General features: G+C 36.1%; 53 protein-coding genes and 2 pseudogenes (1 of these 55 running past the window's edge). 12 read left to right on the plus strand and 43 right to left on the minus strand.

Translation table 11 applies throughout. From position 1 onward, the window contains the following. Positions 1 to 246: 246 nt before the first annotated feature. The 13 genes from ACVRZD_RS08290 to rsgA form a co-directional block, all read right to left on the minus strand. Positions 247 to 1,443 (minus strand): phosphoglycerate kinase, encoded by a 1,197-nt coding sequence (locus tag ACVRZD_RS08290; RefSeq protein ID WP_037626161.1) that lies wholly within the window; start codon positions 1,441 to 1,443, stop codon positions 247 to 249. Between the two features lie 148 nt (positions 1,444 to 1,591). After that, positions 1,592 to 2,602 carry a type I glyceraldehyde-3-phosphate dehydrogenase gene (gene gap, locus ACVRZD_RS08295; RefSeq protein ID WP_037626163.1) on the minus strand — a complete coding sequence of 337 codons (1,011 nt, stop codon included), beginning with the start codon at positions 2,600 to 2,602 and terminating at the stop codon, positions 1,592 to 1,594. Between the two features lie 296 nt (positions 2,603 to 2,898). Next, entirely contained in the window at positions 2,899 to 4,977 is a 2,079-nt protein-coding gene (gene fusA, locus ACVRZD_RS08300; RefSeq protein ID WP_447450427.1) for an elongation factor G, read from the minus strand. 139 nt (positions 4,978 to 5,116) lie between these two features. Further along, positions 5,117 to 5,587 (minus strand): 30S ribosomal protein S7, encoded by a 471-nt coding sequence (gene rpsG / locus ACVRZD_RS08305; RefSeq protein WP_037626165.1) that lies wholly within the window; start codon positions 5,585 to 5,587, stop codon positions 5,117 to 5,119. Between the two features lie 20 nt (positions 5,588 to 5,607). After that, positions 5,608 to 6,021: a 30S ribosomal protein S12 gene (rpsL, locus tag ACVRZD_RS08310; protein WP_037626167.1), complete on the minus strand. Its 414-nt coding sequence runs from the start codon at positions 6,019 to 6,021 to the stop codon at positions 5,608 to 5,610. 188 nt (positions 6,022 to 6,209) lie between these two features. After that, positions 6,210 to 8,969: an SEC10/PgrA surface exclusion domain-containing protein gene (locus tag ACVRZD_RS08315; RefSeq protein WP_037626169.1), complete on the minus strand. Its 2,760-nt coding sequence runs from the start codon at positions 8,967 to 8,969 to the stop codon at positions 6,210 to 6,212. Between the two features lie 24 nt (positions 8,970 to 8,993). Next, positions 8,994 to 9,806, minus strand: a complete 813-nt coding sequence (purR, locus tag ACVRZD_RS08320) for a pur operon repressor (protein ID WP_037626170.1) — start codon at positions 9,804 to 9,806, stop codon at positions 8,994 to 8,996. A 241-nt stretch (positions 9,807 to 10,047) separates the two neighbouring features. Next, a complete protein-coding gene (locus ACVRZD_RS08325; RefSeq protein ID WP_037626172.1) occupies positions 10,048 to 10,260 on the minus strand; it encodes a KTSC domain-containing protein in 213 nt (70 codons plus the stop codon). A gap of 420 nt (positions 10,261 to 10,680) precedes the next feature. After that, on the minus strand, positions 10,681 to 11,619 hold the full coding sequence (locus tag ACVRZD_RS08330) for a 3'-5' exoribonuclease YhaM family protein (protein ID WP_037626174.1): 939 nt from the start codon (positions 11,617 to 11,619) through the stop codon (positions 10,681 to 10,683). Further along, positions 11,609 to 12,880: a DNA recombination protein RmuC gene (locus tag ACVRZD_RS08335; RefSeq protein WP_037626176.1), complete on the minus strand. Its 1,272-nt coding sequence runs from the start codon at positions 12,878 to 12,880 to the stop codon at positions 11,609 to 11,611. Before ACVRZD_RS08335 ends, ACVRZD_RS08330 begins: the two co-directional genes overlap by 11 nt. A gap of 1 nt (position 12,881) precedes the next feature. Further along, positions 12,882 to 13,514, minus strand: a complete 633-nt coding sequence (locus ACVRZD_RS08340) for a thiamine diphosphokinase (RefSeq protein WP_037626177.1) — start codon at positions 13,512 to 13,514, stop codon at positions 12,882 to 12,884. Then, positions 13,507 to 14,169, minus strand: coding sequence for a ribulose-phosphate 3-epimerase (rpe, locus tag ACVRZD_RS08345; protein WP_037626179.1), 663 nt, complete (start codon positions 14,167 to 14,169; stop codon positions 13,507 to 13,509). Before rpe ends, ACVRZD_RS08340 begins: the two co-directional genes overlap by 8 nt. An 8-nt stretch (positions 14,170 to 14,177) precedes the next feature. Further along, positions 14,178 to 15,050, minus strand: coding sequence for a ribosome small subunit-dependent GTPase A (gene rsgA / locus ACVRZD_RS08350; protein WP_037626181.1), 873 nt, complete (start codon positions 15,048 to 15,050; stop codon positions 14,178 to 14,180). Between the two features lie 257 nt (positions 15,051 to 15,307). Here rsgA and ACVRZD_RS08355 point away from each other — a divergent pair, with 257 nt between their 5' ends. Further along, positions 15,308 to 16,810: an MDR family MFS transporter gene (locus ACVRZD_RS08355; RefSeq protein WP_037626184.1), complete on the plus strand. Its 1,503-nt coding sequence runs from the start codon at positions 15,308 to 15,310 to the stop codon at positions 16,808 to 16,810. A 1-nt stretch (position 16,811) separates the two neighbouring features. Next, complete coding sequence (locus ACVRZD_RS08360; protein ID WP_037626186.1) at positions 16,812 to 17,528, plus strand: DUF4811 domain-containing protein; 717 nt, start codon at positions 16,812 to 16,814, stop codon at positions 17,526 to 17,528. 79 nt (positions 17,529 to 17,607) lie between these two features. On the opposite strand, the gene ACVRZD_RS08365 is transcribed toward ACVRZD_RS08360, so the two are convergent. The 3 genes from ACVRZD_RS08365 to argF form a co-directional block, all read right to left on the minus strand. Beyond that, positions 17,608 to 19,161, minus strand: coding sequence for a YfcC family protein (locus ACVRZD_RS08365; RefSeq protein WP_037626187.1), 1,554 nt, complete (start codon positions 19,159 to 19,161; stop codon positions 17,608 to 17,610). An 84-nt stretch (positions 19,162 to 19,245) separates the two neighbouring features. Further along, positions 19,246 to 20,178: a carbamate kinase gene (gene arcC / locus ACVRZD_RS08370; protein ID WP_037626189.1), complete on the minus strand. Its 933-nt coding sequence runs from the start codon at positions 20,176 to 20,178 to the stop codon at positions 19,246 to 19,248. A 9-nt stretch (positions 20,179 to 20,187) separates the two neighbouring features. Continuing rightward, positions 20,188 to 21,186 carry an ornithine carbamoyltransferase gene (argF, locus tag ACVRZD_RS08375; protein WP_037626191.1) on the minus strand — a complete coding sequence of 333 codons (999 nt, stop codon included), beginning with the start codon at positions 21,184 to 21,186 and terminating at the stop codon, positions 20,188 to 20,190. A 102-nt stretch (positions 21,187 to 21,288) separates the two neighbouring features. On the opposite strand from argF, the gene ACVRZD_RS08380 reads away from it, so the two are divergent. Together ACVRZD_RS08380 and ACVRZD_RS08385 are read left to right on the plus strand one after the other, a co-directional pair. After that, on the plus strand, positions 21,289 to 22,611 hold the full coding sequence (locus ACVRZD_RS08380) for a sensor histidine kinase (protein ID WP_037626192.1): 1,323 nt from the start codon (positions 21,289 to 21,291) through the stop codon (positions 22,609 to 22,611). Further along, complete coding sequence (locus ACVRZD_RS08385; RefSeq protein ID WP_037626195.1) at positions 22,592 to 23,440, plus strand: DNA-binding domain-containing protein; 849 nt, start codon at positions 22,592 to 22,594, stop codon at positions 23,438 to 23,440. The genes ACVRZD_RS08380 and ACVRZD_RS08385 overlap by 20 nt, the downstream gene beginning before the upstream one ends. Before the next feature lie 129 nt (positions 23,441 to 23,569). Here ACVRZD_RS08385 and rsmA read toward each other — a convergent pair whose 3' ends face one another. From rsmA to ACVRZD_RS08400, 3 genes are read right to left on the minus strand one after another with little or no spacing between them, the layout of a single operon-like run. Then, positions 23,570 to 24,442: a 16S rRNA (adenine(1518)-N(6)/adenine(1519)-N(6))-dimethyltransferase RsmA gene (rsmA, locus tag ACVRZD_RS08390; protein WP_037626197.1), complete on the minus strand. Its 873-nt coding sequence runs from the start codon at positions 24,440 to 24,442 to the stop codon at positions 23,570 to 23,572. A gap of 60 nt (positions 24,443 to 24,502) precedes the next feature. Continuing rightward, positions 24,503 to 25,087 (minus strand): ribonuclease M5, encoded by a 585-nt coding sequence (gene rnmV, locus ACVRZD_RS08395; RefSeq protein WP_037626198.1) that lies wholly within the window; start codon positions 25,085 to 25,087, stop codon positions 24,503 to 24,505. Continuing rightward, complete coding sequence (locus tag ACVRZD_RS08400; protein WP_037626200.1) at positions 25,059 to 25,832, minus strand: TatD family hydrolase; 774 nt, start codon at positions 25,830 to 25,832, stop codon at positions 25,059 to 25,061. The genes rnmV and ACVRZD_RS08400 overlap by 29 nt, the downstream gene beginning before the upstream one ends. A gap of 234 nt (positions 25,833 to 26,066) precedes the next feature. Between ACVRZD_RS08400 and ACVRZD_RS08405 the strand changes: the two genes are divergently transcribed. Next, entirely contained in the window at positions 26,067 to 26,879 is an 813-nt protein-coding gene (locus ACVRZD_RS08405; RefSeq protein WP_037626202.1) for a MurR/RpiR family transcriptional regulator, read from the plus strand. A gap of 223 nt (positions 26,880 to 27,102) precedes the next feature. Here the strand turns inward: ACVRZD_RS08405 and ACVRZD_RS08410 are convergent, their stop codons facing one another. From ACVRZD_RS08410 to rpmH, 3 genes are all read right to left on the minus strand, one after another. Next, positions 27,103 to 28,617 (minus strand): PTS transporter subunit EIIC, encoded by a 1,515-nt coding sequence (locus tag ACVRZD_RS08410; RefSeq protein WP_037626204.1) that lies wholly within the window; start codon positions 28,615 to 28,617, stop codon positions 27,103 to 27,105. Position 28,618: 1 nt separating this feature from the next. Further along, a complete protein-coding gene (locus ACVRZD_RS08415; RefSeq protein WP_037626206.1) occupies positions 28,619 to 29,332 on the minus strand; it encodes an N-acetylmannosamine-6-phosphate 2-epimerase in 714 nt (237 codons plus the stop codon). Between the two features lie 210 nt (positions 29,333 to 29,542). Next, the gene (rpmH, locus tag ACVRZD_RS08420; protein ID WP_003102296.1) at positions 29,543 to 29,677 is read right to left on the minus strand and encodes a 50S ribosomal protein L34; all 135 of its coding nucleotides are present in this window, start codon (positions 29,675 to 29,677) and stop codon (positions 29,543 to 29,545) included. Positions 29,678 to 30,596: 919 nt separating this feature from the next. On the opposite strand from rpmH, the gene ACVRZD_RS08425 reads away from it, so the two are divergent. The 4 genes from ACVRZD_RS08425 to ACVRZD_RS08440 all read left to right on the plus strand — a co-directional run bounded on the left by ACVRZD_RS08425 (position 30,597) and on the right by ACVRZD_RS08440 (position 35,491). Next, positions 30,597 to 31,520, plus strand: coding sequence for a glycosyltransferase family 2 protein (locus ACVRZD_RS08425; RefSeq protein WP_037626208.1), 924 nt, complete (start codon positions 30,597 to 30,599; stop codon positions 31,518 to 31,520). Positions 31,521 to 31,522: 2 nt separating this feature from the next. Then, a complete protein-coding gene (locus tag ACVRZD_RS08430; RefSeq protein WP_052128129.1) occupies positions 31,523 to 33,274 on the plus strand; it encodes a putative glycosyltransferase family protein in 1,752 nt (583 codons plus the stop codon). Continuing rightward, positions 33,240 to 33,674: a GtrA family protein gene (locus ACVRZD_RS08435; RefSeq protein ID WP_037626210.1), complete on the plus strand. Its 435-nt coding sequence runs from the start codon at positions 33,240 to 33,242 to the stop codon at positions 33,672 to 33,674. The genes ACVRZD_RS08430 and ACVRZD_RS08435 overlap by 35 nt, the downstream gene beginning before the upstream one ends. A 482-nt stretch (positions 33,675 to 34,156) precedes the next feature. Continuing rightward, complete coding sequence (locus tag ACVRZD_RS08440) at positions 34,157 to 35,491, plus strand: Nramp family divalent metal transporter (RefSeq protein ID WP_447450428.1); 1,335 nt, start codon at positions 34,157 to 34,159, stop codon at positions 35,489 to 35,491. 58 nt (positions 35,492 to 35,549) lie between these two features. On the opposite strand, the gene ACVRZD_RS08445 is transcribed toward ACVRZD_RS08440, so the two are convergent. From ACVRZD_RS08445 to ACVRZD_RS08460, 4 genes are all read right to left on the minus strand, one after another. Then, entirely contained in the window at positions 35,550 to 35,951 is a 402-nt protein-coding gene (locus tag ACVRZD_RS08445) for a DUF3021 domain-containing protein (protein WP_037626211.1), read from the minus strand. Positions 35,952 to 35,961: 10 nt separating this feature from the next. Next, complete coding sequence (locus ACVRZD_RS08450; protein WP_037626212.1) at positions 35,962 to 36,411, minus strand: LytTR family DNA-binding domain-containing protein; 450 nt, start codon at positions 36,409 to 36,411, stop codon at positions 35,962 to 35,964. A gap of 106 nt (positions 36,412 to 36,517) precedes the next feature. Further along, positions 36,518 to 37,369, minus strand: coding sequence for an ABC transporter permease (locus ACVRZD_RS08455; RefSeq protein WP_037626214.1), 852 nt, complete (start codon positions 37,367 to 37,369; stop codon positions 36,518 to 36,520). Beyond that, a complete protein-coding gene (locus tag ACVRZD_RS08460; protein ID WP_037626215.1) occupies positions 37,366 to 38,220 on the minus strand; it encodes an ABC transporter ATP-binding protein in 855 nt (284 codons plus the stop codon). Before ACVRZD_RS08460 ends, ACVRZD_RS08455 begins: the two co-directional genes overlap by 4 nt. 227 nt (positions 38,221 to 38,447) lie before the next feature. Here ACVRZD_RS08460 and ACVRZD_RS08465 point away from each other — a divergent pair, with 227 nt between their 5' ends. Beyond that, positions 38,448 to 38,915: a hypothetical protein gene (locus tag ACVRZD_RS08465; protein WP_037626218.1), complete on the plus strand. Its 468-nt coding sequence runs from the start codon at positions 38,448 to 38,450 to the stop codon at positions 38,913 to 38,915. Positions 38,916 to 38,937: 22 nt separating this feature from the next. Here the strand turns inward: ACVRZD_RS08465 and jag are convergent, their stop codons facing one another. From jag to ACVRZD_RS08550, 17 genes and pseudogenes are all read right to left on the minus strand, one after another. After that, positions 38,938 to 39,873 carry an RNA-binding cell elongation regulator Jag/EloR gene (gene jag / locus ACVRZD_RS08470; RefSeq protein ID WP_037626219.1) on the minus strand — a complete coding sequence of 312 codons (936 nt, stop codon included), beginning with the start codon at positions 39,871 to 39,873 and terminating at the stop codon, positions 38,938 to 38,940. Between the two features lie 9 nt (positions 39,874 to 39,882). Continuing rightward, positions 39,883 to 40,713 carry a YidC/Oxa1 family membrane protein insertase gene (locus tag ACVRZD_RS08475; RefSeq protein WP_155274948.1) on the minus strand — a complete coding sequence of 277 codons (831 nt, stop codon included), beginning with the start codon at positions 40,711 to 40,713 and terminating at the stop codon, positions 39,883 to 39,885. Then, on the minus strand, positions 40,679 to 41,044 hold the full coding sequence (gene rnpA, locus ACVRZD_RS08480; RefSeq protein WP_037626224.1) for a ribonuclease P protein component: 366 nt from the start codon (positions 41,042 to 41,044) through the stop codon (positions 40,679 to 40,681). The genes ACVRZD_RS08475 and rnpA overlap by 35 nt, the downstream gene beginning before the upstream one ends. A 236-nt stretch (positions 41,045 to 41,280) precedes the next feature. Further along, positions 41,281 to 41,857: pseudogene (locus ACVRZD_RS08485) on the minus strand (argininosuccinate synthase domain-containing protein); the annotation flags it as partial. A 502-nt stretch (positions 41,858 to 42,359) separates the two neighbouring features. Continuing rightward, positions 42,360 to 43,092: pseudogene (locus ACVRZD_RS08490) on the minus strand (response regulator transcription factor). Position 43,093: 1 nt separating this feature from the next. Continuing rightward, positions 43,094 to 44,299, minus strand: a complete 1,206-nt coding sequence (locus tag ACVRZD_RS08495) for a GHKL domain-containing protein (protein WP_447450429.1) — start codon at positions 44,297 to 44,299, stop codon at positions 43,094 to 43,096. 108 nt (positions 44,300 to 44,407) lie between these two features. Next, the gene (locus tag ACVRZD_RS08500) at positions 44,408 to 45,754 is read right to left on the minus strand and encodes a GHKL domain-containing protein (RefSeq protein ID WP_037626226.1); all 1,347 of its coding nucleotides are present in this window, start codon (positions 45,752 to 45,754) and stop codon (positions 44,408 to 44,410) included. Positions 45,755 to 45,905: 151 nt separating this feature from the next. Beyond that, positions 45,906 to 47,204, minus strand: a complete 1,299-nt coding sequence (locus ACVRZD_RS08505) for a GHKL domain-containing protein (RefSeq protein ID WP_052128130.1) — start codon at positions 47,202 to 47,204, stop codon at positions 45,906 to 45,908. Positions 47,205 to 47,247: 43 nt separating this feature from the next. Further along, positions 47,248 to 48,558: a sensor histidine kinase family protein gene (locus ACVRZD_RS08510; RefSeq protein ID WP_037626230.1), complete on the minus strand. Its 1,311-nt coding sequence runs from the start codon at positions 48,556 to 48,558 to the stop codon at positions 47,248 to 47,250. 136 nt (positions 48,559 to 48,694) lie between these two features. Then, entirely contained in the window at positions 48,695 to 50,140 is a 1,446-nt protein-coding gene (gltX, locus tag ACVRZD_RS08515) for a glutamate--tRNA ligase (protein WP_447450430.1), read from the minus strand. Positions 50,141 to 50,321: 181 nt separating this feature from the next. Continuing rightward, positions 50,322 to 51,032: a TIGR00266 family protein gene (locus ACVRZD_RS08520; RefSeq protein WP_037626232.1), complete on the minus strand. Its 711-nt coding sequence runs from the start codon at positions 51,030 to 51,032 to the stop codon at positions 50,322 to 50,324. A 126-nt stretch (positions 51,033 to 51,158) separates the two neighbouring features. Further along, positions 51,159 to 51,656 carry a beta-class carbonic anhydrase gene (locus tag ACVRZD_RS08525; protein ID WP_037626234.1) on the minus strand — a complete coding sequence of 166 codons (498 nt, stop codon included), beginning with the start codon at positions 51,654 to 51,656 and terminating at the stop codon, positions 51,159 to 51,161. Between the two features lie 140 nt (positions 51,657 to 51,796). After that, positions 51,797 to 53,161, minus strand: coding sequence for a DNA repair protein RadA (gene radA, locus ACVRZD_RS08530; protein ID WP_037626236.1), 1,365 nt, complete (start codon positions 53,159 to 53,161; stop codon positions 51,797 to 51,799). Between the two features lie 42 nt (positions 53,162 to 53,203). Then, on the minus strand, positions 53,204 to 53,647 hold the full coding sequence (locus ACVRZD_RS08535) for a dUTP diphosphatase (protein WP_447450431.1): 444 nt from the start codon (positions 53,645 to 53,647) through the stop codon (positions 53,204 to 53,206). Positions 53,648 to 53,743: 96 nt separating this feature from the next. Then, positions 53,744 to 54,889: a tyrosine-type recombinase/integrase gene (locus ACVRZD_RS08540; RefSeq protein ID WP_037626273.1), complete on the minus strand. Its 1,146-nt coding sequence runs from the start codon at positions 54,887 to 54,889 to the stop codon at positions 53,744 to 53,746. Positions 54,890 to 54,991: 102 nt separating this feature from the next. Beyond that, positions 54,992 to 56,002 (minus strand): virulence RhuM family protein, encoded by a 1,011-nt coding sequence (locus tag ACVRZD_RS08545; RefSeq protein ID WP_052128131.1) that lies wholly within the window; start codon positions 56,000 to 56,002, stop codon positions 54,992 to 54,994. A gap of 321 nt (positions 56,003 to 56,323) precedes the next feature. Beyond that, entirely contained in the window at positions 56,324 to 56,911 is a 588-nt protein-coding gene (locus tag ACVRZD_RS08550) for a helix-turn-helix domain-containing protein (RefSeq protein WP_052128132.1), read from the minus strand. A 167-nt stretch (positions 56,912 to 57,078) separates the two neighbouring features. Between ACVRZD_RS08550 and ACVRZD_RS08555 the strand changes: the two genes are divergently transcribed. Together ACVRZD_RS08555 and ACVRZD_RS08560 are read left to right on the plus strand one after the other, a co-directional pair. Beyond that, a complete protein-coding gene (locus ACVRZD_RS08555) occupies positions 57,079 to 57,264 on the plus strand; it encodes a hypothetical protein (protein WP_037626237.1) in 186 nt (61 codons plus the stop codon). A gap of 54 nt (positions 57,265 to 57,318) precedes the next feature. Next, a protein-coding gene (locus tag ACVRZD_RS08560; protein WP_037626239.1) for a BRO-N domain-containing protein crosses the window boundary here: on the plus strand, positions 57,319 to 57,671 show its 5' portion. The gene runs 250 nt beyond the window's last position; only the first 353 of its 603 coding nucleotides appear in the window; the start codon lies at positions 57,319 to 57,321; its stop codon lies beyond the right edge, outside the window.

Below are 57,671 nucleotides of genomic sequence, written 5' to 3' on the forward strand. Positions count from 1 at the left end.
TTGTTCCTTTTTCTACAAAATCAGGATTTTGCAGAGACTTTCAACAGGTGGAATCTTATTTTTCTGTTAACGCGGCTAAGCCTGGTAATTCTTTTCCTTCTAATAATTCCATTGATGCGCCACCACCGCGTCACAAATACTTCCATTATCAAAAAAGGTCACAAAAGTGACCTTTTTCTAACATTCCAGTTTTGTTCCTTTTTCTACAAAATCAGGATTTTGCAGAGACTTTCAACAGGTGGAATCTTATTTTTCTGTTAACGCGGCTAAGCCTGGTAATTCTTTTCCTTCTAATAATTCCATTGATGCGCCACCACCTGTTGAGATCCATGAGAATTTATCAGCACGGCCAAGATTGATTGCTGCTGCTGCAGAATCTCCACCACCGATGATAGATTTAACACCTGGTTGTTTTACAATAGCATCCATAACGCCAATTGTTCCTGCTTGGAAATCAGGGGTTTCAAAGACACCCATTGGACCATTCCAAACAACAGTTTTGGCACCTTCAAGTGCTTCTTCAAATTCAACAATTGATTTAGGACCAATGTCTAAACCTAGGAAACCTTCTGAGATAGCTTCACCATCAGTATCACGTACTTCAGTATATCCAGCAAATGCATTAGCTTCTTTAGAGTCAACCGGAAGGATTAATTTACCATTTGACTTTTCAAGAAGTTCTTTAGCAACCTCAAGTTTATCTTCTTCTACTAAAGAGTTCCCAATCTCAATACCTTGAGCTTTGTAGAATGTATAAGTCATCCCACCACCGATTAGGACTTTATCAGCTTTTTCAAGTAAATTTTCAATAACACCAATTTTATCTGATACTTTTGAACCCCCTAAAATAGCAACAAAAGGACGCTCTGGTGTTTCTACTGCTTCTTTAATATAAGCAATTTCATTTTCAAGTAAGAAACCTGCTACTGCTTTATCAACATTAGCAGAAATACCAACGTTTGAAGCATGGGCACGGTGTGCAGTACCAAATGCATCATTAACAAAGATACCATCTCCGAGTGATGCCCAATATTTACCTAGTTCAGGATCGTTTTTAGATTCCTTTTTGCCATCTACATCTTCAAAACGTGTATTTTCAACAAGTAAAACTTGTCTATCTTCAAGAGCTTCAATAGCTGTTTCAAGTTCAGCACCACGTGTTGAACCTGGGAAAATAACATCTTGACCAAGTTTTTCTGCTAAGTTTTTAGCAACTGGTGCTAGTGATTTGCCATCTTTGTCTGCTTCTTCTTTTACACGTCCTAGGTGAGAGAAAAGAATTGCCCGGCCACCATTTTCAACAATATATTTAATTGTTGGTAGTGCCGCAGAAATACGGTTATCATTCGTGATAACACCGTCTTTTAAAGGTACATTAAAGTCAACACGTACAAGGACTTTCTTACCTTTTAAGTCAATGTCTTTTACAGTCATTTTAGCCATTTGAATAGACTCCTTAATATTTTTTATACTGACTATTATATCATATTTATTTTCAATAATCTAAAATATGAAAACAATAAATTAATTATTTCACAATTTTTTCACTAAAAAAAGGAAGAGAATTCTCTTCCTTTCATGCTAATGATAATTATTTAGCAATTTTTGCGAAGTACTCAAGCGTACGAACAAGTTGAGCAGTGTAAGACATTTCATTGTCATACCATGAAACAACTTTAACTAATTGATTTCCATCAACAGTTTGTACTTTAGTTTGAGTAGCATCGAATAATGAACCGAAAGCCATACCAACGATATCTGATGATACGATTGGGTCTTCAGTGTAACCATATGATTCATTAGCTGCTGCTTTCATAGCTGCATTAACTTCTTCAACTGAAGTTTCTTTGTCAAGAACAGCTACTAATTCAGTTACTGAACCAGTTGGAACTGGGACGCGTTGAGCAGCACCATCAAGTTTACCATTTAATTCAGGGATAACAAGACCAATTGCTTTAGCAGCACCAGTTGAGTTAGGAACAATGTTGTTTGCACCAGCGCGAGCACGACGTAAGTCACCACCACGGTGTGGTCCGTCAAGGAGCATTTGATCACCAGTGAAAGCGTGGATAGTAGTCATTAAACCTTGTTTTACACCAAAGTTATCTTGTAAAGCTTTAGCCATTGGAGCAAGACAGTTTGTAGTACATGAAGCACCTGAGATAACTGTTTCAGTTCCATCAAGGATATCATGGTTTGTGTTAAATACAACTGTTTTCACGTCATCTCCACCAGGAGCAGTGATAACAACTTTTTTAGCACCGTTTGCATGTAAATGTTTTTCAGCAGCTGATTTTTTAGCAAAGAAACCAGTTGCTTCAAGAACGATTTCAACACCGTCAGTTGCCCAGTCAATTTGTTCTGGATCTTTTTCAGCGGAAACTTTAATGAATTTACCGTTAACGTCAAATCCACCATCTTTAACTTCTACAGTACCGTCAAAACGACCTTGAGTTGTATCATATTTTAACAAGTGTGCAAGCATGTTTGGATCTGTAAGATCGTTGATACGAGTTACTTCAACACCTTCAACATTTTGAATACGACGGAAAGCAAGACGTCCGATACGACCGAAACCGTTAATACCAACTTTAACTACCATTAGTGATTTCCTCCTTATGAAAATCAAAAGAATTATTATTAAAGGGATTTCTCCCTAACTATATTGTGAAAAGATTAACTTGAAGATATCCCCAAAAACCTTTCAACATGACTATTATATAACTATTTCAGAAAAAATGCAAACGAAATAGCCATTTTCATTATGGTAACAAAGCGGTCTATTCCATATTCTACAAGCATCAACGAAAATCCAATTTCTGTTCTATATCATAAATTTTTATAACTACTGGAGCAAAAAAAGATTAGGATTTCACTCCTAATCTTTCTTTTCAGTGACTATTCACCGTGATTTTTTTTGATAATTTCTTCTTGTACTGATTTAGGAACATCTTCATAGTGGTCAAACACCATCATGAATGTACCACGTCCTTGAGTTGCAGAACGAAGAATAGTTGCATAACCAAACATTTCAGCAAGTGGAACAAAGGCACGAACAACTTGTACATTTCCACGAGCTTCCATACCATCAACACGTCCACGACGAGCTGTAACGTGTCCCATAACATCTCCTAAGTTATCTTCTGGAGCTGTTATAGTAACAAGCATCATTGGTTCTAGGATAGCTGGTGCAGCAGATTTAGCTGCTTCTTTAAGCGCAAGTGATGCAGCAATCTTGAAGGCAGTTTCTGATGAATCGACATCATGGTATGATCCATCGTAAAGTTTTGCTTTAACGTCTACAATTGGGTATCCCGCAAGAACACCGTTAGCCATAGATTCAACAAGACCTTTTTCAACAGCTGGGATAAATTCACGAGGGACAACACCACCAACGATAGCATTTTCAAACTCGAACCCTTTACCTTCTTCGTTTGGCGTAAATTCAATCCAAACATCACCAAATTGACCTTTACCACCAGACTGGCGTTTGAAGAATCCACGTGCTTGTGTTCCTTGACGGAATGTTTCACGGTAAGATACTTGAGGAGCACCTACGTTTGCTTCAACTTTGAATTCACGGCGCATACGGTCAACAAGAACGTCAAGGTGAAGTTCACCCATACCAGCGATAACAGTTTCACCAGTTTCAACGTTAGTTTCAACACGGAAAGTTGGATCTTCTTCAGCAAGTTTTTGAAGGGCAACACCCATTTTATCTTGGTCTGCTTTAGATTTAGGTTCAACCATTAATTGGATAACCGGTTCTGGAACATTGATAGATTCAAGAATAACTTTAGCTTTTTCATCAGTTAATGAATCACCAGTTGTAGTATTTTTCAAACCAACAGCCGCAGCAATATCACCAGCATAAACTGTTTCAATTTCTTTACGAGTGTTTGCGTGCATTTGAAGAATACGACCAATACGTTCACGTTTGTCTTTAGATGTGTTCATAACATATGAACCACTTTGAAGAACACCTGAGTATACACGGAAGAATGTTAGACGACCTACGAATGGGTCAGTCATAATCTTGAAGGCAAGAGCTGCGAATGGTTCTTCATCAGAAGCAGGACGAGTTTCTTCTTCTTCTGTATCAGGATTGATACCTTTGATTGCAGGAATATCAAGTGGGCTTGGTAAGTAGTCAATAACTGCATCAAGCATCATTTGAACACCTTTATTTTTAAAGGCAGATCCACACATTACTGGGAAGAACTCAACATTAATAGTAGCTTTACGGATAGCAGCCATCAATTCTTCATTAGTGATTTCTTCACCTTCAAGGTATTTCATCATTAATTCTTCATCAGTTTCTGCAACAGCTTCAACTAATTTTTCACGGTATTCTTCAGCTTGTTCAACGAATTCTGCTGGGATGTCCTCTTCAAGGATGTCTGTACCAAGGTCATTAGTATAGATTTCAGCTTTCATTTTGATCAAGTCAATAATTCCACGGAAATCATCTTCAGCACCAATTGGTAATTGAATTGGGTGAGCATTTGCTTGAAGTCTATCATGTAAAGTGCTTACTGAGTAAAGGAAATCTGCACCGATTTTATCCATTTTGTTAGCAAAAACGATACGTGGAACACCATACTCAGTTGCTTGACGCCAAACTGTTTCTGTTTGAGGCTCAACACCTGATTGTGCATCAAGAACTGTTACTGCACCATCAAGTACACGAAGTGAACGTTGAACTTCAATTGTAAAGTCCACGTGTCCTGGTGTATCAATGATATTTACACGGTGTCCATCCCATTGAGCAGTTGTTGCTGCTGATGTGATTGTGATACCACGTTCTTGTTCTTGTTCCATCCAGTCCATTTGAGAAGCACCTTCATGTGTTTCACCGATTTTATGAATTTTACCAGTGTAATAAAGGATACGCTCTGTAGTTGTTGTTTTACCAGCATCAACGTGAGCCATGATACCGATATTACGAGTTTTTTCAAGTGAAAATTCGCGAGCCATTAGGTTATTTCTCCTATATTTTTATTTAATATGAATATTATATCATTATTTATAAAAAACGGATAGGCAGGACCTACCCGTAATCACGACAATCTTAACGACTTAGACTTAAGCAATCTTAAATCTATTAGTCATCATCTTACCAACGGAAGTGAGCAAATGCACGGTTAGCTTCAGCCATTTTGTGAGTATCTTCACGTTTTTTAACAGATGCACCAGTATTGTTTGCAGCATCCATAATTTCTTTAGCAAGACGATCTTTCATAGTATGTTCACCACGAGAACGTGATGCATTTACTAACCAACGTAGTCCTAATGTAGTACGACGTTCTGGACGAACTTCAACTGGGACTTGGTAGTTTGATCCACCAACACGACGTGCACGTACTTCAAGTACAGGCATGATGTTGTCCATTGCTGTTTCAAATACTTCAAGAGCATCCGTTCCAGTAGCTTCTTTGATAGCTTCAAAAGCATCATAGACGATAGTTGCAGCAGTACCACGTTTACCATCAAGCATAACACGGTTGATAAGACGTGTTACGATTTTTGAGTTATATAATGGATCTGGTAATACTTCGCGTTTAGGCGCTTGATTTTTACGACTCATTTGTTCTTATCCCCCTTCTATTATCCTTTAGGACGTTTAGCACCGTATTTAGAACGGCCTTGTTTACGATCCGCAACACCTGCAGTATCAAGTGCTCCACGAACGATATGGTAACGTACCCCCGGAAGGTCTTTTACACGTCCACCACGGATAAGTACCACACTGTGCTCTTGCAAGTTGTGGCCAATACCTGGGATGTATGCAGTAACTTCAATAAGGTTGCTCAAACGTACACGAGCAAATTTACGAAGGGCAGAGTTAGGTTTTTTAGGTGTCATAGTTCCAACACGAGTTGCAACACCACGTTTTTGTGGTGCAGACATTTTAGTGTGAACTTTTTTGTGGCTGTTGTAACCGATGTTTAAAGCTGGTGAATCTGATTTTTCAACTTTAGATTTACGTGGTTTACGTACCAACTGGTTAATTGTAGGCATCTACATTCTCCTGTATTTTTTTATTTTTGGTTGATATAGCGCTGGTGACAACCTATATCCGGGTGTACTTTTTGCAACAATTGTCAGCACGTCTCTGTACACTTTTGAGAGACCAAAAGTAAAAAGTACCGTCTACTATAGTAACATAGACGATCCTTTTTTGTCAATCAAATTTTAGTTGATTTTTTCTATAATCTTCCTTGTCTTTTAAGTTTAACACCTGCAAGACCAACAGCAGATAACATGACAACTCCAGCCCTTACGGCACGTTGAGTACTTTCATCGTTAGCAGCACCTATACTACTTACCGTTGTTGAACCATAGTAGTCTGATTCACGACTCGTGTCACTAACACTATCTACAACTTTTTTTAGAACACTCTGACTTGGTAATGATTCTGGAACTACTGCAACAATTGCCTGAGCAATCTTACTCGCCTCATTTGTTAACACCTTGTTAGATTCCGTCATTACTGAAGACGTCGCTGTAGCAATTTTTTCAGAAATCTCAGCTTTAATTTGTGCGACTTCCTTCTCTGATTTTTGATCCATTGCAACTGGTTTAGACTCTTGTTCAACAACTTCCGAAGACACAGCACTGATTAGTTCTGCACCCACTACTGCTGCCAACTCTGGTGCAACCTGTCTATCCACAACCGCTTTTTTCAACGGTGCAGGTTTTGCTACAACCATCAGCGCTTGTGGCTTAACAGTTGGTGCTAGAGCTTGAGTCTGGTTTTTAACCTTCGCTTTTTCTGCGTTTGCTTTTACAACCGTATTTAATAGCGTCAATTGTTTTTCAGATAGTTTAATAGCATCTAGCAATCTTGTTCTGGTTGAGTACAATGCCGCTAACGTTTCTTTATTCGCTTTTAATTTCGCCTTCGTTACAACTAATTCTTTTTCAGCCTTAACCAAAGCATCACGAGCAACAGTCACACGATTTGGATTTTGTTTTAAGGTCAACAGTTTTTCCAAATTGGTTTTTTTATCAACCAAGCTAGTAACTTGTGCCGAAGCTTGTATCAACTTACCTTCAAGTGTTTTTAATGAAAGCTTAGCGCTGTTCAAACTTAGAAGAGTGTGATCAAGTTTCGCTTTAACATCTGCTTGTTGCTTCTTAGCTGATGCTAGTTGAATACGCAAACCCTCTTTAGATTGCTTAGCCTGAATTGATTGTGCTTCAAACTTAGCCAAACTTTGCTTAGCAGCGGTTAATTTTGTATTTAATTGCGTAACTTTAGCTTGCGCTGTTTTTACAACCTCTTCTGATGAAAGATGATTTAAGCGATTTTCAAGAGTTGAAATATCGCCTTTTATAGTAGAAATAGTGGTTTTCAACTTCTGAATTTGAGTAGCATTGTTAACCGTTGTTTTTCCAGCAACTACTTGTTTCGTGCTAAATAAATTCGGATTTTGGATATTTGATTTCGGAATAAGTAAGAAATGCGTATCCAAACCACCTACTGATTCTGTTGAGAAACCTAAGTAAATTGGATTACTTGAATTTGCTTTATCTGTACGTAGAAAGTTAATTGCGTGTCCCCAAGTATTGCCATGTAAATCATCTGTAAACAGCATATACTTAAGTGTATTGTAGATACTTCTCTTGATACCATTAACTGTGTGAAGGTCATCAAACATTCCGAAGTTTTCATACATATTGTCGTCTTTAGCTTTTAAACCAACACGACTTGCCGAGCTTTCAATAATCGTCCGGTCATGCGGTCCAATTCCGTAGTGGCCACCAGCTCCAACTTGCCCATATGTAAAGTAAGGGATACTATTTTTATGAGTCGCTTTATATTGATCAGTTACCATACGAGCAAACTGTTGAGAACCTTCTGTAACGACAATTTGCGATAAGTTCAATTGCGAACGAACAGAGTTTAACATCTGTGCCGTAAACAGCGCCAATTCATTTTGAACATCAGCTGTTAAATTGTCAAGATTAACTTGACGATTGATGTCTTTAGCAATATCTTTATAACTATTTAACACCATTCCTTTTTTAGCTTTCGAACTAATCCTTTGTTCAAGGGCTTGAAAGGCAACATTATAGGGCCAAGAACCAATATAGCCGCTAGCAGCTAATTGTTTTAACTCATTAATTGGATAGCTTGATGGTAATACAAAGGTATTATTTCCTACAATATTGGTTGAGGTTTGCGTCAGTTGAGACTGCGCAGCATTTAATTCAGCTTGCTTTGCAGTAAGCGCTGATTTGTTTGTTGTAAGACTAGTTGATAATGAACGTTTAGTCTCTTCCTTAACTAGATTTAAATTAGATTGAGCTTTTGTTAAATCAGTTGTTGTAATTTTGACTGCTTTTTCGGCAGCTGCAATTTGTGATGCAATAACTTCCGGTTTGTTAACCATGGTTGTTACATCTGCAACTGTTTTGTCTGCAGATGCTACTTTTGCCACAAGAGCTTTAGCTGCTTCATTTTCGTTTGCTACAAGTTGCCTTTGTTTTTCAACATCTGTACTGACTAGTTTTTCATTAGCCCGCGCCTGCACCAGATCTTGGTTAGTTTGATTTAATTTAGCTTGATTGTCCGAAACAAGTTTCGTAAATTCTTTATCATTTGCTATTGATACAACAGTAAGGGTATTTTGGGCACTAGCTACTGCTTTTTCTTGACTAGCAACACCTGACATTAAATCAGAAACTTCCAGACTCTTTTCTTTAATATCTTGATTAACTTCAATGAGCTCTGTTTGTTGCGTTACTAATTGCGTTTGAGTCTTTTTAACTGCAGCACTCGCAGCCTCTGCACTTAAAGGCACAAGCGATGATTCCTTATTAGAATTTCCGTTTCCTTTTGGCGATAAATCATCAGCCTTAACCTGATGCGTCACACCCACACTAGCTCCAAGTAGAGCAAGCGTAGATGTTAATGCGATTGTGGCTTTGATGTGGTTTGTTTTCGCGTTATCCAATTCCATGATTCTCTCTTTTCTTCTTTGGTGTTAATCAAAGATATTCCCAAGCTCGACAACGACATTGTTATTTTTAACATCAATTTCTGATACTTTTAACAATGACTTGTAAGCCATGTCTTCTCTCTCTTCTTGAGCGTTTTCTGCAAATACGGCTACGCCAACTAAGGTACTATCAAATTCCGTTAACAAACTAATCATCCCTGTAATTGTACCACCACCCTTAAGGAAGTCATCTACAATTAAGACACGACTATTAGGTTTTAAGCTTCGCTTAGATAAGAACATTTTTTCAATACGATCACTTGATGCACTGGCATAATTAACAGATACTGTTGATCCTTCAGTAATTTTCAAATCACGGCGAACAATGACAAACGGTACATTAAGTATGTTTGCAACTGCATTCGCTAAAGGAACACCTTTAGTAGCTACCGTCATCACAGCATCGATTTTTTGTCCTTTAAAAGCATTTGCAATAATACGCCCAATATTTTGCAAGGTTTTGGGCGTACTTAGAATATCAGATAAGTAAATATAGCCTCCAGGAAGGATTCTATTGTTTTCTGATAACTGCTGACACAAATCTTCCACAATAGCTATAGCTTCTTCTTTTGAAATAGTTGGTGTAAAAATAACCCCACCACTGGCACCAGTTAGTGTTTCTATTTCACCAATATTTGCCTCTTCAAAGGCTTTTTTTATAATGGCTATGTCTTCTGAGATAGATGATTTTGCTGCTTCATATTTCATTGCAAAAGTGTTTAAACTTGTTAATTTATAAGGGTTGTTGATCAGATAATTTGAAATGACAACCATACGTTCACTACGTCTTAATTTCATATTTGCCCCATTTTATTGTACTTTTAATAAGTATAACATATTAGACAGAAAAAGACGAACGTTCAGAAAAAAATATGTTCATCTTTTAACATTTAACATGTGTTTGTAACATTTGCTGATTTTTCCTTTTGAAAAAACCTGACAAACCTTATTATATTAGGATTTAGATACTTTCGAGCAAAAAAACTTTGCCTAACTTGCCTTCCAATTTAGATATAACAACTACTTCTAGAAGTAGTTGTTATTGTCCACCTTTTCTGATTATCACACCTGCATTATTGCTTGCAAAATCATGTATTTTCTCGTCACTAATATCTATCATAAGCTCATCAAAATAAACTTTTGGAATACCATGAAAACGATGTATATAGCCATTTAAAAATTGTATTTCAACAATCTCATTTTCCCAACCAATATTGTCAATTAGTTGTGAGGGTATTTTTTCTCTTTTCACTCTTTTTCCTCCGTCCATGCCGTATTAGTCACATAAGTAAGTTAACACGTGAAATGATGCTATGATAAGAAAATTTAGGCACTTTTATTATATCACATTATAGCTACCATACTCATAATAAGTGAACCAGAAATTGCACAGTCTGTAAGACTTAGACCAGACCCGTTATATTGATTAAAACATACTAAGATTAGTAGTGAGGAAATCTCCGACGGGAGAGAGTACTTACTACTAATCTTAGTATGTTTTTGATGCTTTTTAAATGGCATAAGAGGGCATTTTTTAGACTTGGGCTAAAAAATGAGTCATGGAATTCCTAAAGGAAGTCGCTGACGTCCCTGCCAAATAAAAAAGCAACAAAAAAAAGTGAAGACTATACTTTGTCTTCACTCTGAGATAGGTCATTTTTGACCTATCTTTTTAATATTTCGGCTTATAGAAGGAACGATTATCCATTGCAAAAATTTTATTAGTCATCTCGCCTTCAGATACACGATTTAAAGCAGTGGTCATCATCATCATATTTGCATCAATGTTATCAATCATATGAAGAATCTCCGCCTCTAGTATCCTTGGGCGTACTGGACTACCATACTCCAATTGACCATGATGACTCAAAATTAAATGGCGTAATACAATCACTTCTTCTTTAGTGTCATCAATACCAAGTTCATTGATGACCTTAGTAATTTCTTCATTAATCAATGAGATATGCCCAATAAGATTACCTCGAATAGTATACTCAGTACGGTCTGGTCCAGTCAACTCGATGACCTTAGCCAAATCATGCAACATAATTCCAGCAAAAAGCAGACTCTTGTTCAAATTTGGATAGATATCACCAACACTATCAGCCAATCTTACCATTGTTGCCGTATGATACGCTAAACCCGACTCAAAGGCATGATGATTAGTCTTAGCAGCAGGATAAGTGTAGAATTCTTTATCATATTTACGATATAAAGAACGTACAATACGTTGCCAAGTCGCATTTTCAATTTTAAAGAGCATTTGTTCCAGATAGTCCTTTACTTCCGTAACGCTGACTGGGGCCTTTTCTTTAAAATCTTTCGGATTGTTTGGTTCGCCATCGCGCGTTTTACGTAAGGTTATCTGGTTAACTTGCGGCGTCCCATTATAAACTTCTCGTCTACCTTTCATGTAGACAATTTTACCAGCCACAAATTCCTCCACATTATAAGTTTGAGCATCCCAAAGATTTCCCGAAATTTCACCAGAATCATCTTGAAATGTGAAAGCAATAAAATCCTTACCAGCTCTTGTTTTTCTGACTTCTGCAGATTTTATGAGGTAAAAGCCATCAAATAGCTGATCCTTTTTCATTTGATTAATCTTCATTGTAATCCTCTTCTAAAATTGGCATATTCAATAATGCTTCTGTTTCTTTATCTTGGTATGTTTCAACTTTGGCTAAGGCTCTAACAATAGCATTGGTTCTTGTTGAAATTAATTTATCAAGTGTTGAATTTGCAGTATTGATTTGCTTTTGTGCTTGAACCAACATCCCACCAAATTTTTCAAATTCTACTTTTACATTGCCTAAAATCTTACTAATGTCGTCAGCATTTTTTTGTAAATTTAAAGTTTTAAAGCCAACGGATAAGGAGTTTAATAGAGCAGATAAAGTTGACGGCCCAGCGACTACAATGTTATCTTCTCTGCGCAGTGCATCAAAAAAGGCTGCATTACGAACAACTTCTGAATAAAGTCCCTCTGTCGGTAAAAACATAATTCCAAAATTTGTTGTTTCTGGAGGATTGAGGTATTTTTTGTTGATATCTTTAGCAAATCGCTTAATAGCTGCTAAAAGTGCCTTACGTGATAACTCAATCTGAACCTTGTCGGCAGTCTCATAAGCTTCTTCCAAACGATAGTAATCTTCCAAAGGAAACTTGGAATCGATTGGTAGATAAATATAGTCCCCTTGAACATTGCCAGGTAATTTAACAGCATACTCCACGCGCTCTGTCGAACCCTTAACTGTCGGAAACTCACGTTCATATTGCTGAACAGTGAGGATATCTTCAATAATTTGCCCTAATTGCAGCTCCCCAAGAATTCCTCGTGTCTTAGTATTTGATAATACTTTGTTAAGCGTCCCAACATCTTTAGCAACACTGCGCATCTCGCCCAAGCCCTGGTTAACACTTTCCAACTGTTTAGATACCGTCTCAAATGAAACTTGCAGACGATTTTTGAGTGTCGCCTCCAACTTCTCCTCAACGGTATGACGCATCTCCTCCAAACGTTTTTCATTGGATTCTTGCATCTCTTTGACAGACTGACCCAGCTGATGTGAAATAGACTCTAAACGTTGGTCTGAGCGATCACGATTCTGCGTTAACTCTTGATGTAGCAATAGCTTTAAATCATTAAGTTGTTGAAAGAGGTCAGCTTGTTGCCGATTCATTAAACGCGTCACTTCAACAAGCTGACTTTTACTAAACATTTCTAGCTGATAGCTGAGCTGATCAGATAAATTATCAGCATTATTTTCTAAACTCTTACTAAGCTGATCTTGCAACTGTTGCACTTTAAAATATAGCCCAAGTGCAACGCCCAAAACTGCTAAAAGAATTAATAAGGTTAAAATATCCACCCTATCTCCCATCTTTACTCTGAATAACAATTAGATAGCCACTTGAGATAGTGACTTCTATGGGATGCCCTGAAAATTCATTACTTGAATACATTTTCTTTTTAAAAAAATTAGAGCTATTTAAATCATATTTGGCACCCGAAATGGTTAGATCCTGATCTGCATCTGCCATAAAAGCAACATAGGTCATTTCAGGATCTGCATCGATGATATGAGAACCACAAGGTTTGTATGAAACGGAGTTTTGCTGATCTCTTAGAGTAATCTGCATCATAAAGGGTGCAATCTCAGGATCACTTGGTAAGAAGATATTGGACATGAGATGGTCTAAGCGACCACCAAAGGCACCAAAAATCGTCACCTGAGCATCTGGATACTGGGCAAATACTGTTTTTAATGCCAACTCTGTATCTGTATCATTCTTTTCAGCAGAAGATCTGATAACTTTTTTTGCCTTCTCTTTTATATTCGTAAATTCTTGGGGAGAAACTGAATCAAAATCGCCAACGGCAATTTCAATCGGCAGCGCATGCTTTAGTAAGAATAGATTGCCCCTATCAATGCCAACAAATAAGTCAAAATCTGTTTGGTAGTAGGACAATTCTCCCCCAGCAAAAAGAGCAATTTTAGTCATTTAAAGCCTTTCTTAAGGTTTGGACTTGGCTAACCAAATCATTTGCTTTGAAGAGGTATGAGCCAGCTACAAAAACGTTTGCTCCTGCTTCTTTGCAGGCCGCGATTGTTTTGTTGTCGACACCGCCGTCAACTTCAATATCAAAATGCAAACCTTTTTCCTGACGCATTTTTGCTACAGCCGTAACTTTTCTTAAGCAATCAGAAATGAAAGCTTGTCCGCCAAAACCTGGATTGACGGTCATTATTAAGACTTGGTCAACTAAAGCAAGGACTGGTTCAAGTGCCTCAACTGGTGTTCCGGGATTAATGACAACGCCCGCTTTCATACCAGCAGCTTTGATTTTTTGGAGTGCCCCATGGATGTGCTGTGTGCTTTCCGTATGGATTGTCATTATATCTGCCCCAGCTTGTGCATAAGCATCCACATAACGCTCAGGATTAACAACCATTAAATGACAGTCGAAAACTAATTTGCTGTGCTTGCGTAAACTAGCAACAACATCTGACCCAAAGCTAATATTGGGTACAAATTGCCCATCCATAATATCAATATGAACATATTCTGCATCTGTTTCTTCAATGCGTTTTAGCTCCTTGGCAAAATTAGCATAGTCAGCAGCTAAAATCGATGGCGCAATTTTATAGTTTGTCATGGGGAATCCTACTTTCTTTTAATTACTTTTTTAAATGTTTCACGACGATTTTCAATTTCACTTAGAAATTGCAGGTAATTGTCATACCGCTTTTGCCATATATCTCCTTCAAGAACGGCCTCTTTGACAGCACAATTTGGTTCGTGACGATGACTACATGATCTAAATTTACAGGCATGACTAAAATGACGAATTTCGGGAAAAGCCTCACTGAGATCTTCTGCATTATCAATCTCATAATCCAAGGATGAAAATCCTGGAGTATCAGCAATTTTCCCACCATTGACATTATAGAAACTAATAGCACGCGTTGTATGACGTCCACGTCCTAAACTATCCGAAATTTCTCCCGTTTCTAAAGCTAATTCCGGTGAGATTTTATTTAACAAAGTTGACTTACCAACTCCTGTTTGTCCCATAAATACTGTTACTTTACCAGCCAAAAGGGGTAACAGATCCTCCATAGTCAATACAAAGTCATAACCAATTGCTTGATAACGTCTACTAATTGATTCAATTGAAGAGAAATCAGCTAACAAATCCATTTTAGACATATAAATTATTGGTTTAATCCCTTTATGTTCTAAGAGCACCAAAAAGCGGTCAAGTAAGTTACTATTAAACTCTGGTTCTTTGACCGACATGATAACAACTGCTTGATCTATATTTACGATTGGTGGTCGGACTAAGCTATTTTTACGCTCGTCAATTGACAAGATATAACCTTCGGATTGGTCGTCAGCGGTAAATTCAACCCAGTCACCAACATAGGGGGTTTGCCCCTTTTTTCTAAAATTTCCTCTAGCTCGCGTTTGATAGACGTGATTTTCTGATTCAACATAGTAAAATCCGGCCAGCGACTTAACAATTCTTCCTTGCAATGAGACTCCTTTTAATCATGTGATAGCTCTATTGTAACAGATTTCAAACCTTATTTCAGCAGATTGCCTTCAAAAAATAAGTGACTTTTCTTAACCTCACTCCTATTTTTTTAAGAAAGCAATCGGACATAGATAGAAGCAATGTTAGCTTTCCAAAGCAAAAAGTTGTTTTCTGTGAAAATTTTGATTCATTAATTTTGACTTTCCGTAAAATAGGTATAAAATAGAGAAATGTATTTTTGAGAAAGAGAGAAAAAATGACTAAAACAGAAACTTTTGATATTCATGGTAAAACCTTTAACCGAAGTGCTATGATTATGCTTTTATTAATAGCCACCTTTGCTGGGGTATTAAACCAGACCAGTCTAGGCACAGCTATTCCAACACTGATGACTAGTTTTGACATTAGTTTGGCTAGGGCTCAAGAAGCAACCACTTGGTTTCTACTAGCAAATGGGATTATGATTCCTGTTTCTGCTTTTTTAACCACGCGCTTTTCAACCAAATGGTTATTCTTTTCAGCTTATGCTATCCTCGTGACTGGTTTACTGATGTCTGCACTTGCTCCGTCATCCAACTGGTTAATTTTTCTCATTGGGCGAATCATTCAGGCCTGTGCAGTTGGTATCACAATGCCATTAATGCAAGTCGTTATGGTTAATGTCTTTCCGCCTGAACAACGCGGAGCAGCCATGGGCTTAAATGGACTTGTAGTCGGCCTAGCTCCAGCAATTGGTCCAACTTTCGCAGGTTGGGTCTTAAAACATGACTTTGTTCTTTGGGGACATGAGCTCAGCTGGCGTGCTATTTTTGTTTTGCCATTAGTGATTTTGACAATCGCTTTGCTATTAACACCATTCTTAATCAAAGATGTTGTGCCAAACAAACCAATGAAACTAGATAGCCCATCCCTTATGTTATCAATCCTTGGATTTGGAATCTTCCTCTGGGGCTTCACCAATGTTGCTAGCTATGGTTGGGGTGATGGTCTTTATGTCCTGACTCCGATCGCAATTGGAACGACAATCATTGCAATCTTTATTCGCCGCCAATTAACATTGACTGACCCATTCTTAGATATTCGTGTCTTTAAAGTGAAGCAGTTTTCCGTAACAACTGCAGCTATCGGCCTCTCAATGATGGCTATGATGGGGGTAGAGATGATGTTGCCCCTTTACTTGCAAAATGTTCACGGTCTGACTGCTCTTGACTCTGGTTTAGTCCTTTTACCAGGTGCACTGATGATGGGGATTGTTAGTCCCATTGCAGGTAGTGTCTATGATAAAGTTGGTGCTCGCCGACTTGCCCTTATTGGTTTTATCATCTTAGGAATCGGGACTATTCCCTTTATTTACTTAACAGCCTCAACACCTGACCATTTCATTACGATGCTTTATGCTGTGAGAATGTTTGGTATCGCAATGGTAATGATGCCATTAACAGCCTCATCAATGAGTGCCTTGCCACCACACGAAGCAGCACATGGTACCGCAGCTAATAACACTGCACGCCAAATTGCATCAGCTATTGTTGTTGCCCTTTTATCAAGCGTGACACAAAACATCATTACCAATAATAAACCTGCAAAAGCGCTTTCAACAGAGAATCCCTTGCATTATTCTGAAAAAATGATTGAAGCTAGCTTAAAAGGTTTCCATACTTCATTTGCTATCGGCTTTGCTTTTGCTGTTATTGGATTTATTGTTTCACTGATGCTTCGTAAGGGAAAAATTATCGAAAAAGAAGAGAAGGCATTATAGAATGATTATACTTATTATTTGTTTAGCAACGGTTCTAACCTTTATCAGCTGGATGTATATTGACAAAGCTATTCTCCGTTATAGCCTTGGCTTTCTTTCTATTCTTTTCTTAGCTGGTTCAATTGGGGTTTTAACCAACCATTTTACCAACCATACCGGCATGGTAAGCCAAATGAAAACCACAACTAAGCCAATTTATTCTGCGGGTAGTGATTCATTACCCTTTGGTATTCTTATTTATAAGGAACTAGGAACTAAAGCTGATAGCCAGGTCCTTGTCTTTCGTGATAAGCCATCTGATAAGGAAGCGACAGCGCATTATATTCCAAATAAAAAACAGATCTCTGAAGCTATCAAGAAGACCGCAACTTATCAACTAGCCGATGTCGATCAGGCTCAGGCCCTTATTACGACAAAACGGTATGTTTGGAAATCTCCGTTTTATAAGTTTCTCTTTGGCATAGGTGGTGAAAATGGTCTATTAATCTCACAAAGCGTTTTAGTTAAGATTCCAAAAGACACCTGGCTTAGCTTGACACCTGAGGAAGCGAATCGTTTGAAAGAATTAGCACCAAAGTTACAAGCGGCCAATCAAGCTAAATTCAAAGCTGATCCTAATGCGGCAATGCAGATGAAACTATTACAAGAAAAGCACCCTAAACAATTCATTCAACTTCAGATTAAGACCATTAAAGAGGCTTTAGCTGAGGACAAGTAACGACAAAAGAGAATCTACGGATTCTCTTTTGTTATGAATTAGAGGAAGATTTAGGGTTCTTACTTTTTTCAATCACTGCCTAATAGAGCAATACTTGAGTGATTAACATGCCGCCACCAAAAATGAGAAGGAATGCGACCACTGGCCACACAAATTTTAGCCAGTGTGAATATTTCATGTCTAACATTTGAAGTGTGGCCATAACTAAACCTGTTGGGGCTAAAAAGAGCATGGCGTATTGGCCAAATTGATAAGCCATAACAACGACAAATCTTGGAATGCCAACTGTATCTGCTAAAGGTGCTAAAATTGGCATGGATAGCACAGCTAATCCTGATGAAGAGGGCACTACAAACCCAAGGAAGAAGAAAATAATTAACATAACGATGATGAATATTGGACCACTAACATGAGAAGCTAGTTTTGAGGCCGAAAAAAGCATGGTATCTGAAATATTCCCTTGGTTCAAGATAATATTTATCCCTCTAGCAAGACCAATAATTAATGATACGCCTACTAAGCTTGAAGCTCCTGCTACAAATTCATCAACAACGACTTTTTCACCAACTCCATTAGGCCCTGTAGCAGTTAGTAACATGATAACAATTGTAATTGCTAAGAATGAGGAAGCCATGGTTGGGAACCACCAACCTTGTGACATAACCCCCCAAACCATTAACGGAAATGACACAACAAATAATATAAGAATGAGTTTTTGTCTGATGGTGAAACTAGCATTTGCTGATCCCCCATCCACACTCCACTTCTCATAAAATTCTTCACGGTCGTCATAAGAATATGAGAAAGTTGGATTAGCTTTTACTTTTTTAGCATACCAATAGAGATAGCCGACGACAAAAATCGCTCCGCAAATACAGCCAAAAGTACGCCAGCCCAACCCTTCAGTGAAACTGATACCTGCCGCATTTGAGGCAATAACAGATGAGAATGGATTAATTGTCGAGAATGATGTCCCTACTGAACTTGCTAGGAAAATAGCTCCGACACAAATAATTGAATCATAGCCCATCGCTAAAAAGACAGGGACTAAAATAGGATAAAAAGCGACCGCTTCTTCTTCAATACCACAGAGGGTACCACCTACTACCATTAAAATTGAAACAAGGAAAATTAACAGAAACTCACGACCTTTGGTTTTTTTAGTCAGTGCAATCAGACCGGATTCAAAAGCGCCACTCCGACGGACAACACCAATCATACCACCTAAAACCATAATAAATACCATGATATCGACTGCTTCAATAGTCCCATTTACCATACTTGTCGTGATATCTCCAATACCTGCAGGACTTGATTTTAGACGTTTGTAAGTATTTGGAACTGAAATTGGTTTACTGATAGCACCAGAGGTAAATTCTTTAATGTTGATTTTAACACCAATTTTATCTAAACTGTTTTGACTAGCTTCTAATTTAGAAACTTTCCCAGATGGCTCAGTAATATTTAATTTTTCTGTCGAGGAATCATAAACGAGTTTAGCATAGGATCCTGAAGGGATAACATGTGTTGCAATAACGGCAATAATCGTTAGAACAAACAATATCGTAAATGCCCCTGGCATTCTAAGTCCTTTTTTTACTGGGCTACTATTATTTTTTTTACTCTCTAACATAAGAGTTCTCCTTTAGTGGACTGACTATTTTTGATACAAAATAAGGGTGTGATATGTCATCTAAACCACCTCACACCCAAGATATTATTTGGTTATCCTTGTTCCGAGATTGCCTGTTAGAGCATCCTCTAATCCTTCCAATGATGTAATAATAGCTTCACCTTGTGGATTTTCGTCTAGGAAACTTAAGCATGCGATAATTTTTGGAAGCATGCTTCCTTTAGCAAACTCTCCATTTTTAACGTGGTCGATGATATCATGTGTTGTGACCGATTTTAATGCTTCTTGATTTTCTTTACCAAAATGAACATAAACATAATCAACAGCTGTCAAAATAATCAGTTGATCAGCATCCAATTTTCCAGCTAATAACGCACTGGATTTATCTTTATCAATAACAGCTGGAACCCCTTGATAAGCTCCTGCTTCATTTTTGATAACTGGAACCCCACCGCCTCCACCAGCAACAACTAAAGTTCCTGTCTCAATGAGGTTTTTAATACTTTTAAGTTCTAAAATTGTAATTGGATCCGGCGAAGCAACGACACGTCTATAGCCTCTTCCAGCATCTTCTACAAAAGTATAGCCTTTTTCTTTTGCAATCTTTTCAGCAGTTTCCTTATCGTAGAAACTCCCAATTGGCTTAGTCAGATCTTCAAAAGCTGGATCGGTAGGATTAACCTCAATTTGAGTGACAACAGTTGCTACTTCTTTGTCCATACCTTCACTTTGCAATTCATTCAGCAAACTCTGTTGCATGTGATAGCCAATATACCCTTGACTCATGGCACCACATTCTGGAAACGGAAAATGAGCACCAATTCCATTTTCAGCTGCATAATTCATTCCTAAATTAATGGCACCTACTTGCGGTCCATTGCCATGACTAATGACAACTTCATGCCCTTGTTTTATTAAAGAAATGAGAGATTTTGAGGTCTTTTTTACCAGCAGTAATTGCTCCTCTGGTGAATTCCCAAGGGCATTTCCTCCAAGTGCTACTACAATTTTTGACATAAGAACCTCCTAATCACCGAGTGTTGCTACCATTACAGCTTTGATAGTATGCATACGATTTTCTGCTTCTTGGAAAACTACTGAATGTGGTCCTTCAAAGACGTCATCACTAACTTCCATTTCTGTCAACCCATATTTTTCAAAAATTTCCTTACCAATCTTAGTGTCTGTATTATGGAATGATGGCAAACAATGTTCAAAGATAACATTTGGATTTTCAGTCATTTCGATCATTTCTTTGGTTACACGATAAGGTTCTAATAAAGCAATTCTTTCTTTCCAAACGTCATCTGCTTCACCCATTGATACCCAAACATCAGTATAAAGGACATCAGAAGCTTTTACACCTTCCTTAATATCATCTGTAATAAGAATATTACCACCTGAAGCTTTCGCTAATTGTTGACACTTTTTAAGCAAGTCATCACTTGGATTCAATTCCTTAGGACAAACCAAATGATAATCCATACCAATAATTGCTGCCCCAATCATTAACGCATTAGCAACATTATTTCGACCATCTCCGACATAAGTAAAATTGATGTCTTTGTATGGTTTCTTTAGGCACTCTTTAGCTGTCAAGAAATCTGCTAAAACTTGTGTTGGGTGGTCTGCATCAGTTAGGCCATTCCAAACAGGGACACCTGAATGCGCTGCAAGGATTTCTACTGTTTCTTGTGAGAATCCACGGTACTCAATACCATCATACATCCCACCAAGTACTCTAGCTGTATCTTTAGCAGTTTCTTTTTTACCCATTTGACTTCCAGTTGGACCTAAGTAGGTGACATGAGCTCCCTGATCATAAGCAGCTACTTCAAATGCACAACGGGTCCGTGTTGAGTCTTTTTCAAAAATTAGCGCGATATTTTTTCCGACTAATTTTTGTTGTTCAATTCCTGCATATTTTGCACGTTTCAAATCTTCTGAAAGATTCAATAGGAATTCAACTTCTTGTGTCGTAAAATCTAATAAGGTTAAAAAACTACGGTTTCGTAAATTTTTCATTGCTTATTGCCTCCTTTTTATTTATACTTACATTATAGTTAACGCTTTCATAAATATTCAAAAATACTCAAAAATATTCTTTAAAAAATTTGGAGAAACCTGATGCTCGAAATACTTACGGAAAAACACGTTGAAAAAAGACAACGCATTATTATCGCAGCCGTCACTATTGCATTAGCAGCTCAAATTCATGTAAGTACGATTACAGAAGGATTTATTTTAACATTATCTCTTTTTATTTTGCCCGTTTTTTTATACTTCAATGATGATGTTAATCCATTTCATATCTGTTTAGGCATCGCTGCTGTTTCACCATTATTTAGGGGATTGATTCTTGCTCTTGTTGGTGATGCCTCCTTAAATAAAATAATCAACTTTGTTTTTACAGACATGGTGTTTTATCTATGGTACGGCACCTTGTACTACACCATCTATTGGCACCGTGAATCACGTAATAAAGGGACTTTTTTTCTAACGATTATCATCTGTGATTACTTTTCCAATATCTTAGAAGTTAGTCTGTTATTAGGCTTTCATCACTATACCATTCTCCTATTTCAAATTCTTTTTCTAACGGCCTTGATTCGTGCAACCATCAGTGCAGGAATATCATTTACTTATCATTACTTGTCACTACTTTTAATGAAAGATTATCATGAAAAACGCTATTACTATTTCATCTGGTCGACTTCTGCAGTAAAAAGCGAAGTTTATTTTATGAAAAAAAACATTTTAGAAATAGAAAACATCATGAAAAATGCTTATATCCTGGATAAAGAGTTAGAAAATCATCATCTCTCACCAGAATATCAACACCTTTCCTTAGAAATCGCTCGAGATGTTCATGAAATAAAAAAAGACTATCAGAATGTTATTAAAGGCTTGGGGACCTATTTTAGTGTCGAAAATGAAGCCAGTATGTTTTTAAAAGATATTTTTCGAATTGTTCTTTCCTATATTAGAAGCCTTATTACCTCCCATAAACAGGAAATTATCATCACCGAAAACATCAGAACCAATATAAAAGTCTATAACTACTATTTTTTATTAACCATTGTTTCTAATATTATTTTAAATGCTGTCGAAGCTATTAATGACACAAAAAATGGTTGTATCTATGTCTATGCTTCACATGATGATGCCCATTTAAACATCGTCATTACAGATAACGGGCCTGGCATTCCAGACAAGATGAAGCCTTATATTTTTCAATCTGGCTTTTCAACTAAATTTGATGTAAATGGTGACATTTATCGAGGAATTGGACTTTCTAATGTCAAAATCATTGTAGAAGAAGAGTTTAAAGGTCAGATAGAGTTAAAAGATAATCATCCTAAGGGGGCAATTTTTACTATCACCATCCCTAATGACGAACTATTATCTAAAGAAACGGAGAATACCATAGATGAAGTTTTATATTCTTGATGATGATCCATCAGTTACCATGATCCTACAAGAAATTATTGAGGAAGATTATAACAATACAGTTATTAAAGTAGAAAATTCATCCACCGTTGCTCTCAATGAACTCCCTTTTTATGAGGTAGATATTGTTTTAGTTGATTTACTGATGCCATTGCTAGATGGTGTCACTTTGGTAAAGAAAATCCATCAACAGCGGCCAAAATTAAAATTTATTATGATTTCACAAGTTAAAGATAATTCAATGCGACAAGATGCCTACAAGGCAGGAATTGAATTCTTCATTAGTAAGCCAATTAATATTGTTGAAGTGAAATCTGTTGTCAATAAGGTCAAAGCAAGTATTGAGATGGAAGCAAAGCTTCATCTTATTCAAGAATTACTTGGGCCAAAGTTAAGTCAAGAGACACAGGAAACACTACAGGAAAAACAACTCGAAAAAATTCGTTCTATTTTGAGTTACCTAGGCATTACATCAGAAGCAGGATGCGCAGATATCATTACAATTTGCCAAATCCTTCTCCAAAGTCACCTTTATTTTGAGCAGCTTAATTTTTCAAAACACCTATCCCTTGATGCTCATAGTCAAAAAATTATGTTGCAACGCGTTCGTCGGGCAATAAAAAAAGGGATGGTTAACATCGCTCATCTGTGTATAGATGATTATGACAATGAAATCACCATCCAATATGCTAATGCCTTATTTGGTTACCAAAATATTCACTCCGAAATTCAGGTCATCCAAAAATTAAATCACCAGGGAGGTAAAGTATCACTCCGAAAATTTTTTGACGAACTAATCGTTCAAAGCCACAACGCACTATTAAGTTGATTGCAATTGACTCAATAGACAAAAACTTTGCCCGTAAACACAAGTTTCAGAGTTCACGGGCAAAGTTATTATTTATTCAAATCAGCAACTATTTAGTCTCTAAAATAGTTTTAAGAGTCTAGTAGTTTATCAAAAGGCATTATCTTTTAATGCATCGGCCAATCGGCCAAAATCTTCAATACTTAGGGCTTCACCACGAATGTTTGGACTAATACCGGCCATGTCTAAAGCATGACTTAACTGAGTCTTGATTTCTTCTGATTTCCCAAAATGGCTAACCAAATTATTCCAAAGTGTCTTTCGACGGTGAACAAAGCTTGCTTTTGAGACTCTAAACAAGAAGTCCTCATCTTTAACTGTGACCAACGGCTCTGTGCGACGGGTCATTTTTAAAATGGCTGAATCAACATTTGGCGCAGGCACGAAGACCGTTCTCGGGACAATAAAGGCCACCTTTGCAGTCATATAATACTGAACTGCAATTGATAAGGAACCATAAGCTTTAGTGTTAGGCGCCGCGGAAATACGATCTGCCACCTCGCGTTGCATCATCACTACAAACTCTTGGAATGGGATTTTGCTGTCAATTAAGTGCATCAAAATAGGTGTTGTGATGTAATAAGGTAGATTAGCGACTACCTTAATTGGTAATTCTGGATTTTTAAAAGCCTTAATCTGTGTTTGTAAATCAGCTTTTAAAATATCTTGATTAACCACTTGAACATTATCAAAGTCTCTCAAAGTATCTTTTAAAATTGGAATCAAACGGTCATCAATTTCAAAAGCCATAACTTCAGCCGCATTCTCTGCTAAAAATTCGGTCAAGGCACCAATACCTGGACCAATTTCAATAACATTGACACCCTTATCAACCTCTGCTGTGTCAAGAATTTTTTGTAAAATATTGGTATCCGTCAAAAAGTTTTGACCGAAAGATTTTTTGAATGTAAACCCATGGTGCTCTAAAATAGCCCGGGTAACATTATAGTCTGCAATTCTCATTTGTTATTATTTCCTACTTATTTGTTTTCTCTATTGTAGCATACTTACAGAGTTAGCTATTTAAAATTTCGCCATAGCTTCTTGGACTTCTGCTAAGCTAATGCCAAAGAGTTCTAATCTGGCTAGTAATTGTTTGCCGTTACAGTAGCCAATTCGCAGTGTTTCGCCTAAGTATTCACGGCGTTTACGGCTGTCTCCACCCAAGAGTAGTCCTAGTTTAACTAGGTCTTCTTTGGTGATGTCAAAATCATTTTGATCATCGTATGTTTGGGTTACTTTGGCTAAAGCTTTTTGCAAATCTTTAAAACCAGCATGTTCAACACCTAGTGACCGTCCTTTAGACTTGGATCCTGGAACAGCTTCATCACGGTTTAAAAAGGCATGACGAACCGTCGGAACAGCCTGCATAATGATTTTACGAATGCGTTCGCCGTTATAATCTGGGTCTGTAAAGACAATGACGCCGCGTAGCTGATTGAGGCGGTCAATCCTCTCTAGGTCAGCTTCGTTGATTGCTGAGCCTCTTGTTTCATAAGTGTCAACCTCATAGAAACGTCGGAGATTTGCTGTATCATCCTTGCCCTCGACGACGATGACTTCTTGAATCTTAATTTTTTTAGTCAATCTTAAAAATCCTCTTAGCATTGGCTGTTGTCGCTTTTGCAACTTCTTCTGAAGTCAGGCCACGTAGCTCCGCAATTTTATCCACAACATAACGAGTATAGGCCGTATGGTTCTCGCGACCCCGCTTTGGCACTGGCGCTAGGTATGGCGCATCCGTTTCGACCAGCATTTTATCCAGGGGAATGGCTTGCGCGACTTCTTGAAGCTCTGTGGCTTTTTTGAAAGTAACCACACCAGAAAAAGAAATCAGCATGCCCAAATCAATGAATTTCTGAGCCATTTCCAAGCTACCACTGAAAGAATGCATGATGCCTCCGCAGGGCCCGACACCAGCTTCTTTGATGACTTGATAGGTATCTTCTAGGGCATCGCGGGTGTGAACAACAAATGGTAAGTTATAATCTTTTGACAATTGGATTTGTCGTTTGAAGACCTCAATTTGAACCTCTTTGGGGTCTTCCATCCAATGGTAATCCAAGCCAATTTCGCCCAAGGCCACAACCTTTTCATTATTTAAGTGAGAAACAAGCATCTCCTCAACGGCCTGACTGTATGAGCCTGCCTCAGTTGGGTGCCAACCAATGGTCGCATAAACGTCTGGATATTTTGCGGCAAGAGCTAATGCACCGGCAATGGTAGCTTGGTCAAAGCCAACCACATTGTGAGCCGTCACGCCCATTTCCTTGGCCAAAGCCAGCTCTTCATCTTCCTTACCAATGAAATTATCCACATTCAAATGGGTATGAGTATCAAATATGCTAAGCATGTTTTTTCCTTTTATTCTTCTTTTCTTCTCGGGAATTGCTGCGCTCTAAAGCAAAGCCTTACTCTGAAAGGCTTCTCTTGACTCTTATTATACCATAATTGAAAAAGATTCTCTGCACCAGCAATTGAATGTATGTGTCAATTAGTCGAGCACTTGACACTCTAAATTATGATATCATATAATACGATAACTACTTTTTATCTCTCTATCAAATCTCACAAATAGGAGTAGACGATGACTAAAAATATACAAATCAAAGCTAAAATTGAGGATGCGTTTTCTCAGATGACCCCTTTGGAAATTAGTATTGGTAAATTTTTTATTAATAATGACCTTGATGAGGCTCACATGTCGTCTCGCCTGGTTGTTCAACGGCTCCACGTATCGCAAGCAGCTCTGACACGCTTTGCAAAAAAATGTGGCTATTCTGGCTATCGCTCCTTTGCATTTGATTACCTCCAAACATTGCAAACAGCCGGAAACACCTTTCAAGACATCAGTCGCGATGTGACCAAGAGGGTCTTGGTTGACTACGATACCTTGATTAATAAGACTTATAGCTTGGTTGACGAGGAAAAATTGCAGAGCTTAGCAGAAGAGATTGATCAAGCTGAGCGGATTTATTTCTATGGGAAAGGCTCTTCTGCCTTGGTGGCCCAAGAGATGAAGCTGCGCTTTATGCGACTTGGAATCATCTGTGATGCCTATTCTGACACCGATGGATTCACTTGGGCCAATAGCTTGGTCAATAAGAACTGTCTAGTGATTGGCTTTTCTTTATCAGGTCAAACATTATCTGTGATCAAAGCCTTAGAAAAAGCAGCCGCTAATGGCGCCAAAACTAAACTCATCACAACAAGAGATTCTGAGCAATTTAATGCTGAAATCGACGTCTTTAACGTCTCTTCCACCCATCAGCTCAATTATGGTAACCGTGTTTCTCCGCAATTTCCACTATTAATCATGATGGATATTATCTATGCTTATGTCCTAGAAATTGACCGCGACAAAAAAGAAGACATCTTTGAAAAAACAATTATCAACTAAAAAGACTCTCAAAACAAAGCGTTGAGAGTTTTTCTTTTGTAACAATTTACTGATGGGCTTGCTTTTGTTTAAAATGATAGAAGGCACCAATAGATAACCACATCCAATATCAGCATTCTTTTAATATCATAGCGGAATAGGATATGAGAAAACTAATTTTACTGTTTGATCCTCATTGGAGGTATCGTTAATAGTTGGTTTTTTCATAATCTTATATAAACAACTAATCTTCTCTATTAAGAAGTTGGTTTATTTCTTGGCTATAGAGTATTGCCTTTCCTCCATAGATTGCTTGAATTCCATTTTTTACATCTAGAACAGCTGTTGCTCCAACGGACTGCAAGGTTCCTTTATCTACTTTACTACTATCAGCAAGTGATACACGTAATCTTGTTGCACAAGCTGTCACGTCTTCAATATTGCTTTCACCTCCAAGTGCATCAATTATTAATAATGATTGATCACGTAAAGAATTTGACTTATCATTTACACTTAACTGATTATCTGAGCTTGCTTCATTTGTTAATTCCATCCCTGGAACGAGAACATGGAATTTAGTGACACAAAACCTAAATACAATATAATAAATTAAGAACCAAACAACCCCCACAGGAATTACTAATAGCCAGTTAGTATGCGAATTTCCCTGAAGAACACCAAATATCAAGAAATCAATAAGTCCACCTGAGAATGAATTACCAATTCTAATTTGAAGTAAATCAGCAACTAAAAATGAGCAACCATCTAAGAAGGCATGGACAATATAAAGCCATGGAGCAACAAATAAGAAAGCAAACTCAATCGGTTCAGTTATACCTGTTAATAATGAAGTCAAGGCACTACTTGAATAAAAACTACCAACTTTTTTACGATTGATTTTGGGAATAGAATGATACATAGCAAGGCAGGCTGCAGGTAAGCCAAACATCATTGTTGCAAAACGACCTGCAAAAAAACGTGTTCCATAAGTGAAGAGTCCAGTATGATGGGAATCAGCTAATTGTGCAAAAAAGATATTTTGAGCACCTGCAATGGTTTTTCCTGCAACTTCTTCACTGCCACCTAAAGAGGTGTACCAAAACATTGGATAAATGGTATGGTGAAGTCCAACTGCCCCTGTTAAACGTAAGAAGAATCCATATAAGAATGTTCCTAAACTACCCATAACAGCAATTTTTTCACCTATGACTACTAATCCATTTTGAACTGGAGGCCAAATAATATAAAAAACTGTACCAATTGCAATTGCTGCAAAAGAGGAAATAATTGGGATAAAACGTGAGCCACCAAAGAAACCTAGGAAGGCTGGTAATTCAATTTTTCGATACTTGTTATGCAAACTTGCAACTATCAAACCAATAACTAAAGCTCCCAAGACACCAGTATCAATTTTAGCATCTTTTGCCGAAAATAAAGTTAAAAATCCACTGATAGTCGCAGTAAAAACTAAATAAGCGACACCACCAGAGAGACCCGCAGTTCCTTTATCAGCATCAGCTAGTCCTACAGCAACACCAATAGCAAAAATTAAAGCAATATTGGCAAAAACAGCATTTCCTGCAGTACTCATTATAGTAAAGATTGCTTGCAACCACGGTTGGTCTAAAACAGAAAACTGTGCAATCGCATTAGCATTTGATAGGGCACCACCAATTCCTAAGAGTAATCCCGCTACTGGCAAGATTGAAATTGGTAACATAAAGGCTTGCCCTAATTTAGAAAATTTCTTAAAATCCATCTCACTTATCTCCTTTTCTTACTGCTTCAATAAATCGCTGGGCGATTTCTTTTGGTCTTGTTATTGCACCACCCACAACAATGCCAAAGACACCTAAGTCGTTGACTGCCTTTGCTTGCTCAGGCGAGTGAATTTTACCTTCAGCAATGACGTCAATACCTGCTTGACACAATTGGTCAATCAGCTCTAGGTCGGGATCTTCTGCTTGTCGGCTATAACTGGTATAGCCTGAAAGAGTCGTGCCCACAAAATCAACACCAGCCTCGTAAGCTTCCTTTCCTTCTTCAAAGGTCGAAATATCAGCCATCAGTAGTTGATTGGGATATTTCTCCTTGACTTGCTGAATGAATTCACGGATAGTCAGGCCGTCATAGCGTTGACGCTTGGTACAATCCAGTGCGATGATGGCAATCTCAAGGGCTGCCAGTTGGTCAATCTCAGCCATAGTCGCTGTGATAAAGGGCTCTTGGGGTGGATACTCTTTCTTGATAATACCGATAATTGGCAAAGCCGTCACAGTCTGTATCTCTTTAATGTCACGAACGGAGTTAGCCCTAATCCCAACTGCTCCCGCTTCTTGGGCAGCCTTAGCCATGAGGGGCATAATGCCACCCCTGTCAGAATACAGAGCTTCTCCTGGCAAAGCCTGACATGAAACGATTATGCCATCTTTAAACTGTTGCCTGAGACTGTCTTTAGTCATCTCTTTTAACATGCTTTTTTCCTTTCCAATGATTACACTTGTCTGCTAACTGTTTTCATTATACCAAGTATAAAAGCGTTTTCAATAATCTTTAGGTATTTAGAATTGACTTTCAAAAATAGCAAGCTTTGTCTCTTTTATTAAAACTAGTTTCAGCACACAAAAAAACCAAGAGCCTCGAGCACTCTTGGTTTTATTTGTTTGTATTCGTATTTATTGCGATTAAGCTGATAATACTTTACGTCCTTTACGACGACGGCTCGCAAGCACGCGACGTCCGTTTTTAGTTGCCATACGGTGACGGAAGCCGTGTTTACGTTGACGACGGATTTTACTTGGTTGATAAGTACGTTTCACAGTGAATACCTCCTCATAGATTTTCGTATTCGTTTAGCCGGCTATTTTGTGATATCAGTTACTAAACATACCTTAATATTCTATAACATATAGGGAGCCTTGTCAAGATAATTTTAAAATATGTATGGGGCTGAATATTTGAGAATAGTCGATACTACATAAAAACAAGAAAATGACACTTAATCTAGAAAAGACCCTAGAGATTAACTGCTCCTTCCATAACTAGTATTTTGGACATTGTGAAATGCCTCTATGAGGCCAAACTTACTCTATTTAATATTAGTCAAGAATGTTTTTATTTAACTCTTGAACATCCATCAACTCTAAACTGTTAATTTTGCGATAGGTAACAGAATACCAGTTGATTTTTTCTGTTTTACAGTTCGTAAAATCAGCCTGATAACTTTTTAGTCATCATGAAAAAAAATCTAACATACTCATACTTTTTTATTTTTAGTACTTGCTTTATATCAGTATCCCCAGGAGTCTTCATTCTACTTTAATGCTAACACTTCATAGTTTGTATGCCAGAGATGTTAGCAATTTACTGTGAAAGACAATTAGAAATAGCTAATCATTTCTTCATATTCAGACAATGGATACCCACGGAAAAATATTAAGAGAATATTGAGATACCCTCTTTTCTTTTTCATTAATGTATTGTACAATACATTTAACATTGTGGTATTTATTAAAAATAAAACAAAATTATTGCAATTTATTGTGAAAAAAATAAAACTTCTAAGTAATTCTAAACCGTTGGAGTATTGCTTAAAAGGATTTACTCATTTAGTCTTACGCATGGTTACAAATTGGTAAGACAAATTTATAACAAGAGAAATATCCGGTGTTATAGGTGGAAATATTAAATAAAATAAAGCTAGTGAAAACTGGCTTTTTATGAGTGAAAGTGAGTACTATGAAAAAAATTAGTATAGTTGTTCCCTGTTATAATGAAGAAGAAACAGTTAACCTATTCTTAGAAGAAATATTTAAGGTGACAAAAGATATACCTAATTATTCCTTTGACTATATTTTTATTAACGATGGTTCAAAGGATAACACTCTGGAAGTGCTACGCGAAGTCAACAAAAGATTTGACAATGTACACTATTTATCCTTCTCACGTAATTTTGGAAAAGAGGCCGGACTATTAGCAGGTCTCAAACATACCTCTGGTGATTATGTTGCCGTCATGGATGCTGATTTACAAGATCCTCCTGAACTATTGCCTGTAATGGTTGGGTTAATCGAAAAAGGATATGATATTGTTGGAACAAGAAGAAAAAATAGAGAGGGGGAGCCTGTCATTCGCTCTTTCTTTGCTAAACTGTTCTATAAAATTATCAATATGGTATCAGACACCGAAATGGTAGATGGGGCAAGAGACTTCAGACTAATGACCAGACAAGTCGTAGATAGTATTTTAGAACTGACTGAAGTAAACAGATTTTCAAAGGGCATTTTTGCTTGGGTAGGATTTGATACAACTTACATTAGCTTTGAAAACAGAGCGCGCGTGGCAGGAAAGACTTCTTGGAGCTTTTGGTCACTTGTAAGCTATTCCTTAGAAGGTTTCATCAATTTTTCAGAAGCTTTATTAAATATCGCTATCTACAGTGGTTTATTAGCATTTATATCATCAATACTCGGAGCTATAGTTATTGTTATCCGAAAGTTAACTGTAGGAGGCAGTGTTGATGGATGGGCTTCACTTGTAACCATTATCCTATTAATAGGTGGCATCCAATTACTTTGCATCGGTATTCTAGGGAAATATATTTCTAAGATATTTTTAGAAACTAAAAAAAGACCTAGTTATGTTATCAAGGAAAAGGGATAAGAATGAAAAACAAACTAAATAAAGTAGTTTTTGAAAACAACTTAATACCGGTTATATTATTAATTTTGTGGGCAATTTTTATCACAAAAATATCAGAATTTGTTATTAATGGCTCAATGTCATATGATATGCGTTTTCATTTGGCACGAATCGTAGGCTTGGCCCAATCTATTAGTAACAGGGATATCTTACCTAATATCAATAATATTTTTAGTTGGGGAACCGGATATGCTAGTAATATGTTTTATGGTAACTGGCAACTATACATTCCTGCCTTTGTATTTATAGTTACTCAAAATAGCCTATTTAGCTTTCTTGTTTTGGCTTTCACAGTAATCTTATTAGAAAGTTTAAGTACCTACTTCTTCATAGGCAAAATTGTAAAAGACAATAGAAAAAGTTTTTGGTTAGCGATAATCATTCCTTGCTTTTTTCCTTTGTATAGCTTTGGAATGACTATTATTGTAGGTCTCGTTCCCATTCTTCTCTATGCTTTATACAAAGTCATTTATGAGGACAAGATTAATCCGTTACTGCTAGCTATTACTGTCTCATTACTAATCCAATCTCATATTATTTCCACATTAATTTTGGCAATTATTTCTATATTATTTATAATGCTCAATTCGGATAAGATTAAAACGAAACACATTGTGTCGTTTGCTACTTCTGCGGGCTTAGGTTTGCTATTATCTAGTGGTTTTATTATTCAATATATCGAATTGATACACTCACAAGAATTCTATTTTAGTTGGAAAAGCAGAGATTTTCCGATTCCTGCTGATCAAATGTTTATTCTAGATAAAAATTTTAATTCTGGATTTTCACCTATTACAAACTTTTTTGATTTGCCACTAAAATTACTTGCCATATATTATGCTTTGAATTTTAATAAACTAAAAAGAATCTCCAAGACTTTACTATGTATTACTTTCATAATGTATCTTGCTATGACACCACTATTACCCTGGCAAACTGTCTTGAAAAATACTTTTTTAGGGATTATTCAATATACCGAGCGTTTATCATTTTTTTCATCTATACTACTATTAATTGTCGTTGGTTTAGAAAATGAAATAAAAGTTGTTCGAGCAATGTCAACAGCTATTGTTATTATGTATTTCTTTGGCTTTGTAAAAAACGAATTCAATAAACCAAATAAAGTTATCACCAATTTTATGGACCATAATTTTAAGACTATGAAGCAAGCCTATAAAAATCCTTTATCTACTTTTGTGAATCCTGTAGGAGATGAATACTACACAGTTGACATTAACCATGTAGATGTCAGAGATAGGAAATTTGCGGACGTTTCAGATGAGAAGAATGTTGTTGTTAACAGTGTAAGATATGGATATAACAAGATTGAATTAGATTATCGAGTAATTGATAAAAACAAAAAAGGAAGTGTCGTCGTACCTAAAATTTATTACAAAGGCTATGTTGCCAATTACTCTGGCGGTGCTAAAGGGAGTCAACCTATGTTGCAACTAGCTAAAAAAACAGCTAGGGAATTAAAAAAGGATGATAAAAAAAAGATGCCAAAAGCAACCTATAAAGTATTAAATAACGGTAAAATATATTTGACGCTTGAAGGTGCCGGAAAAGTGCTAGTTGTCTATAAAAAGACCATTGCACAAAAAATAGGCTACACGCTTGAAACTTTTTCATGGATTGTAGTCATTAGCGGATTAATGACTACTGGTAGTAGGGGAATATATGGTAAAAATACAAAATTACAGAGAAATTATTAACTATCTGATATTTGGAGTACTTACAACATTTGTCTATATAATTACCAGGTGGATCATCTTTACATCAACTCACCAGGTTCTGATAGCAGCATTTTTTGCAAACTTTATTGCTATATTATTTGCTTTTATCACTAATGATCGTATTGTATTTAAACAAGCTTCAAAAGGTAAATTTTCACGATTTATTAAATTCGTCACCTTGAGACTATTTGCCTTGATACTGGATATTGTATTAGCTTACCTATTCGTTAAGCAATTTCCAGAGATAATTGGTTATTTTGTAAATAATGATATAGCAACAATTAACCTCACTGAAACTCTCTTTTCACAAGCTCTGATCATTATCCTAAATTATCTCTTAAGCAAATTTTTAATATTTAAAAACAAGATAGACACGTGACAAAAACACGTGTCTTTTAGTACAGGTTAAACTAATCAAATAAAGTAACGTTACAATCAGGATGTCTTGAGCTTTCCTGTAATTCTCTTCTACGTCAATGCACCTTATTTGACAAACAGGGCTTGTGCCAGTGGTTCTTTCTCTCCTTATTTTTTCTATTTTCATAATATATTACCCAAAATGTGAGGAGCAAAAGAATGTTAAGACCAGTAAGGCGCTCCCAGTCAATAGTTATGCTATAGAACACTAAAAACACTATGTAGGATGTGTTGTATTCATAAAGATTTTGGAGCATATTTTGATACACTTGATAGTTTATTTGACTAATATTCAGAAATTCTACTAAAGTGTTTACACAAAATTATTGACAGTACAAACTGCTTCTTACATCTCTCAATAATTATCAATATTCAGATTAAGCTATTTATGCTATAATTAGGTATACTTAATTTTTAATCTAACAATACCTTAGAGGGATAACTATGAAAAAGGAATCTCATAATTCCATACTAACTGATTCACAATTAATTGCATTACCTAAAAAAGCCTCCTTCGTCTCCTTTCTATTTGCTTTCACAGGACCCGGCATGTTGGTTGCTGTTGGTTATATGGATCCAGGAAATTGGATCACTAGTGTTGTGGCAGGTGCCAACTATAAATACTTACTCCTGATTGCTGTCTTGGTCTCTTCTTTAATTGCTATGCAATTGCAACAAATGTCTGGCAAATTAGGGCTTGTGACCCAAATGGATTTAGCTCAGATGATTGCTACAAAAATGTCCAAAAAGTTTCGACTCTTCTTTTGGGTGATAACAGAGCTAGCATTGATGGCAACTGATTTAGCCGAGGTCATTGGTGCTGGAATCGCACTTCACCTGCTATTTGGTTGGTCCCTATTACTTTCCATCCTGATTACCGTTTTTGATGTCTTTTTACTACTTTTATTGATGCGTTTGGGATTTCGAAAAATTGAAGCCATTGTCGGCACCCTCATTGTAACTATTCTAGTCATTTTTTCCTATATGGTTGGATTAGCCAGACCAGATGGTGTCGCTATTTTATCTGGCTATTTACCGAGTCCTCAACTGTGGCAAGCCCCTAAAGAAGTGAGCGGTTCTGTATTAACTCTTGCCCTTGGAATCATTGGAGCAACGGTTATGCCACATAACCTCTTTCTACATTCTTCTTTGTCTCAGACACGTCAAGTTGATTATAAAGACCCTAAAGCCTTAACTACAGCCATTCGCTTCATGACTTGGGATTCCAATATTCAGTTAAGTATCGCCTTTGTCGTCAATTCCTTGCTCTTAATTGTTGGAGCAGCCATCTTTTACGGTCACGCTCAAGATATAAGCGCTTTTTCATCGATGTATCATGCCCTCAGTAATCCAAAGTTAATCGGCCAACTTGCTAGCCCTTTCTTATCAACTTTGTTTGCTGTAGCACTTTTAGCAAGCGGTCAAAATTCAACTATTACCGGCACCTTGACTAGCGAAATTGTTATGAAAGGCTTCTTAAATATCAAACTACCTGCCTGGTTACTAAGACTTGTTACTAGACTAGTCGCATTGATTCCTGTCATCGTGGTAGCCTTTATATTTGGAACAAAAGAAATCATTTTAGATCACATTCTGATTTATTCACAAGTTTTTCTATCCATCGCTTTACCTTTTGCCATCTTCCCCTTGGTTTACTTCACCTCTAGCAAAGATATTATGGGAAACTTTGTAAACCACAAATGGAATAGTCGCCTAGCTTATCTCGAAGCTATAGCCTTAACACTTTTAAACATCAAACTAATACTTTCCCTTCTTTAAGCAATATGACATAAAAACCCTCACATTGGAAAATTTTCCAATGTGAGGGTTTTTTACTCTAATGATTAGTTTTACTGGCTTGTCTTTCTGCCAATTTTTTGTTAATTATTGAGGTTTTACTATAATTTAAGTAGGATACAATAATCCAGACTATCAGATAGATAATGAAGAATTGAATAAAGAAACTTAAATAGTCTTCTTTACTTAACCAACCATTATAACTATTCATTAAAAAGACTAATCCACTGATACTAATAAAGTGAATCACATTTTGATAGATAAATGGAATTTGTTCAAGATTATAAATTAATGAAGCTATCCCCATAAAGCCACTAATTAACAGGCAAGAAACGATATTGGAAATACTTTGTGTTGTCACATCGCTTAGGAGTAGACAAGCAGAGTAAATAATTCCTCCAATGCCAATCCCATAGATATAAGCATTTATGATTTTTTTCATGGTCTTCCTCCTAAAGTCCTAGACTTTTTTCTAATTCTTTGACATAACGGCGACTAATTATTACTTTATGTTTTTGACTTAAAACGGCTAGCATATTGCCAGAAAAAGAAGCTTCCAAACGGATCAAATGTTTAATATTAATTACACTTTGTTTAGAAACTTGGATAAAATGCGATACAGGTAACTTGTCTTTTAATTTATAAAGTCTTTCTCGTGTTCGATACTGTCCTTGACTGGTCATGATATCTAAATAATCACCATCCACTTCGACAGCAATAATATCAGCTAATTTTAGCAATTGAATACTATCTTCAGTTTTAACAGCTAGTACATCCGTCTTCATCGCTTTAAAAACCTGCAAATAATTCACTAAGGTAGCTACTTCTTGATCATAGCTTTCTTTAGTAATGACAATTTCGATTTCTTCCTTCTCATGATCTTCCTTAAACAACCATTTCATTTTATTACCCCATACACTATTTCTATACTTGTATCATAACAGAAATGATCTAGCTTGTAAGCAAAATCTTGCTAACCGGTCAATTACTTAGGGCAAGTGGTATTAATCAAGCTAGTTTATTTTTTCTTTTAAGGAAAAGGATAAGAGCCAAAATGACTAATTGCACAGCTATAATCCCGATGACGAGCTGATAATCCTGAGCCTTAGTTGTTAACTTATCCCACTCCAAACCAATGCCCATGAACTTGCTGAAATGAATTCTCGCTTGACCAAAACTTTCTACTTTAGCATCCATCAAGATGTGACGGAACAATGACGCAACATATGCTCCTGGTACTAATTTGACTAATTGCTGTGCTGAATCTGGTAGGACACCTATTGGCATATAAACCCCAACCAAGAAACCAGAAGCCGTTCCAACAATGGTTGAGAGGCTACTTTCGAGGGACATTTTGTTGATAAATTGGAGTACGGTGATCGAAAAGAGTGAGCCTTGAAGACTGGAAAGTAAGGCAACCTGTAAAAGCTCTGGAAGCAATTTGGTCGAGATGACCAAGCCGTCTTCCTGCTTGAAGTAGAAAGCCATGACCAACCCAACAAAAATTTGCATAATGAAACTGATGATGCTAGCACTGATGATGTAGCCCAGAATGATTCTAAGGGGACTGACATCTGTTAGAATCAAATCTTGCCAGACATGACGTTCTTTATCTGAGACAATGCGAGACAGCGCTGCCCAACTGGTGGTGATTCCTGTTACTGTTAGTACCCCACCCATAACCCATAAGTCTAAGATTTTTTCAGGCTTTGGCATACTATCTTTCCAGTTGATGACTAAATTGTTTTGTAAAAAGAGAATATAAAGAATAAAGGCAATCAAGGCCCCTAGCAAGGAGAATAAAACTCCAATTTTACTGCTAAAATATAATTTTAAGTGACGCTCAATTGTTGCTTTCATGCTTGGATATCCTTTCCTGTCAATGTTAAGAATGCTTCGTTTAAGGTACCTTCTTGGAAGCTGAAGTTACTAATTTCTGTTTGGTATTGACTAAGTAGGCTAATTACCTCTTGGCTAGTCAACCCCTCTATCAAGTATCGACCTGGCTCTATCTCTTTTAATTCTTGCTCAGGCTTTGCTTCAATGCTTGTCATTTCCAAAAGCAATTGTGATTTCGCATAGTCTGCAATTAATTGACTAGGCTTGTCACTGGCTAAGATATCTCCATTATCAATGACATAAACCTGATCAGCACTTTCTGCTTCTTCCAGATAATGTGTTGTTAAAAAGATGGTTAAGCCTTCTTCTTTTTGCAAAGTATGTAATAGGTTCCAAATCAATTGACGACTTTGAATATCTAAACCCGTAGTTGGTTCATCTAAGAAAAGAATATCCGGTTTATTGATTAATGCTCGAACAATGTCCACCCGCCTTCTCTGACCACCTGAGAGACTTTGGTACTTTTGTTTTAAAATAGGTTCAATCTTTGTAATCTCAATCAAATGATTTATCCAATCCTTATCAGCTGTTTTATACATTTTCATTCTATTTGTTAGATTGGCATTAACACTTAATTCGCCATCAAGGACACTATCTTGAAAAACCATTCCCATTTTTAAATCTTTATCTCTGATCACTTGTCCTGAATCAAAAGCTAATAATCCAGATAAGATATTGATGGTCGTCGATTTCCCAGCACCATTGGTTCCTAGATAAGCAACCATGGACCCTTTTTCAATTTCTAAATTTAGTCCTTTTAAGACTGGTTTTTTACCATATGACTTGATAATATTTCTTACTGTAATTAACATTTTTCGTCCTCCTTATTACAAACAAATCTTACCAAGAAGAAGGTATCTTGTGACCACTTCCTCGCTAAGTGGTAAAGACTGAGAGGTAAGAGGTCAAAAGGATACGAAAATTGCTTTTGAAGATAATTTTCTGAAAATTTCATGTAGAAGTGATAAAGTATATCTGTAATTTCCAATTTTATTATATTTTTCTTGTCATTAAAGAACCATCTTGTTAAAATAGACAAATGGACAAAAAATTAATACCGATCGAATCTGGTCATCTGTTAACATTAAGCTATGATGTCAATGGACATATTGACGACTTTTGGAACTTATTAGCCACTACTTCTGGTTTGCAGAAATGGTTCCCGGAGTTGTCTCGCCAAGAAAACTGCTTGCACTTCACAGCAGGTGACTTTACTGACAGCTTAGCTATTCTAAACGAAGAAACAAACAAAGCTTTCGCTTTTGAGTGGTTTGGAGCTACTATCCATTTTTCAATCAGTAAGAATGAGAGCACTAATAATCATCACATTGTCTTTACTGAAGAAATCCCATCTACTGTTAACAATCTGTCAACTGATTTAGCAGGATGGTATAACCAAAATCAACGCTTACGAATTTATGCTAATACTGGTCACCTCCCCGAGGTCAAGGCCCTTCAACAAGACTCCAAAGATTGGATCGACAGTCAATTACGAAAAAAGAGATAAGCATACTAAAGCTTATCTCTTTTTAATTTTCCAAACTGACAACGACATAACGATTAGGATCATTTCCTTCTGAATAACTTGTTACACCTTCGATGCTTGAAATTGTTTTATGTACGATTTTACGTTCACTGTTACTCATTGGGTCCATTGTATAATCTTCTTCAGTTTCAAGCACACGAGTGGCTATCTTTTGAGTGAAGTCAATCAATGTTTCCGTCCTATGTTCAACATAGTCATGAACATTGACATTTACCGCAAAATTTTTCGAATAGCGATCATGCAAGAAATTTTGAGCTAACAGTTGTAATGATTTCAAAACTTTTCCATGATAGCCAATCACACGACCAGCTTCTTGTGTTTCGACCTGAATATTGATTTGGCGACGATTATGTCTCGTTTCAAGGCTGGCATCGATATCCATTTCATAGATAATCTTCTCAATATAAGCTGTCACTTCTTCTGCAGCTTTTTCAATGTCTTTACTTAGTGTATCTTCTGTAAATTCACTAGCAACAAACTCTTCGAAGGTTTGTTCTTTTTTCACTTGCTCATCAGCCCTAGCAGTTGGTTGGAATGAAATTGCTTCTTCATCAACCTTACTTGTCTGGTCTTGCGGTTGTGGTGCAATTGAAGTCACCTTTGCACTATCAGCTGTTTCAGCTACTTGTTGTTCTGCTTCAATATCCTCTTTTTTGACTGGTTTATGTGGGTTAATAACCGGTGCGTTTTGACGGTTAATTTCATCGGGAACCCCTTTAACAGCCTTTTTATCAGCTTTATAAACTGTTTTTTCGTTTATTCCTTCAATATCAACTTGTGCTAACTTTTTACCAAAACCTAAGAAGCCTTTTTTCTCTTTTGAAATAACTTTAATATGTGCTTTTAGGCGTGGCAATTGAAGTTCTTGCAACCCTTTTTCAATTGCTTCTTCAACAGTTTTACCTGTGTACAATACCATAACTAACTCCTATTTCTTTTGTCTACGTGCTTTTTTACGGGCACGTCTTTCTTTACTTTTTTGTAATTTTTCTTCTTCAGCCTGTCGCTTGCGCTCAGCAATAATTTTAAAAGGATTATTCAGTAACATAAGCTGAAAGACTTGGAAAGCATTTGATACTGTCCAATACAAGACAACCCCACTTGCCAAACTAAATCCCATAAAGAAAATCATTAGCGGCATAGCATAGGTCATTATAGTCATGACAATATTTTTTTCTTTTGCGGCTAAATTGGTTAGCCATGTTGATAAGAAAGTAAACAAAGCTGCTAAGATAGGTAAAATAAAATAAGGATCTGCTTTTGCTAATTCTACCCATAAAAAGGAACCTTCTTTAAGAAATGATACACGTGAAAGCGCTTGGAATAAGGCAATCATGACGGGCATTTGAATTAAAAGTGGAAAAATGCTGGCATATGGGTTAACACCATTGCGTTTATAAAGTGCCTGACTCTCCTCAGCTAAAGCCATACGACTTTCTGTATCTTTTCCAGCATACTTGGTTTGTAATGCTTTTAATTCTGGTTGTAAATCTTGCATGCGCTGACTTGACTTAATTTGGATATTAAACAAGGGCAGCAATACGATTCTGATAATCAGTGTAAATAGGATAATTCCCACACCAATGCTTCCGTCAAAGGATAACCATTGGATCGATTTCCCAAAAAAATAAACCAATTGATCCCATCCGTTGGATGAGTTGGCCGAAATATTTCCATTGCCACAAGCTGCTAATAAAAGAGCCAATGGTATCAGGCTTGCAATTTTAATCTGTTTTTTCACTTCCGAAACCTTCCTCAAGCATATGTGCTAGTTTTAAGACATGTTTTATATTTTGTTTGACTTCTTGATAGTCTAGTTTTTCAACCCCTTTACGGGCAATGATAACAAAATCAGTTGGCTTCAGACTCTCCGAAAACTCCATAATGACATGTCGTATCTTCCTTTTAACAGCATTCCGTGTTACAGCATTTCCTATACGTTTACCAACTGAAATACCTAAACGAAAATGCTTTTGGCTATTATTTTCATTTAAAAAATAGATAACAAATCTACGATTTGCTGTACTTTCACCACCATCAAATATGGCTTGAAAATCTTTCTCACGCTTGACACGATAGGATTTCTTCAAAATTCAACTCCAACTATCTAAATTATTACTATTATACCATAAAATTGAAAAAAGCCTCAACCCCAATGGATTTTGGCCAGTTTCTGTCTAATTGTCAAGTTCCAACTGATCTGCTTTAATTTGTTCTAATACTTGACTAATAATCTGTGTCTGACCTAACATCTTGACACGAGCCATCGAGGTCTTCGTATCAAAGACTGCTAATTTTTGGTCAAAACTAATTGATACATCAAAACTTCCTCTGGTGTCGGATTCCAAGAATTTTCTAAGATGCCACATTCATTAGCACGTTCCCACAAATTTTGATCAATAAAATAAGGATTATCCAAATTAGCTGGTACAGGAATATCATTTGCTATAGCGAACTGAATTTCTTCCTCACGAGACCATTTCCATTCTCTGACTAATGCAATCACTTTTAATTGAGGATCTAATGCTGCAATAGCCACGTCAAAACGGACTTGGTCGTTACCTTTACCTGTACAACCATGTACAATAGAAGAAGCACCCATCTAGTGAGCAAGCTCAACAAGTTTTTTTAGAGATAAGAGGGCGACTAAGTGCTGAAACTAAAGGATACTTTTGTTCATAAAATGCATGAGCCTGTAAAGCAGGTAGAACAAAGTTTTCTGCAAATTCACCCTTCACATCAAGAACATGTGCCTCAACTGCATCTATTTTCAAAGCCTTGTCATGGATAAATGGAAGATCTTTTCCTTCTCCGACATCCATACAGACAGCAATAACATCATAAGTTTCTTTTAACCAAGCGATAGCAACAGAAGTATCCAAACCTCCAGAATAAGCTAAAATTTATTTTTCCTTTGACATAAGCAGTTCGCTTTTCTAAATATTATTAGTGTATATACTAATATACATTTATGTCAGTGTTAACTATTTTTGGTGTTTTTATTCCATTAATATCAAAAAACTCTTTTATTATTGTATTTTAAAGTTTTCTGCCTTTTATCAAAATCAATATATATCCCGATTCGCGACATATTATACTATTATGAAAATCAAAAAAACTCGGATGGGAGTCCGAGTTCTTTACTGATGTAAAAATCAGTCAATATGTTATCCAAACAAAGACAACTGAATTGATCATTAGTAATAAAAGAGTCATATCAAAAATATTATTTATTTATGGAGAGAGAGAGAAAAAACAATATTTTGATTGAATTGGGGATTAACTCTTAAAAACTAGTGATTTAAGTCTTTATTTATATACTTATTATAGCGATAATATCTTGATTGGTACGTTTTTTTCCTGAAATGTTTATTTTTCATCCTAAAATGTTAATTATTTAACGATTTAGTGCAATTCTTGCCATTTTTCGATTAAACTTTTCATTTTGAGACGTGAAACCATACAATCATCTCCATTATCAAAATAAACCAATTGATTAAACTTGTCAATCCGAACAACATTTTTAAGATTAATTAAGTAAGAACGATGACAGAGGAATAATTCTGGAGCTACTTCTTGAATTTCAGAAAGTTTCCCATAAAACTCTAAGCGCTCGGTTTGTGTCCACAAACAAACTTTATGAGGTGTTGTTGAGGTTGCAAAATAAAGGATATCTTTAAAGGGCATTTTTAGTTTGAGGTGTCTCAAAAATAAATAAATCTTCAGGTTCATTTTTTGACATCATTTCATTGGTATAAAAAATACATTCTTCAATCTGTTCTTTAAACTGCTCAGTATCAACAGATTTATCAATAAAATCTAAAGCAGATACTTTATACTTATACGAAATCGGAGCAAACTCTGAATGAGTTGTTACAAAAACAATAACTGCATTAGGATCTTTTTGACGAATCTCTGTCGCCAGTTCTAAACCTTTACGTGATTCGCCTTGAATTTCAATATCAAGAAAGAAAAGTTGATGATCTCCCTTTTCTCGGATAGCCTCGTATAACTTTCTAGGATTAGAAAAAACTTCCATAAATTTACAATTTATTTTATTTTCATCAAGAATGCTTTCAATTACAGATTCTATTCGAGTTTGCTGAATAAAATCATCTTCTAATATAAAAATGTTCATTCTAGGGTCTCATTTCTAGGATTTGTCGTAAGCGATAATGATTGCTTCGGGTTGAAAAAGTTGCTGAGGGGTAATCATTTAATACAGACAGGAAACGAGAGATACTTTTTTGATAGGATTCCACGTTAGTCACTGCATCACTGCTATTATATAGTTTGGTCATGTCCACTTTTTTATTCTTAGTAGCGTTTTCGATAATTAAAAACTGCTGCCCATCATCTTCAAAAAAGACAATTGAAATGAATGGCTTTATACTTCCTCTTGCTGTATCAATAGCATTATCTAATAAAATGGAAATTAATACAACTAAATCTAATAGTTTTACATGATAATGGTTAACTTTATCTGGAATTTCCAGGTAAACATCAATTCCTTGATGCTGCGCTTCATAAATTTTTGTATTTAATAAACTCCGAACGACGCTATCTTCAATATTTTCTAAATCACCATAGCCAGTCGTTCTATCTAAAAATTGCAAAGCCGATTGTTGAACAACGGTATGATAAACTTGCTCAATATCTGTCCTACTTCCTTTATCTATACTATCTTTCAAACTAATCAAGATGTTTTCTGAGTCGTGTTTAAGCGTTCGAATATCTTGATAAAGACTCTCGATATAATTATTATAATTCTCAAGGTTATCAATGCGTTCTTGTTGGGCAAGCTTAAGTCTGTGGTGTAACTGCTGTTTAGCGAAACGATCTAACTGCATAATAAACCAAATGAGTACTGAAATATAAACCAAGGTGATATGAGTCCGGTAGGTTTGAAAAAAGTCAGGAAAAAGACCAAGCTCTTTAGCAATAAATTTAACCAGAATTAAATAAGACAACATGGTAATATTCATCCCTAATACAAAATAGGAAAACCGCTCATTATTAATGTATCTGATGAGACTAATATCTAAATTAAAGAGGTAGGAAAATAAACCATAAACTGGTAAAATAACCGCGTAAACCATCACTTTTAGCCAAATATGATTATTAATATCAGTTAGTGTTAGTAAAAAAAGTGGTGGCATGACACAAAGTGCCAACAATTTGTAAATAACCTCACATAATATGATGGCAAATAAGCCATAAAACATATGATGAGACCATTTCTTATCTCTCCTACTACTGTAAGAAAGACCAATAAAAAACAGCTGATTAAATAAAATACTATTTTCAAAAATGACATTTAACCCTAAAAACAATAGGTAGGTCAAACTTAATTCCCACCAAGGTTTTCTAATCCCAGAGGACCTACTAAAGAAATACCAAATATTAAAAAACAACAAACTATACAAAATCAGCGTAGGAAATAGTGATGACAATTAAACTTCTCCCCCTTCAGGTATCGTTAAAACATGACTAAATTGATAGTCAGCACTTTTTGTAGCTAGCGTAACTAGTGGGTACTTTTTAAGTATGTTTTCAACACTGACTAAACCGATCCCACGCCCAGTACCTTTAGTGGAATAACCATCTTCAAAGATAGCCGAAATATCAACCTGCTTTTCAAGCGTACTATTTTCAATAACAAAGTATTGCTTGTTTGACATCGTAAAGTAGGCAACAGCTATTTGTCTTTCTTTTGACAATTGCGCTGCTTCTATAGCATTATCAAAAAAGATTGAAATCAATAAGAGAAAATCAAGTTCCGGTATATTCGATTGATAGATATTATCTGGAACTTCCAAGGCGACACCTAGACCCTTTTGTTCAGCTTCAATTATTTTAGCAGAGAGTAAACTCTTTACAGAGGAAATAGAAACAGTCCCTAATTTAGCGATGTTATAATGCTTTTGGTCCCAATACTGATTGGCCTTGTCAACAATTTGATAATAGACTAATCTAACATGATCTAAGTCATCTTTTTCAATGGCTTGCCCCAATTTATCAAGACGTTTCAAATAGCTTACTTGGAACTCTTTACCATCTTTATATAAGCATTCTAAATGATGCCCATAGGATTCCAGATTTTGAATATACTCATCTTGTTCTTTTTTCAGATCTTCTTCCATATAGGCTTTTGATTTATGATTAAAATAAGATAATAAATAAAGAAACAATAAGGTAAAACTAAAAAAAAGAATTTTATAAGAAACTTCAACCTTCATCGGGTGCTTGTAATAGATAAATGGATCTACAAAACCTAAAACCAGAAAAATATCAACATAATAGGCCAACATAAAAATGATGAAGATACTATAGAAGTTCTTTGCACGATCAGTCTTATCCATTTTAAAAATATGCTTATAATCATGTCCAACAAAATAGTCAACAAGCATAATCATCGGAAAAACTAATAAATACACTATCAAGTTAACAAATGAATATCCAACGTTAATTTCATTTGTTAAGAAGATATATGGTAAAACAACTGTAATGAGAAAGCGGGAAAATAAATCAACAAAAACACTTGGGAAAAAAGCAATGAATAACGATTGAAGGCTAAAGATTTTTCGTTTTTCTAACTTTAGTAACACTAAAAATAAAATAGGATCAATTAATAACGGTGATAAAGCGGGAATTTGATTGATCAAAATAGCAAAAGACATTAAGAGTAAAAGCTTCCAGAAAGGGAACTTAATATCTGATAAAAATGAAAAAATATAAAATTCTGTTGAATAATAAACAATGATTGATAATATCAAACAGATTAAATGTAGTAATGGCACTAAATTCTCCTTTCTAGATTATCTATTTTATCACAATTCAATGGTGTTTGAAAAACACTCAATGGACAAACTAGTGTACAATACAAAACTGCAGCCAATCTTTTTTAATAACTGCAGTTAATAATATGACTTAATTCGTTTTAAGTTAACCTTATTTCAGGGTTGCTATTAATTCTTGGGTAAATTGATGATTCTTACTTTTTGTTGATAACTCAATCGACGAATATTGGTCAAGGATTTTCTTTACATTAGACAAGCCTAACCCTCTATTTCTACCTTTGGTCGAGAAGCCTTCTTTAAACACATTACTAATAGCGACTTGATTTTCCTTACTTGAATTTCGCACAATTAAATAGAGCTTCTCATCGTTATAGAAGAGGACTAAATCAATCGTTTTTTCTGCAGAGTCACAGGCGGCCTCAATTGCATTATCAACAAAAACAGAGAGAATGACAATAAAATCAATAATATTCATTGGGATCTTATCAATTTGGTCTGGAATTTCAACGTTTGACGTCAATCCTAATTCATTGGCTTTAAATAATTTCGCAGCCAAAAGACTCTTTATCGTTGCAATTTTAATATTTACTAAACGATCAAGAGCATAGCGTTCCGATTGTTTTGGCTGTTTATTATTAATGAAAAGTGTTTGATAATCGTTCTTTAATTGTTCAATATCTTCTGAAGCAATACTCGGACCCATCTTCTCCAAAGACTCTCTGGTTTCTACTTTAAACCGTCGAATTTCTTCATATAAAGAATTGACATACTGATTATAATTATTGAGATTAGTTAAATGATTTTGACGTTCTTCATAGATTTTATCGTCAACAAAACGTCTTGAATACTTAATAATTTGATGTAAACTCCACAGAAAAATCAAAATATAGCCTGCAATCATTAAATAACGAATCCTCGCTACCAAAGGGGCTATACTGGGGATATGATATTGTAAGAAAATAGTGAGTGATACAGCTACATAAAAGATAATCATCCCAATATTAAAAACTCGTAAATCATTTCGAGTTGTCGGTTGATTAGCTTGTTTTACCGCAATATAATCAATTTGCAAGAGGAAATGAACTAGGCGAGAAAAGGGGTAAACCAAGAGGTATGACAGTACAATAAAATAAGGATTATTGCTAGTTATAGCCGTTGAAGCATGAAAAATTGTTGGTATCGCAACATATCCCATAAACCGTGAAATTAACCTAACAATAGTAATTGCATAAAAGGTGTAAAGAATATGTTGGGCTCTACTATAGGATTTATTAGTTAAATAAGAAAAAAGAAGTAAAAAAATTGGGTCAGACATGACATAAATACCATCTAAGATGTATGTCCCAATCACTGCACTAACAAAATAGAGAAGGATGTAGGATGCTTTTAACTGACACTTGGTCAATTTATAATAGATTAATAAATAGGTTGCGTATATGACACAATACATTACAATTGTTGTACTTATAGACAATTGTCTTACCTCGATTCTTCTAAGGGGATCTGATAATGACGACTTCTTGAATAAACACAGATCCTTCAGCTCTCACATCGTAACTAAAATTGGGGTATTTTTCCACTAGATTAATAAATGTTCTGTGTGCTTTCTCAATCTCTGTTAAGATATATTTTCGTTCTTTTGTTTTCAACTTTTCAGCATTTGTTAATACCTTTAACGACACCCAGTTGGGCTTTGACATATCATAGTAAATGTCAATAAAACCATTTGAAAGATCTTTAGCCATCAAAATAGCTAAATCACCAATTGCTGAAATAATGACAATGTCATCTTTATCTTCTAAAATACGATTCGCCATGTTCCCTTTAACTTCAATCACAGGCACTGTACCATTTTGACGAGCCTCATAAATTTTCAATGCTAGGAGGATTTTCATGTCAAAATTATCAATTTTATCTAATTGATCTAGTCTCAAAAGCGCCTCATAGTCAACTAAATCATCCATTTTCCCCACTATTTGATGATAAACAGGTTTAATAACAGAAAAATCACCACTCTCAATAGCACCTGATAAACTAATCAAAATATTGTCATAATCATGTCTAAAGGACCTAATATTTTGATAGAGCGTTTCTAAGTATTGGTTGTATTGTTCTAAAAGTTGAATGTGCTTTTCTTCCTCAAGTTGAATAAGTGTTTTAGTATTTTTTTGAAAATAATGATTTAAAAAAGATAACAGGCAAACAAAGATCATGAAGAAAATCAGAACCACTGATTTTTTATAGTCATTCATAGAAGCATCAATTAAAAGAGCAGAGTAGGATAGCGTATAATAGAGGAAAAAAATCAATTCAATCCCTACAATAAAGCGATTGAAAAGTCTTGTATCAAACCGTAAAAAGATAAAACTATCAATAGAAAAGATTCTAGCCAGATATCTCATTATCGGCACTACTGCTAAATAACTCACTATAATGTAGTTATAGTTCTGTTGCACATGACCTACTGAACTATTTACAACGAAAGGAATAATGAAGTATAAACTGATTTTTGCAAATAAATCTGTGACCACAACAGGAAACTGTGAAAAGAAAATATGTTGGATAATGTTATCTTTAGGATACTTTATATAATGATAAACAAACATCATTAAGGGCTCTACAAGCAAATAATAACTGCCAATAAATCCTATTATAGTCATTTCAAACAAGACAAAAAGACTAATTTGCCCCCATGGAATCTTTCGATTTTTCCGATCTACTGAATACTCCATGTCAAAAAAGACAAACCATGCCACGCCAAATCTGACAACAAAAACTAATATTAATGATAATGAATTTGGCATCTCATTTTCCCTTCTCTCTCATCTCCCCTAAATCATACTATACCTCTTTAGTTTAAGCAAATAGTTGTTTTAATTTTTTTGAATTTTTATAACATAATTAAAACCCACTTGTTCCAGACAAATGGGTTTGTTCTGATTAGAGCATTTTGTCAATATGTTCGATTGATTTATCACGCCCCAAAAGATAGATTGTGTTTGGTAATTCTGGCCCATGCATTTCACCAGAAACGGCAATCCGAATCGGCATGAAGAGATTTTTCCCTTTAATGCCTGTTTCTTTTTGGACAGCTTTGATTTGTGGGAAAATGTTTTCTGGTTGAAACTCTTCATCTGTCATCGCTGCTAATTTTTCTTTAAACGCTTTTAAGACAGTTGGTACTGTTTCGCCAGCCATGACTTCTTGTTCTGCTTCAGTCAACTCTGGAAAATCAGCAAAGAATAAGTCAGTCAAAGGCACAATTTCGTCCGCAGATTTTAATTGTGGCTGATACAATTCAACTAATTTTTCTGCTTTTTCGTTTAATCGCCCTGCTTCTTCCAAGAAAGGTTTGCAGAGAGCAAAAACAGTTTGGAAATCTGAATGTTTGAGGTACTCATTGCTCATCCAATCCATTTTCTTCTGATCGAAGGCAGCAGGAGACTTACTAAGACGATTTTCATCAAATAGATCAATTAATTCTTGGCGACTGAAGATTTCATCTTCACCACCAGGATTCCAGCCCAGCAAAGCTATGAAGTTGAAAACTGATTCTGGAAGGTAACCTTTTTTGCGATAGTCTTCAATAAATTGAAGTGTGTTAGTATCACGTTTAGACAGTTTTTTCCCTGTTTCAGAATTGATGATCAGAGTCATATGACCAAATTCTGGCGCGTCCCATCCCAGTGCTTCATAAATCATCAATTGTTTTGGTGTGTTTGCGATATGATCATCCCCTCGGATGACATGTGAAATCTGCATATCATGATCATCAACAACTACCGCGAAGTTATATGTTGGGTAGCCATCTTTTTTCTGAATAACCCAATCGCCACCAATATTGCCACCTTCAAAGCTAATCTCACCTTTAACCATATCAGTCCATTGGTAGATACCAGACTCATTAACAGAAAGACGCACTGTTGGAATAATACCCGCAGCTTCTCGTTCTGCAATGTAAGCAGCTTTTTCATCAGCTGACATACCAATAAATTCATTGATATAACGAGGTGTTTCGCCGGCTGCTTCTTGACGTTCACGTTCAATTGCTAATTCTTCTTCCGTGACATAGGATTTGTAGGCCTTACCTTCAGCTAATAATTGATCAATGTATTTTTGATAAAGTTCTAGACGTTCAGATTGACGGTAATTTTCATGAGTTTCTGGACTTTCATCCCAATCCATTCCTAACCATTTTAAGTTCTCAAGTTGAGAACGTTCACCGTCTTCAACGTGACGTTTACGGTCAGTATCTTCAATACGGATGATAAAGTCTCCACCATGATGGCGAGCATAGAGGTAGTTAAATAGGGCTGTACGGGCATTCCCGATATGTAGAAGCCCTGTTGGACTTGGTGCATAACGCACACGAATTGGTTTAGACATTCTTCTTCTCCTATTACATATATCACTCAGAAACCTGTGGCACGAAAAATAAGCAACAAATAATGATTTGAGCTTGCCAGGACCTTTTCAGACTTCTTCTAAAATCTTTCTTATTATAGCATATTTTGGACGCATAGGCGAAAAAAATCAGCCCAAAAAGGCTGATTCTATGTTATTTTGACTAATTTGAGCCGGTTGGCAAATAACGTTTAAGAGCTCCAGCAAATTGCTCAAGGTTAAGGCTTTGGATATAAATTTCGCCATGACCTCTAAAGGTATTAACAACACCTTCACCAGTACCTATAGATTGCATGAATCCATTTTCCAAATGAATATCATAATCAAGTTCTCTGCTCCATGCTACAACATGGGCATTATCAATAGTCATTGTGCCGCCATCAAGTGTGATTTTCTTAATAGATCCAAACGAGTTAGCAAGTAAGGTACCATGACCTTCAGTTGTCATTACAAAAAGTCCGCCTTGACCACCAAAGAGTGCTTTACCAATATTTTGACGTTCCATTTTGTACTGAGCTGAACCATCTAGGGCTAGAAAGGCACCATCATTTAGACGATATTGATTTTCCCCTAGTTCTAAAGCAATAACCTGTCCTGGTGTATTAGGTGCTAAGGCTAATTTACCAACTCCATTTGACATGGCTTGTGTAATGAACATTGATTCACCAGAAACCATGGAACGGCCGATGGCTCCAACTAATTTTCCTAAACCAGATCCCTGACCATTCAACTTGGTATTTAAGGTCACATTTTCAGTATGATACACCATACTCCCTTGTTGAAGGTAAATAGACTCTTCATTTTCCAATTCAATTTCAACCAATGGAAATTGCATGTCTTGATCAATTGTAAACCTCATCCTATTGTCCATCATCTTGCTCTCCTTTTGTATTATCTCGTTGATACAAACATTATATCGCTTTCTTTATTATTTGTCTAATATTTTCAGAATTCTACATCATAAAAACGAGCTAAAAATCAGCTCTGCAAAAATTATTAATTATTTCATTACTGGTGTCATTCGACCACTGTCAACATCATAGACCGCGCCATTGATCACAATATCTTCAGGGATTAAAGGTGATTTTCTGAGAAGAGCCATGTCTTCGCGGACGCTATCTTCCACATCCTGAAAAGGAAGAAAATCGCGACCTGTCACATCTACGCCTAACTCTTGATGAATGTGGGCAGCAAAACTCTCATTGGTAAAGGTTTGGGCTCCACAGTCGGTATGGTGTAGGACAACAATCTCACGCGTTCCCATCTGTTGCTGTGAAATGGTAAGGGAGCGAATCATATCGTCAGTCACGCGACCACCGGCATTCCGTAATATATGGGCGTCTCCAAGTGCTAGGCCAAGAGCATGAGCTACGTGAAGGCGGGAATCCATACAAGTTACAATAGCTACCTTTGTTTTTGGTTTGTTGGGTAAATGAATCGTCCCGTGCTCCTCTACGTAAGCCTTATTTGCAAGCATAAATTGTTCAAAGTATGACATCATTCCTCCTAATTATCCTCAAAACAAGTTTGATGATTAAACTATCTTAAGCTTATCATGAATTGAAATAAAAGTCAGAATTTCTAACTAGAACTTTTAAAAAGTTCGGAAAATGAAAATCTCCCTTATCGGATGGTCTCTTATTTCGGAAATACGGCAGCCAAGACTTGTCCAACCGTCGCAACCCCAACAACCTCAATCCCATCAGGAATCTTAATGCCCTGCAAAGAATTTTTCGGCGCATAGATTTTGGTGAAACCTAGTTTAGCAGCTTCATTAATCCGTTGTTCGATTCGCGTCACGCGACGAATTTCGCCTGTCAAACCAATTTCACCCAAAAATGCTTCTTGAGGATTGGTTGGCTTTTCCTCATAGCTGGACGCAATAGCCACCGCGACAGCCAAATCAATAGCTGGTTCATCCAGCTTGACACCTCCAGCAGACTTAAGATAGGCGTCCTGATTTTGCAAGAGTAGTCCACAGCGTTTTTCCAAAACAGCCATAATTAAACTGACCCTGTTAAAATCCAAACCGGTCGTCGTCCGTCTGGCATTACCAAAAACAGTTGGTGTCACCAATGATTGAACTTCTGCAAGAATTGGTCGACTGCCTTCCATGGTGACGACGATAGCAGAGCCGGTAGCCCCATCTAAGCGTTCTTCTAAGAAAACTTGACTTGGATTCAAAACTTCAACTAAACCAGCAGATTGCATCTCGAAAATACCAATTTCATTGGTTGAGCCAAATCGGTTTTTAACCGCACGCAAAATCCTGAAGGTATGATGCCTTTCCCCTTCAAAATAGAGAACAGTATCCACCATATGTTCCAGCATCCGCGGACCAGCTAGTGTGCCTTCTTTAGTGACATGCCCCACTATAAAGGTCGCAATATTATTGGTCTTAGCTAACTGCATCAGTTCTGCTGTTACTTCTCTGACCTGACTTACTGAGCCCTGAATCCCTGATATTTCTGGACTCATCATTGTCTGAATGGAGTCAATAATCAAGAAATCTGGCTGAAGCCGTTCCACTTCAAGTCGGACGTTCTCCATATTAGTCTCAGCATAAAGATAGAACTCATTGTCGATATCTCCAAGACGTTCGCTGCGTAATTTAATCTGCTCCGCTGATTCTTCCCCAGAAACATACAGAACGGTTCCTTTATTTGCCAACTGTGTCGAAACCTGCAACAAAAGAGTTGATTTCCCAATCCCAGGGTCCCCACCAATTAAAATCATGCTTCCTGGAACAACACCGCCCCCAAGCACCCGATTAAACTCATCCATATCAGTTTGCGTGCGAGCATAGTGAATGTTATCAACATCTTTTAGCTTAACAGGTCGTGATTTCTCACCCGACAAACTAACACGCGCATTCTTAACTTCCTTAACTTCAACTTCCTCTACAAAAGACGACCAAGAAGAACAGTTAGGACAACGACCTAGATATTTAGGTGACTGATAGCCACATTCCTGACAAACAAATGTTGTCTTTTTCTTTGCCATAATTTGGCCTCTCTTTTTTTAAATTGCTGTGCAGACGCAAAACTAGCGTCCTGTTGAACCAAAGCCACCAGTACGAACACCATCAGCTTGATCACCGTCAACAAGTAAAAACGGTACAAAAACAGCTTGGACGATCCGTTCTAAAGGTTCCAAAGTGACTATTTGGTCGCTGATGTTCTTCATTTGAGCAAAGATGTGCCCCTCATTGTCAGGATTTCCATAGTAATCACCATCAATAACACCCACAGAATTAATAAGAACTAACCCTTTTTTACGAGGATTTGATGAGCGGTCAAATAAAAAAAGGACTTCTCCTGGTTGCATATAGGCTTTAACCCCAGTTGGCACCAACTTAATTTCACCCGGTGCAACAGTGATAGACTCCGCCACTTTCAAGTCATAACCAGCTGCATGTACTGTCTCACGTTTTGGTAATAAATTCTCATCTGAAAATTTGCTAACTAATTCAAAACCACGATTTTTCATTATGTTTTATCTCTTTCTTTCTATAAATACTTTTATATCAACGTTTCTAAGACCTCTATATTATGAGGTTTATTTTTTTGTGTACCTTTTTTCGTACTAAATACTATTTATTGCTTTTTCAAAGTATGAAACTGCTTCTTTCTCTTTATCTTTTGATAAATGAGAATAGACATCTAAAGTCATGGCAATATTTGAATGACCTAGTCTATATTGTAACTCTTTATAAGAAATCCCTGCATTCAATAACAAGCTAGCGTGTGTATGCCTAAAAGCGTGAAATGTAAAGCGAGGGATTCCTAGTTTTTCGCACCTACTATTTAAGTTATTTTGTAAGGTCAAGCGTGATAAGTATTCTCTTGTAGGAGTTGCAAAAACAACTTTTGGAACGCCACCGCCTGCCTCATGGAATAACTGTCTTTGTCGTACCTGGTATAACTTCAAGAGATTTACCGTCTCTTTATCAATACTTATTTGGCGCGTGCCTGCCTTTGTTTTAGTGGTGCTTACTATTCTTAACTCTTGGCTAAAACTCTTGTTAATGTTTAATGTGGCGTTCTCTAGGTCAATATCAGACCATTCAAGAGCGATAGACTCACCAATACGTAAACCAGTAGCAAGTAACAACTTATAAAAGACATATTCCACATGGTAACGGTAACGCCTTAATGATTGCTTTTCCATGAAGTTAAGTAATGTTTTTAGGTCGTCTGTATCAATAAATTTAACACTATCACGCCCCGCCTTTTGTTTCTTCGGTAGGATAATATCACGCGCAGGGTTAAACGGTATTAAGTTTAATGATACCCCATACTGTAATATCCGAGAATTAATTGAGTTAACCGTCCTGAAATTAACTAGCTTATTAGTTAGGTCATTTACAAAAGATTGGATATCTGTATTAGATATTTTATCAAGTTTCATTTTACCAAAGTAAGGTAATAGGTGGCAATTAATCAATCGATTAGTTACTCTATATGTTTGAGGTTTAATAGTAAGTTTGTAATTTTCAAGCCATAAATCAACAAGCTGGCTATAAGTTTTAACTTGAACTTTCTTTGAAACAGTCTCACCATTGGCCAGAAACTCATACTTAGCTAGCTTTATATTATTTTTTAACTCTTTTTTGGTTCGTCCTGATACACTAGTTCTCGCTTTCTTACCAGTGACAGAATCAACACCTAGATAAACTTGTGAGCGGTACATTATTGTACCGTCTTTCTTTTTGTATTCTGTTATCTTCATATTCTTACCTCGATCTAACCACCCACAAGCAAGTAAAGGAATTAGATAGGTAAAGTCAGTAATTGGCGTTACTGAAAATAGAAAAATGTTAAGTTTATTCAATTAACTATGATTTTCAGTTAATTTCTTTATCTGTTTTTCAAAATCAGAGTTAATTTTCTGTGTCTTATTAAATTCCACATATTCACGACTAGCTTTTTCTTTTGCATGACTCATAGAAATAGAGCCTTTACCTTCTAGAATTCTATATTCACGGAAATTAAGAAAGTTATCTACACTTGCAACAAACTGCTCCATAGTGAATGAATTGCGTCTCTCTATCAAATCTTCAATATAATCAAAGTATGAGGACACATTTCTCTCAAGACTCTTAATTTCTTTCTCTGTAAGATAGTTTTTTGCTACTTGTGTATCTGATTTTAATATGCGACCGTCTGGAGAGTTTTTCCAAGTTGTTAGACCCATATTTTTACTGTTTCTATCTGCTTTTTCAAAGATAATTTCAGCACCAGTTTTTCCAGTTATAGCATAGTGAAATTTATTTTGAACAGTTGCATAGAAGTCTTTAGTGATTTGACTGTTTTTATCATAATCAACACTAATTTCAGCAAAAATGTCTGTTATTTTGTACCAAATTCGCCTCTCACTAGTACGAATGGAACGAACTCTTTCAAGTAATTCTTGAAAGTAGTCTTTTTCAAATAATCTCTCTCCTTGTTTTAGTCTGTCATCATCTAAAACAAAGCCTTTAATCATGTATTCTTTTAGTATATTAGTAGCCCACTGTCTGAAGCGCGTAGCTTTTTGTGAATTAACACGGTAACCAACAGAGATAATGGCGTCTAAGTTATAGTAACTAACTTCTTGAGTCTGTGTTTTCCCAGTCATAGCGCCATGTTGAGTGGTATTTGCAATTTTTGCAACAACCACTTTCTCTTCTAGTTCACCTTCTTCAAAAATATTTCTTAGATGTCTAGAGATAGTAGAGACCGATACATCAAATAACCTAGCCATTTCTTTCTGACTAGCCCAAATAGTTTCATCATTAACAATAACGTTGGCTTCCTCTTGATTATTATCAGCAGTGTAGATTAAAAATTGTAGTTCGTTCATTTTTTACCTCGTTTTATCCTTTACATTTAGCATTACCGAATGCTAGAAAATACGTCTAGCTCTTTCTATAACGATTTACCAATATCACAATACACAAAGAGATTAAAGCTGACATAAAGAAACGTTTTGCTAATAAATCATTAATTAAAGCAATGATACCAATCATAATAAATATGATATTAAATAATTTTTGTTTATTCATTTTTTACCTCTTTTAATTTAGTATCGGTATTTTTCGAACACCCTAAAGGATTGCCAAAGATAACAATTGGTGGAATATTGGCGCGTGGTTTATTGGTAAAGCAAGAACAAAATTTGAATCTAATCATTTTTGATTTTTTCTTCTTGGTACTTCTTAATTAGCTCTAATTTTTTCTCAGTCTCTGCTCTACTTTTAGGGTCATTAATAATTTTCTTATAGTTATTGTACTTTTCCTTTTCAACAGCTAAAAAATCAGGATATTTTTCTATGAAACTAAAAAATTCAACCTCTAACTCATCTTCGATAAACTCGTCATGATACTCAATTAAATTAGAAAAATACGCTTTATTTGATGCGTGAAAAATATGTATAGTATCTAAAATATTATTCAACTGTCTATCTGATAATAAATAGCCTAGTTCTAATAATATATTATTTTCCCTAGAAAATTGACTTTTTTTAATTTTTATATCACGGTCTATCTCTTCTTCAATTGTTCCAAAACCTAATAAATAGCCAAGGGAAACCTCGAAATATTTTGCTAATTTCAGTGCACTTTCTTCTTTTATAGAATTTGATGGATTTTCCCAATTTTGATAAGTCCTAAAAGAAATATTCATTTCTAGTTCTTTTTTTATAACCTGATTGAAAAAATCTTTTTGACTTATCCCTATATCTTTTCTTAATTCTTGTAATCTATTATCCATATTATTTTCCTTCTTCAATTTGAATTATACCATAGCAAATCAATATAAAAAAGCAGAAAATGAAAAAAAATTGCGTTTCCTCGTTGACAACGAAAGTTTTTTTAGATTAAAATACAAAATATAAAATTAAACGTAATTTTTTTTCGTTTTAAGAAAGGAGATGAAAAATGCTAATTACTAAAGATATAGCAGTTAAAGTCAGAAAAAAAAGAGCAGTTAAACAGTTGGGAAAAGTAGAACTTTCAAAACAATTGGGGATTGTTCCGCCAACCTTAGCAAAAATTGAAACGGGCAATTACAAAGCACCTAAACGAATTTACCAAACTATCATGGAATGGCTAATAGAAGACTAGGAGGACACTATATGAACTTAGTTTACATGGACGGGAAGAAAGAGAGGGTAATATATGAAAGTTGAATATTGGAATGGATATGATATCCGTTTTGTAGAGCATAAAGGCGAGTGGTGGGCAGTTCTTGCTGATATTTGTCACGCGCTAGACTTAAAACCAAAACGTGTGAAAGAGCGTTTAGTTGATGAGGTCGTTTCAACCGACCACATACCAGACAAATTAGGAAGAAATCAAGAAATGTTAATCGTTAATGAGTTTGGAATTTATGACACTATTTTTTCAAGTCGTAAACCAGAAGCTAAATCATTTAAGTTCTGGGTATTTGAAACCATTAAACAGTTAAGACAAGCAACTGGCCTAGAAGGCTTTGAAGTCTTTAGAATGCTAGATAAAGAACACCAAAAAGA

This window comes from Streptococcus hongkongensis, from assembly GCF_053206145.1.

Bases quoted from the DNA above. Each gene is read 5' to 3' on its own strand.
- ACVRZD_RS08290 (WP_037626161.1), bottom strand. From the start codon at position 1,443: ATGGCTAAAATGACTGTAAAAGACATTGACTTAAAAGGTAAGAAAGTC.
- gap (WP_037626163.1), bottom strand. From the start codon at position 2,602: ATGGTAGTTAAAGTTGGTATTAACGGTTTCGGTCGTATCGGACGTCTT.
- fusA (WP_447450427.1), bottom strand. From the start codon at position 4,977: ATGGCTCGCGAATTTTCACTTGAAAAAACTCGTAATATCGGTATCATG.
- rpsG (WP_037626165.1), bottom strand. From the start codon at position 5,587: ATGAGTCGTAAAAATCAAGCGCCTAAACGCGAAGTATTACCAGATCCA.
- rpsL (WP_037626167.1), bottom strand. From the start codon at position 6,021: ATGCCTACAATTAACCAGTTGGTACGTAAACCACGTAAATCTAAAGTT.
- ACVRZD_RS08315 (WP_037626169.1), bottom strand. From the start codon at position 8,969: ATGGAATTGGATAACGCGAAAACAAACCACATCAAAGCCACAATCGCA.
- purR (WP_037626170.1), bottom strand. From the start codon at position 9,806: ATGAAATTAAGACGTAGTGAACGTATGGTTGTCATTTCAAATTATCTG.
- ACVRZD_RS08330 (WP_037626174.1), bottom strand. From the start codon at position 11,619: ATGAAGATTAATCAAATGAAAAAGGATCAGCTATTTGATGGCTTTTAC.
- ACVRZD_RS08340 (WP_037626177.1), bottom strand. From the start codon at position 13,514: ATGACTAAAATTGCTCTTTTTGCTGGGGGAGAATTGTCCTACTACCAA.
- rpe (WP_037626179.1), bottom strand. From the start codon at position 14,169: ATGACAAACTATAAAATTGCGCCATCGATTTTAGCTGCTGACTATGCT.
- ACVRZD_RS08355 (WP_037626184.1), top strand. From the start codon at position 15,308: ATGACTAAAACAGAAACTTTTGATATTCATGGTAAAACCTTTAACCGA.
- ACVRZD_RS08360 (WP_037626186.1), top strand. From the start codon at position 16,812: ATGATTATACTTATTATTTGTTTAGCAACGGTTCTAACCTTTATCAGC.
- ACVRZD_RS08365 (WP_037626187.1), bottom strand. From the start codon at position 19,161: ATGTTAGAGAGTAAAAAAAATAATAGTAGCCCAGTAAAAAAAGGACTT.
- arcC (WP_037626189.1), bottom strand. From the start codon at position 20,178: ATGTCAAAAATTGTAGTAGCACTTGGAGGAAATGCCCTTGGGAATTCA.
- argF (WP_037626191.1), bottom strand. From the start codon at position 21,186: ATGAAAAATTTACGAAACCGTAGTTTTTTAACCTTATTAGATTTTACG.
- ACVRZD_RS08380 (WP_037626192.1), top strand. From the start codon at position 21,289: ATGCTCGAAATACTTACGGAAAAACACGTTGAAAAAAGACAACGCATT.
- ACVRZD_RS08385 (WP_037626195.1), top strand. From the start codon at position 22,592: ATGAAGTTTTATATTCTTGATGATGATCCATCAGTTACCATGATCCTA.
- rsmA (WP_037626197.1), bottom strand. From the start codon at position 24,442: ATGAGAATTGCAGACTATAATGTTACCCGGGCTATTTTAGAGCACCAT.
- rnmV (WP_037626198.1), bottom strand. From the start codon at position 25,087: ATGCTAAGAGGATTTTTAAGATTGACTAAAAAAATTAAGATTCAAGAA.
- ACVRZD_RS08400 (WP_037626200.1), bottom strand. From the start codon at position 25,832: ATGCTTAGCATATTTGATACTCATACCCATTTGAATGTGGATAATTTC.
- ACVRZD_RS08405 (WP_037626202.1), top strand. From the start codon at position 26,067: ATGACTAAAAATATACAAATCAAAGCTAAAATTGAGGATGCGTTTTCT.
- ACVRZD_RS08410 (WP_037626204.1), bottom strand. From the start codon at position 28,617: ATGGATTTTAAGAAATTTTCTAAATTAGGGCAAGCCTTTATGTTACCA.
- ACVRZD_RS08415 (WP_037626206.1), bottom strand. From the start codon at position 29,332: ATGTTAAAAGAGATGACTAAAGACAGTCTCAGGCAACAGTTTAAAGAT.
- ACVRZD_RS08425 (WP_037626208.1), top strand. From the start codon at position 30,597: ATGAAAAAAATTAGTATAGTTGTTCCCTGTTATAATGAAGAAGAAACA.
- ACVRZD_RS08430 (WP_052128129.1), top strand. From the start codon at position 31,523: ATGAAAAACAAACTAAATAAAGTAGTTTTTGAAAACAACTTAATACCG.
- ACVRZD_RS08435 (WP_037626210.1), top strand. From the start codon at position 33,240: ATGGTAAAAATACAAAATTACAGAGAAATTATTAACTATCTGATATTT.
- ACVRZD_RS08440 (WP_447450428.1), top strand. From the start codon at position 34,157: ATGAAAAAGGAATCTCATAATTCCATACTAACTGATTCACAATTAATT.
- ACVRZD_RS08445 (WP_037626211.1), bottom strand. From the start codon at position 35,951: ATGAAAAAAATCATAAATGCTTATATCTATGGGATTGGCATTGGAGGA.
- ACVRZD_RS08450 (WP_037626212.1), bottom strand. From the start codon at position 36,411: ATGAAATGGTTGTTTAAGGAAGATCATGAGAAGGAAGAAATCGAAATT.
- ACVRZD_RS08455 (WP_037626214.1), bottom strand. From the start codon at position 37,369: ATGAAAGCAACAATTGAGCGTCACTTAAAATTATATTTTAGCAGTAAA.
- ACVRZD_RS08460 (WP_037626215.1), bottom strand. From the start codon at position 38,220: ATGTTAATTACAGTAAGAAATATTATCAAGTCATATGGTAAAAAACCA.
- ACVRZD_RS08465 (WP_037626218.1), top strand. From the start codon at position 38,448: ATGGACAAAAAATTAATACCGATCGAATCTGGTCATCTGTTAACATTA.
- jag (WP_037626219.1), bottom strand. From the start codon at position 39,873: ATGGTATTGTACACAGGTAAAACTGTTGAAGAAGCAATTGAAAAAGGG.
- ACVRZD_RS08505 (WP_052128130.1), bottom strand. From the start codon at position 47,204: ATGTATTGTGTCATATACGCAACCTATTTATTAATCTATTATAAATTG.
- ACVRZD_RS08510 (WP_037626230.1), bottom strand. From the start codon at position 48,558: ATGCCAAATTCATTATCATTAATATTAGTTTTTGTTGTCAGATTTGGC.
- gltX (WP_447450430.1), bottom strand. From the start codon at position 50,140: ATGTCTAAACCAATTCGTGTGCGTTATGCACCAAGTCCAACAGGGCTT.
- ACVRZD_RS08520 (WP_037626232.1), bottom strand. From the start codon at position 51,032: ATGATGGACAATAGGATGAGGTTTACAATTGATCAAGACATGCAATTT.
- ACVRZD_RS08525 (WP_037626234.1), bottom strand. From the start codon at position 51,656: ATGTCATACTTTGAACAATTTATGCTTGCAAATAAGGCTTACGTAGAG.
- radA (WP_037626236.1), bottom strand. From the start codon at position 53,161: ATGGCAAAGAAAAAGACAACATTTGTTTGTCAGGAATGTGGCTATCAG.
- ACVRZD_RS08535 (WP_447450431.1), bottom strand. From the start codon at position 53,647: ATGAAAAATCGTGGTTTTGAATTAGTTAGCAAATTTTCAGATGAGAAT.
- ACVRZD_RS08540 (WP_037626273.1), bottom strand. From the start codon at position 54,889: ATGAAGATAACAGAATACAAAAAGAAAGACGGTACAATAATGTACCGC.
- ACVRZD_RS08545 (WP_052128131.1), bottom strand. From the start codon at position 56,002: ATGAACGAACTACAATTTTTAATCTACACTGCTGATAATAATCAAGAG.
- ACVRZD_RS08550 (WP_052128132.1), bottom strand. From the start codon at position 56,911: ATGGATAATAGATTACAAGAATTAAGAAAAGATATAGGGATAAGTCAA.
- ACVRZD_RS08555 (WP_037626237.1), top strand. From the start codon at position 57,079: ATGCTAATTACTAAAGATATAGCAGTTAAAGTCAGAAAAAAAAGAGCA.